The 57,079-nt window shown below is 69.3% G+C and carries 47 protein-coding genes and 1 pseudogene (1 of these 48 cut by a window edge); 22 read left to right on the top strand and 26 right to left on the bottom strand.

The genetic code is table 11. The features are described 5' to 3' along the window. The 10 genes from PMI14_RS12265 to PMI14_RS12220 all read right to left on the bottom strand — a co-directional run. Positions 1-284 carry the 5' portion of a hypothetical protein gene (locus PMI14_RS12265; RefSeq protein ID WP_007854702.1) on the bottom strand. 259 nt of this gene lie to the left of the window's left edge, so the window shows 284 of its 543 coding nt (coding positions 1-284); its start codon is at positions 282-284; its stop codon lies beyond the left edge, outside the window. Between the two features lie 37 nt (positions 285-321). After that, positions 322-1,545, bottom strand: a complete 1,224-nt coding sequence (locus tag PMI14_RS12260; RefSeq protein WP_007854701.1) for a TolC family protein — start codon at positions 1,543-1,545, stop codon at positions 322-324. Positions 1,546-1,727: 182 nt separating this feature from the next. Continuing rightward, positions 1,728-2,108 carry a hypothetical protein gene (locus PMI14_RS12255; RefSeq protein WP_035203517.1) on the bottom strand — a complete coding sequence of 127 codons (381 nt, stop codon included), beginning with the start codon at positions 2,106-2,108 and terminating at the stop codon, positions 1,728-1,730. Positions 2,109-2,220: 112 nt separating this feature from the next. Beyond that, entirely contained in the window at positions 2,221-3,033 is an 813-nt protein-coding gene (locus tag PMI14_RS12250) for a heme ABC transporter ATP-binding protein (RefSeq protein WP_007854699.1), read from the bottom strand. Continuing rightward, complete coding sequence (locus PMI14_RS12245) at positions 3,030-4,115, bottom strand: iron ABC transporter permease (protein WP_007854698.1); 1,086 nt, start codon at positions 4,113-4,115, stop codon at positions 3,030-3,032. Before PMI14_RS12245 ends, PMI14_RS12250 begins: the two co-directional genes overlap by 4 nt. After that, on the bottom strand, positions 4,112-4,987 hold the full coding sequence (locus PMI14_RS12240) for a hemin ABC transporter substrate-binding protein (RefSeq protein WP_007854697.1): 876 nt from the start codon (positions 4,985-4,987) through the stop codon (positions 4,112-4,114). Before PMI14_RS12240 ends, PMI14_RS12245 begins: the two co-directional genes overlap by 4 nt. Beyond that, complete coding sequence (locus PMI14_RS12235; protein ID WP_007854696.1) at positions 4,977-6,107, bottom strand: hemin-degrading factor; 1,131 nt, start codon at positions 6,105-6,107, stop codon at positions 4,977-4,979. Before PMI14_RS12235 ends, PMI14_RS12240 begins: the two co-directional genes overlap by 11 nt. Further along, a complete protein-coding gene (locus PMI14_RS12230) occupies positions 6,104-6,451 on the bottom strand; it encodes a hypothetical protein (protein ID WP_007854695.1) in 348 nt (115 codons plus the stop codon). The genes PMI14_RS12235 and PMI14_RS12230 overlap by 4 nt, the downstream gene beginning before the upstream one ends. 50 nt (positions 6,452-6,501) lie before the next feature. Continuing rightward, complete coding sequence (locus tag PMI14_RS12225; protein WP_007854692.1) at positions 6,502-8,742, bottom strand: TonB-dependent hemoglobin/transferrin/lactoferrin family receptor; 2,241 nt, start codon at positions 8,740-8,742, stop codon at positions 6,502-6,504. 154 nt (positions 8,743-8,896) lie between these two features. After that, positions 8,897-9,919, bottom strand: a complete 1,023-nt coding sequence (locus PMI14_RS12220) for an AraC family transcriptional regulator (protein WP_007854691.1) — start codon at positions 9,917-9,919, stop codon at positions 8,897-8,899. Positions 9,920-10,002: 83 nt separating this feature from the next. On the opposite strand from PMI14_RS12220, the gene PMI14_RS12215 reads away from it, so the two are divergent. From PMI14_RS12215 to PMI14_RS33510, 3 genes and pseudogenes are all read left to right on the top strand, one after another. Next, positions 10,003-12,027 carry a TonB-dependent receptor domain-containing protein gene (locus PMI14_RS12215; RefSeq protein ID WP_007854689.1) on the top strand — a complete coding sequence of 675 codons (2,025 nt, stop codon included), beginning with the start codon at positions 10,003-10,005 and terminating at the stop codon, positions 12,025-12,027. After that, positions 12,014-12,616: pseudogene (locus PMI14_RS35925) on the top strand (enterochelin esterase domain-containing protein); the annotation flags it as partial. The gene PMI14_RS12215 and the pseudogene PMI14_RS35925, both read left to right, overlap by 14 nt. A gap of 16 nt (positions 12,617-12,632) precedes the next feature. Continuing rightward, positions 12,633-13,415 (top strand): esterase family protein, encoded by a 783-nt coding sequence (locus PMI14_RS33510; RefSeq protein WP_007854687.1) that lies wholly within the window; start codon positions 12,633-12,635, stop codon positions 13,413-13,415. Positions 13,416-13,468: 53 nt separating this feature from the next. On the opposite strand, the gene ahpF is transcribed toward PMI14_RS33510, so the two are convergent. Beyond that, a complete protein-coding gene (gene ahpF, locus PMI14_RS12205) occupies positions 13,469-15,076 on the bottom strand; it encodes an alkyl hydroperoxide reductase subunit F (protein WP_007854685.1) in 1,608 nt (535 codons plus the stop codon). 182 nt (positions 15,077-15,258) lie between these two features. Continuing rightward, positions 15,259-15,834, bottom strand: coding sequence for an alkyl hydroperoxide reductase subunit C (gene ahpC, locus PMI14_RS12200; protein ID WP_007854684.1), 576 nt, complete (start codon positions 15,832-15,834; stop codon positions 15,259-15,261). A gap of 350 nt (positions 15,835-16,184) precedes the next feature. Between ahpC and PMI14_RS12195 the strand changes: the two genes are divergently transcribed. The 13 genes from PMI14_RS12195 to PMI14_RS12135 all read left to right on the top strand — a co-directional run bounded on the left by PMI14_RS12195 (position 16,185) and on the right by PMI14_RS12135 (position 34,442). After that, positions 16,185-16,994: an FTR1 family protein gene (locus PMI14_RS12195; RefSeq protein WP_007854683.1), complete on the top strand. Its 810-nt coding sequence runs from the start codon at positions 16,185-16,187 to the stop codon at positions 16,992-16,994. Positions 16,995-17,185: 191 nt separating this feature from the next. Further along, complete coding sequence (gene bfr / locus PMI14_RS12190; RefSeq protein ID WP_007854682.1) at positions 17,186-17,662, top strand: bacterioferritin; 477 nt, start codon at positions 17,186-17,188, stop codon at positions 17,660-17,662. Positions 17,663-18,099: 437 nt separating this feature from the next. Then, positions 18,100-18,408 carry a hypothetical protein gene (locus PMI14_RS12185; protein ID WP_007854681.1) on the top strand — a complete coding sequence of 103 codons (309 nt, stop codon included), beginning with the start codon at positions 18,100-18,102 and terminating at the stop codon, positions 18,406-18,408. Further along, the gene (locus PMI14_RS12180) at positions 18,405-20,102 is read left to right on the top strand and encodes a PepSY domain-containing protein (RefSeq protein ID WP_007854680.1); all 1,698 of its coding nucleotides are present in this window, start codon (positions 18,405-18,407) and stop codon (positions 20,100-20,102) included. The genes PMI14_RS12185 and PMI14_RS12180 overlap by 4 nt, the downstream gene beginning before the upstream one ends. A gap of 14 nt (positions 20,103-20,116) precedes the next feature. Beyond that, complete coding sequence (locus PMI14_RS12175) at positions 20,117-20,449, top strand: DUF3325 domain-containing protein (protein ID WP_007854679.1); 333 nt, start codon at positions 20,117-20,119, stop codon at positions 20,447-20,449. Positions 20,450-20,533: 84 nt separating this feature from the next. After that, entirely contained in the window at positions 20,534-22,690 is a 2,157-nt protein-coding gene (locus PMI14_RS12170; protein ID WP_007854678.1) for a TonB-dependent siderophore receptor, read from the top strand. Positions 22,691-22,727: 37 nt separating this feature from the next. Continuing rightward, the gene (locus PMI14_RS12165) at positions 22,728-24,884 is read left to right on the top strand and encodes a TonB-dependent siderophore receptor (RefSeq protein ID WP_052024381.1); all 2,157 of its coding nucleotides are present in this window, start codon (positions 22,728-22,730) and stop codon (positions 24,882-24,884) included. 224 nt (positions 24,885-25,108) lie between these two features. Continuing rightward, positions 25,109-26,293 carry a PepSY domain-containing protein gene (locus PMI14_RS12160; RefSeq protein WP_007854676.1) on the top strand — a complete coding sequence of 395 codons (1,185 nt, stop codon included), beginning with the start codon at positions 25,109-25,111 and terminating at the stop codon, positions 26,291-26,293. Continuing rightward, on the top strand, positions 26,290-26,532 hold the full coding sequence (locus tag PMI14_RS33505; protein WP_007854675.1) for a hypothetical protein: 243 nt from the start codon (positions 26,290-26,292) through the stop codon (positions 26,530-26,532). Before PMI14_RS12160 ends, PMI14_RS33505 begins: the two co-directional genes overlap by 4 nt. A 33-nt stretch (positions 26,533-26,565) precedes the next feature. Continuing rightward, complete coding sequence (locus PMI14_RS12150; protein ID WP_007854674.1) at positions 26,566-28,776, top strand: TonB-dependent siderophore receptor; 2,211 nt, start codon at positions 26,566-26,568, stop codon at positions 28,774-28,776. A 181-nt stretch (positions 28,777-28,957) separates the two neighbouring features. After that, entirely contained in the window at positions 28,958-31,090 is a 2,133-nt protein-coding gene (locus tag PMI14_RS12145) for a TonB-dependent siderophore receptor (protein WP_081497314.1), read from the top strand. A 62-nt stretch (positions 31,091-31,152) separates the two neighbouring features. Continuing rightward, entirely contained in the window at positions 31,153-31,872 is a 720-nt protein-coding gene (locus tag PMI14_RS12140) for a hypothetical protein (RefSeq protein ID WP_007854663.1), read from the top strand. A 281-nt stretch (positions 31,873-32,153) separates the two neighbouring features. Continuing rightward, positions 32,154-34,442 (top strand): bifunctional diguanylate cyclase/phosphodiesterase, encoded by a 2,289-nt coding sequence (locus tag PMI14_RS12135; protein WP_007854661.1) that lies wholly within the window; start codon positions 32,154-32,156, stop codon positions 34,440-34,442. A gap of 28 nt (positions 34,443-34,470) precedes the next feature. Here the strand turns inward: PMI14_RS12135 and PMI14_RS12130 are convergent, their stop codons facing one another. The 3 genes from PMI14_RS12130 to PMI14_RS12120 all read right to left on the bottom strand — a co-directional run bounded on the left by PMI14_RS12130 (position 34,471) and on the right by PMI14_RS12120 (position 36,502). Beyond that, positions 34,471-35,145, bottom strand: coding sequence for a GNAT family N-acetyltransferase (locus tag PMI14_RS12130; RefSeq protein ID WP_007854659.1), 675 nt, complete (start codon positions 35,143-35,145; stop codon positions 34,471-34,473). After that, a complete protein-coding gene (locus PMI14_RS12125) occupies positions 35,142-35,663 on the bottom strand; it encodes a MarR family winged helix-turn-helix transcriptional regulator (RefSeq protein ID WP_007854649.1) in 522 nt (173 codons plus the stop codon). The genes PMI14_RS12130 and PMI14_RS12125 overlap by 4 nt, the downstream gene beginning before the upstream one ends. Positions 35,664-35,761: 98 nt before the next feature. Then, entirely contained in the window at positions 35,762-36,502 is a 741-nt protein-coding gene (locus tag PMI14_RS12120) for a LuxR family transcriptional regulator (RefSeq protein ID WP_007854647.1), read from the bottom strand. Between the two features lie 154 nt (positions 36,503-36,656). Between PMI14_RS12120 and PMI14_RS12115 the strand changes: the two genes are divergently transcribed. Beyond that, positions 36,657-37,781 (top strand): sensor histidine kinase, encoded by a 1,125-nt coding sequence (locus PMI14_RS12115; protein WP_007854645.1) that lies wholly within the window; start codon positions 36,657-36,659, stop codon positions 37,779-37,781. After that, the gene (locus PMI14_RS12110) at positions 37,781-38,572 is read left to right on the top strand and encodes a LytTR family DNA-binding domain-containing protein (protein ID WP_035203495.1); all 792 of its coding nucleotides are present in this window, start codon (positions 37,781-37,783) and stop codon (positions 38,570-38,572) included. Before PMI14_RS12115 ends, PMI14_RS12110 begins: the two co-directional genes overlap by 1 nt. Here PMI14_RS12110 and PMI14_RS12105 read toward each other — a convergent pair. The 6 genes from PMI14_RS12105 to PMI14_RS12080 form a co-directional block, all read right to left on the bottom strand. Next, entirely contained in the window at positions 38,477-39,247 is a 771-nt protein-coding gene (locus PMI14_RS12105) for a hypothetical protein (protein ID WP_007854640.1), read from the bottom strand. The genes PMI14_RS12110 and PMI14_RS12105 overlap by 96 nt on opposite strands. A 75-nt stretch (positions 39,248-39,322) precedes the next feature. Next, complete coding sequence (locus tag PMI14_RS12100; RefSeq protein WP_007854638.1) at positions 39,323-40,759, bottom strand: NAD-dependent succinate-semialdehyde dehydrogenase; 1,437 nt, start codon at positions 40,757-40,759, stop codon at positions 39,323-39,325. A 155-nt stretch (positions 40,760-40,914) separates the two neighbouring features. Further along, positions 40,915-42,399 (bottom strand): efflux transporter outer membrane subunit, encoded by a 1,485-nt coding sequence (locus tag PMI14_RS12095; protein ID WP_007854637.1) that lies wholly within the window; start codon positions 42,397-42,399, stop codon positions 40,915-40,917. A 19-nt stretch (positions 42,400-42,418) separates the two neighbouring features. Next, entirely contained in the window at positions 42,419-45,652 is a 3,234-nt protein-coding gene (locus PMI14_RS12090; RefSeq protein ID WP_007854636.1) for an efflux RND transporter permease subunit, read from the bottom strand. 32 nt (positions 45,653-45,684) lie between these two features. Continuing rightward, positions 45,685-46,929, bottom strand: coding sequence for an efflux RND transporter periplasmic adaptor subunit (locus tag PMI14_RS12085; RefSeq protein ID WP_007854633.1), 1,245 nt, complete (start codon positions 46,927-46,929; stop codon positions 45,685-45,687). Positions 46,930-47,369: 440 nt separating this feature from the next. Next, positions 47,370-48,251, bottom strand: coding sequence for an alpha/beta hydrolase (locus PMI14_RS12080; protein ID WP_007854632.1), 882 nt, complete (start codon positions 48,249-48,251; stop codon positions 47,370-47,372). Between the two features lie 166 nt (positions 48,252-48,417). Here PMI14_RS12080 and PMI14_RS12075 point away from each other — a divergent pair, with 166 nt between their 5' ends. Together PMI14_RS12075 and PMI14_RS12070 are read left to right on the top strand one after the other, a co-directional pair. Further along, positions 48,418-49,335: a LysR family transcriptional regulator gene (locus tag PMI14_RS12075; RefSeq protein ID WP_007854630.1), complete on the top strand. Its 918-nt coding sequence runs from the start codon at positions 48,418-48,420 to the stop codon at positions 49,333-49,335. Between the two features lie 46 nt (positions 49,336-49,381). Then, entirely contained in the window at positions 49,382-49,684 is a 303-nt protein-coding gene (locus tag PMI14_RS12070; RefSeq protein ID WP_007854629.1) for a VF530 family DNA-binding protein, read from the top strand. A gap of 10 nt (positions 49,685-49,694) precedes the next feature. Here the strand turns inward: PMI14_RS12070 and PMI14_RS12065 are convergent, their stop codons facing one another. Continuing rightward, entirely contained in the window at positions 49,695-50,312 is a 618-nt protein-coding gene (locus PMI14_RS12065; protein ID WP_007854628.1) for a DJ-1/PfpI family protein, read from the bottom strand. 87 nt (positions 50,313-50,399) lie between these two features. On the opposite strand from PMI14_RS12065, the gene PMI14_RS12060 reads away from it, so the two are divergent. After that, entirely contained in the window at positions 50,400-51,731 is a 1,332-nt protein-coding gene (locus tag PMI14_RS12060; protein ID WP_007854627.1) for a PLP-dependent aminotransferase family protein, read from the top strand. On the opposite strand, the gene PMI14_RS12055 is transcribed toward PMI14_RS12060, so the two are convergent. Further along, positions 51,728-52,651, bottom strand: a complete 924-nt coding sequence (locus PMI14_RS12055) for a carbon-nitrogen hydrolase family protein (protein WP_007854626.1) — start codon at positions 52,649-52,651, stop codon at positions 51,728-51,730. The genes PMI14_RS12060 and PMI14_RS12055 overlap by 4 nt on opposite strands. 82 nt (positions 52,652-52,733) lie before the next feature. Here PMI14_RS12055 and PMI14_RS12050 point away from each other — a divergent pair, with 82 nt between their 5' ends. Then, positions 52,734-53,666 carry a LysR family transcriptional regulator gene (locus PMI14_RS12050; RefSeq protein ID WP_007854625.1) on the top strand — a complete coding sequence of 311 codons (933 nt, stop codon included), beginning with the start codon at positions 52,734-52,736 and terminating at the stop codon, positions 53,664-53,666. Positions 53,667-53,687: 21 nt separating this feature from the next. Here PMI14_RS12050 and PMI14_RS12045 read toward each other — a convergent pair whose 3' ends face one another. The 3 genes from PMI14_RS12045 to PMI14_RS12035 all read right to left on the bottom strand — a co-directional run. Beyond that, the gene (locus PMI14_RS12045) at positions 53,688-54,647 is read right to left on the bottom strand and encodes an alpha-E domain-containing protein (protein ID WP_007854623.1); all 960 of its coding nucleotides are present in this window, start codon (positions 54,645-54,647) and stop codon (positions 53,688-53,690) included. After that, a complete protein-coding gene (locus tag PMI14_RS12040) occupies positions 54,647-56,104 on the bottom strand; it encodes a circularly permuted type 2 ATP-grasp protein (RefSeq protein ID WP_007854621.1) in 1,458 nt (485 codons plus the stop codon). The genes PMI14_RS12045 and PMI14_RS12040 overlap by 1 nt, the downstream gene beginning before the upstream one ends. 93 nt (positions 56,105-56,197) lie before the next feature. Beyond that, positions 56,198-57,079, bottom strand: an 882-nt coding sequence (locus PMI14_RS12035; protein WP_035203483.1) for a ComEC/Rec2 family competence protein, incomplete at its 5' end; no start/stop codon positions are given.

The following is a 57,079-nucleotide window of genomic DNA, read 5'->3' as shown; positions in this document are numbered from 1 at the left end:
GCGACGCGGGTCACGGGCACGCGCGTGCCGGCAATGTCCAGCTCCAGCTGCGCCTCCTTCACGGGGCTGTTGTCGCCCGCATGGTCGAGGTAGAGCGCGAGCTGCTTGCCATCGAGCACGCCAACCAGCTCGAACAGGTCGGAGGTGGCGGCAAAGCGTGGCAGGGACGTGCCGGCCGCAGCGGCGGGCGCTGCGCCATCGTCGCCATGGGCATGGGCCCACAGGGGCATGAACCCCAGCACCAGGGCCAGGCCCAGGGTGGTAAAGAAGGAAGGGAATTGCATGGTGGTCACAAAATGGGTTTGGGGGGAAGCGGGGCGCTCACTGCGGCAACAGGCCCAGGGCCTGGCGCAAGGTGGAGACGGCGGCGGCAGCATCGATGCGGGCACGCGCGAGCTGCCGCTCGGCCTGCACGGCTTCGAGTTCCACGCGCAGGCGCGTGGGCCAGTCGGCCTCGCCCAGGCGGAAGGCCTTGTCGATGAAACCGCGCGTGTCACGCGCCAGTGCCGCATGGCGGGCCATGGCCTCGCGCTGGGCCTGGGTGGCCTTCACACGCGCCGTGGCAGCGGCCACGTCGGCAGCCAGCCGGTCCTGCTCGACGCGGGCGCGCACTTCGGCGTCGAGTGCGTCGGCGCGTGCGGCGGCCTCCTTGGCGCGCGCACGGTCGCCGCCGCCCAGGGGCACGCGCACGCCGACGGTGAAGCTTTGCAGGTAGCGCTCGCCCGATTGCTCGCGCCCGCGCGTGGCAGCCACGGTCAGCTCGGGATTGGCACGGGTCTGCACGACGGCCAGGTCGGCGGCGCGGCGCGCCACCTCGGCCTGGTCCTGCCAGTCGGCGACGGCCGGGTGGTCGGCGGGCAGGCCGGCGGCGGGCAAGGCTTCGGCCTCGGGCTCTGCAGCGTCGGGCAGCACCTCCTGGCCGCCCCAGGCCGCCAGGGCCGCCTGCGCGACATCGCGTGCCCCCAGGGCTTCGGCCACGGCGGCCTCGGCCTGGGCCACGGCGCCATCGGCCTGGGTCTGGTCGGCACGCGCCATGTCGCCGGCCTTGAAACGGCGCGCCACGTCGGCTGCGAGCTGCTGCGCGCTCTGCAGCCGGTCCTGCGCCAGGCCCAGCTCGGCCTGCGCACGCTGCAGCGCCCACCAGGCCTCGCGCACGCTGGCGGCCAGCTGCAGCTGGGCGGCCAGGCGGCGGCTCTCCACGGCCTTGATCTCGGCATCGCCCAGCGCGGCCTTGCGTGCGCGCTCACCAGGCAGCCACAGTGGCAGGGCCACGCCCAGCTCGACCTCGCGGCTGCCCTGGTTGCTGCCGGGGCGGTCGCTCTTGGTGGACAACTCCAGTGCCGCGGGTTCGGCCGTCCAGGACGCCGCGCCGCTGCGCGCGGCCTGCGCCGACTCGCGCCGCAGCGCGGCCGACTGCGCCTCGGGCTGGCGCTCCCAGGCCCTGTCGAACAGGGCCTTGAGCGTGAGCGGTGGCGGTGCCGGTGGTGACTGGGCCAGCGCGGCACTGCCGGCCAGCGCCCACGCCAGGGCGACCACGGCCGCCATGCACAGCCGTGGGGTGTGATTCGTTCTTCTCGTTCGTTGCATCCGATTCCTCTGCAGTGGCCACGGGCCACGGGGTTGAAATCGGCAAGGCACGACACCCGGCACGCACGCGCGCGCCGCGGCTGCCCGCCAGGGCAGCGTGGAATCGTCAGGAAGGGGCTACCCGCAGCCCGCCTCGCCGCTCAGGCGAGGACGGACCAGTTGGGGCGTTCGGGGCGGGAAAGCGGGGGGTGCACCCAGGCCGGTGCCATCTGGGGCGCTGGACGGCCCACCGAGACCACGATGGCCTGGACGCTCGCGCTCAAGGCCATGCCGCTGCCCGCGCCGTGGCAGGCATGGCAGTCCATGTCCGCCGTGCCGGAGGTGGCGAGGCCCTTGTGGTCCGGTGTTTCGCTCGCCAGGGAAGGCGCTGCATGCGCGCCATCGGCCTGGTGCTCGTGCACGTGGTGGCCGAAGTGCGATGCCTGCGGCGCTGCCTCGTGCCCGCAGTACGGCGATGCCGCGGCCCAGACGGACTGGAGCGGCATGAACAGCAGCAGAAAGACGAGCAGCAGGCGGCGCATGGTGTGCGCGCATTCTAGTGACAAGATGGCGCGGCGCAGCATGCGCCACTGCGCATATCCCCATGCGCCCAAGGGCAAGGCGCCGGCAGATGACCGAATCGTCATCTGCGCTTCATCCGGCCGCCACCAGGAACTGCGGCGTGCCATCGCTGGCGCGCACCTCGGAGCACTGCACGCCCCACACACGCGCAATGGCGGCGGCGTCCAACGTCTCGCCTGTGGGCCCCACATCGCAGCGCCCCGCGCCCATGAGCACCACATCGTGCGCATAGCGCAGCGCCAGGTTCAAATCGTGCAGCACGGCCACCACGCCGATGCCCTGCTCCACCGCCCAGCGGCGCACCAGGGCCATGGCCTGGTGCTGGTGCGCCAGGTCGAGCGCGGCAGTGGGTTCATCGAGCAGCAGCCAGCGCGTGGCGCCGTCGGGCCGGGGCTCCCAGATCTGGGCCAGGGCCCGGGCCAGGTGGGCGCGTGCGCGCTCGCCGCCGGACAAGGTGTTGACGCCCCGCCCCGCCAGATTGGCCACGCCCGTGGACTCCATGGCCTCGTGGGCAATGCGTGCCTCGTGCCGGCTGGGCGACTGGCGGTGGGGAAAGCGCCCCATCTCCACCACCTCCTGCACCGTGAAATCGAAGGCCACCGCCGTCTCCTGCGGCAGCACGGCGCGCAGGCGCGCCAGTTCCAGCGCGGCAATGGCCGAGAGCGCCCGGCCCCCGAGGCTCACCGCACCCAAGCGCGGCGCGCGCTGGCCCGAGAGCATGGACAGCAGCGTGGACTTGCCCGCACCATTGGGGCCGAGGATCGCGGTGAAACGCCCCGGGGCCAGGCGGGCATGCACGGTGGCCAGCAATGGCCGGCCCGGCAGGCCCACCCCCAACTGATCGCACACCAGTGGATCACCGGCGCAAAGCGGATTGGCGCTCATACCTTGCTCCGGAACTGGCGCAGCATGGCCAGGAACAAGGGCACGCCGATGAAGGCGGTGAGCACGCCCAGCGGCAACTCCGCCGGCTTGACGATGGTACGCGCCACCACGTCGGCCACCAGCACCAGCGTGGCGCCCAGCAGGGCCGAGCAGGGCAGCACCACGCGGTGGTCGGGCCCGGCCACCAGGCGCACCCAGTGCGGTGCCACCAGGCCGATGAAGCCGATGATGCCCGTGGCCGCGGTCACCGCGCCCACGGCCAGTGCGGTGACCAGCACGGCCAGGCGCTTGGTGCGCTCCACCGGCACGCCCAAAAGCGCAGCCTGTGCCTCGCCCAGGGCAATCGCATTGAGCGGGCGCGCCAGCGCCAGGCCCAGGCCGCAGGCCACCGCGACCACGCTGCCCACCAGGGCCACGGCGCTCCAGCGCGCCCCGCCCAGGCTGCCCAGCAGCCACATCTGGATGTTGCGCAGCTGCTCGTCGGTAGAGATGAAGTTGAGGTAGCCCAGGCCCGCCAGCGCCAGCGCATTGACGGCCACGCCCGCCAGCAGCATGAGCCCCATGCGCGTGCCGCCATCGGCCTGCGCCAACCCGTAGATCAGCGCCGTGACCACCAGTCCACCGCCAAAGGCCGTGATCACCAGCGACCAGCTGCCCAGGGTACGCGGCATGTCGGGAAGGAAGTGGCTGCCCAGCACGATGGTGAGCGCCGCGGCCAGCGCAGCCCCGCTGCTCACGCCGATCAGGCCGGGGTCGGCCAGCGGGTTGCGGAACAGCCCCTGCATCAGCGCGCCGGCCAGGCCCAGGCCAGCCCCGGCGGCCACGCCCATCAAGAGGCGCGGCAACCGGATGTTGACGAACACCAGGTACTCGGGCGCCTGCTCGGGCACCGCTGCAGCGCCCACGGCCTGCAGCAGCACCTGCCACAGCTGGGCCGGTGCGATGGCGTAGGCACCCTGGGTGCTGGCCCACACAAAGGCCAGCGCCACCAGCGCCAGGCCCAGCGCCAGCGCGGCGCGCTGCGACAGGCGCCCTGGAGCGCGCCGCGGGACCGGCTGCACGGCGGTTGCCAGCCCGCTCACGCGGTGATCGCCTGCAGGCGCGCCTGGATCTCCCGCACGGTGCCAGGCAGGCGCGGCCCGAAGCCGAGCAGTTGGCTGGCTTCCATGGTCACCAGGGCCTTGCGGCGGAAGGCCGGGGTAAGGGCCAGCTCCGGCCGCTGCCAGAAGGCCGCCTCGCCGCCCAGCGCCTCGATGCCCTGGGTGCTGTTGAGCAGCACATCGGGCGCGGCACTGGCCATGGCCTCGGCCGTGAGCGGCCGGTAGCCCGCGAACTGGGTGATGGCGTTGGTGCCGCCGGCAAAGCGGATCAGCGCGTCGGCCGCGGTGCCGGTGCCCGCCACCATGGGGCTGCCGCTGTGCGAGAGGATGAAGATCGCGCGCGGGCGCCGCGCAGCCGCGGCCACGCTCTTTTGCACCGCCGCCCACTGGGCGTCGAGATCGGCCTGCAGGGCAGCGGCCTCGCGCTCGCGGCCCGCCACGCGGCCCACGGTGGCCACCTTGCGCTGCACCTCGTCCCAGGTGTGGTCGGCCTTGACCAGCTCCACGCGCACGCCGGCGCTGCGCACCTGGTCCAGCACCACGGGCGGGCCGGCCTCGGTGGTGCCCACAACGGCATCGGGCTTGAGGGACAGCAGCCCCTCGGCCGAGAGCTGGCGCATGTAGCCGACCTTGGCGGTCTTGAGCGCGGCCTCGGGGAACAGGCTCGTCGTGTCGGTGCCTACCAATTGCGCCTGCGCGCCCAGCAGGTAGACCACCTCGGTCAGCGCGCCGCCCAGCGAGACGATGCGGGCAGCCCCTGCGGCATGGGCCTGGCCCAGCGCGAAGGACAGCGGCAATGCCACCGCACCGCGCAGCAGATGGCGGCGTTCGATCAACCCGGTGTCACGCAGCATGGGCCAGCTCCTGCTGTCGCGGCAAGCCGGCTGCCAGGTCGCGCCAGCCCTGCAGCTCGGCCTGGCCGGGCTTGCGCGCGCCAAAGAACATGGCCATCAGTTCGCCCGCATGGTCGAAGGCCTCGACCGAGGTCACCACGCCGTCGGCGGTGGGCTTTTCCACCAGCCACACGCTGGCCACCATGTCGGTGCGCAGGTGCAGGTTGAAGCCGGGGTCGAGCACATTGATCCACTGCGCACCGCCGGGCGTGTCCAGCGGCTTGATGTTGGCCACGGGGCCAGTGTGGATCTGGATGCAGCCGCCGCTGCCCACGAAGACCATGATGGGCAGGCCGCCCGCCGCTGCCTGCTGCAGCACGGCGGTGACGGATTCCCTCGCCAGGCGCCAGGCGAACTGCCCTTCCACCAGGCGAAAGCTCTGTTGGCGCTCCACGCCGAACTTCCTGGTCAGGCCGAAGAACTCGTGCGTGTCCTGCATCGCGGCCCAGCCTGCGCGCAGGCCGGCGGCGTCGATCTCGGCATCGGGCCGCGGCACCTCGGCCGGCGGCGCGGCGCCGAACACATAGCCCGCGCTCGGCTGCGCAAAGCGCTGCACCACGGCATCGAGCACGGCCAGGTCGGTGGCCTCGCGCACGAAAACCTTGTGCACCGCACGCCCGTGGGCGTTGTAGAACTGCAGACTGCGCTGGGGCGGGCGTGCCGGGTCGGCGGCGGCCTCGGTCACCGCGAAGCCTGCATGCCACTGTGCGAAGAACAGGCGCAGGTCGATGTCCTCGCTCAAGGCAAGGCCCACCGGCCCCGTGGCCGAGATGTTCATGTAGACACCGGTCTTCTCGTGCACCACGCCTTCGTTGCGCGTGAGTGCCATCAGCGGGCCGCAGGCTTCGAGCGACTGCAGCAGCTGCAGCCACGAGCCCTGCAGCGGCACGGCCTTGAGCGGATGTTCGTGCTCGCCCGCATGCGCGGCGATGGCCGCGCCTTCGGACAGGCCCAGGGCTTCGGCGGCATCCTTGGCGCGCTTGCCGGTGGCACGCATGGCGGCGAACTGCTCGCGGATGGCGGGGGCCGTCTGCAGGCGCACGCCGTTGGGGTCGGGTTGGTGGGAAGAGGTCATGCTCATTGGACGGTTTCGGGGGCGGGGATCCACAGCGCGCGGCGCTGCTCTGCCGCAGAAAGGGCCGCATTCGCGGCATCGGCCGCCTGCCCGGCGCTCTGCTGGGCCCAGCGGCCCTGCAGGCTCCAGACCACGGTGCGGAAATGCGGCGTGAAGCCTTCGGCGTCGGCCAGCATCTGCAGGTTGGCGGTGATCTTGCGGCCCATCGCATCGCGGTGGCTGTCGCAGCAGGCCTGCACGTAGCCCGTCATCAGCGCCAGGGTGCCGGCCAGCAGCGCTTCGGCGCAGGGCAGGCTGTACTCCTCGTCGCAATGGCCGCGGGATGCGGGTGTATCGGAAGCATGGCTCATGGTCTGTCTCCCTGGAAGGAAAGCCGCGATGGATGGGTTCGGAAGTTCGGTCAGAAGTCCGCGACCAGCGAGACACGCACATTGCGGCCGGGCTGGCTGTAGGCGTCGATGAAGCTGGCGTTGGCGGCCAGGCCGCGCACGTCGGCCCAGCGCCAGTGCTTCTTGTCGGTCAGGTTGTAGATGCCGGCGTTCAGGCGCAGGTCCTTGCGGATGCGCCACTGGCCCGACAGGTCCAGCACCGTGTACGAGGGCGTGAGGTACTGCGTGCTGCCCGTGGCCAGGGTCACGTCCTCGGCCTTCTTGGCGGCGGCGTGCGTCATGTCCAGGCGCACCATGAAAGCGCTGGTGTCGTAGCGCAGGCCGGCCGTCAGGCGCGAGGGGTCCACGGTGTTGACGGGCTTGCCGGTGGCCGTGTCGCGCCCGCGCGTCTGGCCGTAGGCGAAGGGCGTGCTCAACTGGCCGCCGGCGACATTGCCCCAGCGCACGTCGCCCTTGACCTCGAAGCCATTGAGCTTGACGCGGCCGATGTTGACCGACTGGAACACCAGCGGGTTGCCCGGCGCGCCAGTGCCGCCCACTTGGCGCAGGTCCTCGATGAAGTCCTTGTAGCGGCCGGTGAAGGCGGCGGCTTCGATGGACAGCGCATCCATGCGGCCGCGCACGCCGATCTCGAAGTTCTGGCTCTTCTCGGGCTTGAGGTTGCCGTTGGGCACCGTCTTGTAGTTGCTGACCGGGTTCTCGAAGAAGGCGTTGACCTGGCCGGCGTTGGGCGCACGGAAGCCCGCCGCGTAGTTGCCGAACACGCTCCAGGCGTCGGTGGCGCGGTACAGCAGGCCCAGCTTGGGCGAGGTGGCATTGCCCGAGAGCGAGACCGCCTGCGCGCCGAAACCGCTCTGGTCGGCCTTGATGCGGAAGGTGTCGAAGCGCACGCCGGGCGTCACGCTCCAGGGGCCGTTCACGATCTCGTCCTGCACATACAGCGCGGTGCTGGTTTCGGTGGTGTCGGGGAAGCGCTTGAGCGGGAAGGTCTCGCCCACGGGCGGCGTCACGCCGTCCTGCAGGTTGGTGACCTTGGCGGACGAATGGTCGATGCCGTAGGTGATCTTCTGCACCCAGTTGCCGCCCGTGCGCAGCACCTTGCTGCCCTGCACATTGGCCTGCCAGCTGCGCTCGTCGTAAGTCACGTCGCGCACGCGGTCGGCGGCGGTGTTGCGGTCCTCGAAGGCGTACTCGCGCGAATGTGCGTCCTGGAAGCTCAGCGTGGCCTTCACGTCGTCGGCAAAGCCGGCGTTCAGGCGCCAGCTGCCCTCCCAGGTGGCGCGGCTGCGCTGCATGTCGGTGGACGAATGGGAGGACAGCGTGGACGTGGCCGCCAGCGGCGGCTTGGAGCGCGCGGTGAGCAGCTCGTAGTCGGAGGTCTTGTCCACATGCTCCACCGTGAAGGCGTGGCGCTGGCCGCCGCCGGGGGTGAGCACCACCTTGGCCAGCAAGGCGCCGCCCTGGTCCTTCTGCGGGTTGGGCAGGGTGCGGTCGGCGTTGGACGCATCGTTGGTGCCCATGTTGTCGAGCTCGCGCGCGCGGTTCACGCTGCCGCTGACCAGCCACTGCACCGTGTCGTTGACGCGGCCCGCCACCGTGGCGCCCAGGCGCTTGCCGTGGTCGTCGCCATCGTAGCCCGCGCTCACCTGGCCGCCCAGCGTCTTGCCGTCCTTGAGGAAGTTCTCGGGTTCCACGGTGATGAAGTTCACCAGGCCGGCCATGCCGTCCGAGCCGTACAGCGCCGAAGTGGCACCGCGCACCACCTCGATGCGCTGCAGCAGGCCCATGTCCAGGTAGTCGCGGCCGAAGGCGTTGGCGCTGAACACATAGCTGCGCGGCAGGCGGATGCCATCCACCATCATCAGCACGCGGTTGCCGTCCAGGCCGCGGATGTTGAAGCCCGCGTTCTGCTCGCGGCCGGTGGAGCCGCTGGCCAGCGAGAAGCGCGCCGGCGAGCGCGTGACGGACAGGTTGGGCAGCTCGCGCACCGCATCGCGGATGTCGCGCACCTGGCCCTCTTCGAGCGCACGCGCGTTGATCACGTCGATGCTCATCGGCAGGTCGTCGGGGTTCTGCTCGCTGCGCGAACCGCTGATCACCACCTCCTTGAGCGCAGGGCCCGCGGCCACGATCTGCACGGGTGCGCCCGCGGTCTGCGCCTGGACGCCGGTGAAGGAGGCGCACGCCAAGGCGGCCAGCAAGGCCAGCGGACGGAGTGCGAAACGGGGGGATTGGTTGATTGGTTGCGCCACGGCAGGAAACCCTTTTTTCTCTGAGACGTATGTGGAAACAGAGCTGGCTTCGGACGCCGGAAGCCCCTTCGGAGACGGGCTGGCTGTGGCTGGCTATCGGGTGATTATATGAGAATAATTATCAATACACATTGACCTGTCTCCAACTGTGTCTTCACAAGCGCTGGCGCGCCTGCCGTGGCGTGATGCCGAAGCAGCGGCGAAATGCCGTCGCGAAGTTGGTCGCGCTGGCATAGCCGGCCAGTGCTGCGGCGCCGGCCACGTCGGCCTCACCGCGCTCCAGCGCCTGGCGCGCGCGCAGCAGCTGGCGCTGGCGCAGGTAGTCCACCACCGAGGTGCCGCCCACCTTGGGGAAATGCCGCTGCAGGTGCGATGCGCTCATGCCCGCAAGGCGCGCGATGGCGGCCAGGGGCATGGCGTCGGCGCCGCCGCTGTCCAGGAAGTCGCGCAGCTCGCGCAGGCGGCGGTGGCTGCGCGCGTCGAGCGCGTCCTGGGCCTCCAGGGCCTTCAGTTCGCCAGCGGTCGCGCCCGGCTGGCGCGCGATCACGTCCAGCGCCTCGACCACGATGTCCAGGCAGCGGCTCTCCAGCCAGAGGCGGCGCAGGCCGGGCGCCATCTCGGGCGGGCGGCCGATCTGGTCGGCCAGGGCCATGGCGCGCGCCGAGGGCCGCCAGGGCGCCACGGCCAGGTGCTGGCGGCAGAAGGCGCGCACGGCGCCATTGGCCACGCCGTTGGCCTCCAGCCATTCGGGCATCAGCGTGAGCGAGACCTTGCGCTCGGCCCGGCCGCTCTGCCAATGGCGTGTGAAGCGGTCGGGTTCGGCCAGTGCCACCAGGGCGGCGGCGGTGCGCCCGGCCCCCGGGCCGAGCACGAAGCTGCGCCGCCCGTACGACAGCTCGGAACTGCCCTGCACCAGCATGCACAGCTTGAGTCCGGGGTACAGCAGGTTGGAGGTGCGCAGCGTGCACAGGTCCTGCAGCTCGGTGCGGTAGAGCACCAGGCCGGGTCGCAGCTCCAGGGTCTCCATGCTGCCGCGCAGCACCTCGCGCGGTGCCGTCTGCATGCCGCTGACCTGGTAGTCACCGCCCAGCAGGTGCAGGTTGCGCGTGAGCTCGGGCAGCCCGAGGACGGGCATTTCTGGGTACAGCGCAAAGCTTTCTGGGGGAATGTCCAACATGGCAGAGGCCCGTGGGGGCGGAAGCGTGAAATGATAAACAGGTTTCATTCTCATTTAGAACATACAACAGATCCGAGGACTGCATGCATTTCCGTACCAACACCCTCCCCCTGGCACTGACCGCGCTGTGCGCCGCCCTCGCCGCAGCCGGGGTCCATGCGCAGGCGGTCGCCGACGCCCCTGCCACCCCGGCCCTCTCCACCGTCGTGGTCACCGCCTCGGGCAACGAGCAGGAGCTGCGCGAGGCACCGGCCAGCATCTCCGTGATCACCCGCGAGGAGATCGAGCGCCGCCCCGTGCAGGAACTGGCCGAGCTGCTGGGCACGGTGGAGGGCGTGACGCTCAGCCGCAGCGGCAACCTGGTGCCCGGCGTGCAGCTGCGCGGCCTGGGCTCGGCCTACACGCTGATGCTGATCGACGGCAAGCGCGTGAACGCCACCTCGGCCATGTTCCGCGGCAACGACTACGACACGGGCTGGGTGGCCAGCGACGAGATCGAGCGCATCGAGATCGTGCGCGGGCCCATGTCCTCGCTCTATGGCTCGGACGCCATCGGCGGCGTGGTCAACATCATCACGCGCCCGGTGGGCAAGCAGTGGCGCGGCTCGGCCCGTGTGGAGACCGTGCTGCAGCAGGACAAGCAGGCTGGCGACAGCCGCCTGGCGGGCTTCTCGCTGGCCGGCCCCACCGCCACCGACCTGCTGGGCCTGAAGCTCACGGGCGCCTACGACCAGCGCGATGCCGACGGCGCGATCAACTCCCTGCCGGCCTCGGGCACACGCCAGACCGGGCTACAGCACATTCGCAACCGCCTGTTCGGCGCGCAGCTGGCCCTCACGCCGGACACCCGCCAGAGCATCACCGCCGACGTGGACACCAGCCGGCGCGACCATGCAGGCTTCCTGATGGAGCGCGATGCGGTGGCGCTGCGCCACAAGGGCCAATGGGGCTTCGGCAACACCGAGCTGACCTATGCCGCCGACGAGATCCGCAACCTCACCGGCATGGTCACGGGCCAGGTCAACCCCAACAAGGCCAGCACCAGCAACCTGAGCGGCAAGCTCAACCTGCCCGTGGCCTGGGGCAACCAGTTCGTCACGGCGGGCTTCGACGTGCGCCATGAAAAGCTCAACGACCCGGCCAACCTGCGCGGCCTGCCGGGCACGGCGGGCTTCAATGCCAGCCCCGAGACCTCGATCGGCCAGTGGGCGCTGTTCGTGGAGGACGAGATCCGCATCAGCGACAAGCTCGCCATCACCCTGGGCAACCGCTTCGACCACCACGAGAACTTCGGCGGCCACAACAGCCCGCGCGCCTACGCGGTCTACCACCTGAGCGACGCCATCACCGTCAAGGGCGGCGTGTCGCGCGCCTTCCGCGCGCCCACGCTGCTGCAGGGCAGCCCCAACTGGGGATCGGTGTCCTGCGGCAGCGCCACGGTGGGCTGCTACATCGTGGGCAGCAACGCCATCAAGCCCGAGACCGGTACCAGCCAGGAGCTGGGCCTGCAGTTCGCCCAAGGCATCCACAGCGGCGGCCTCACGTTCTTCAACACCGACCTGAAGAACATGATCGACATCACCAACCGCACGGCCGACCGCGCGCTGGCGCCGAGCTACGACAACTTCGTCGGCTACCTGCCCGATGGCCGCCCAATCTTCCGCTACCAGAACATCGCCAGCGTGCGCTCGCGCGGGCTGGAAGCGAGCTGGGCGGCCCGCCCCTCGGCCGCCTGGAACCTGCGCGCCAACTACACCTACACCGACGCCAAGAACACCAGCGGCGCCATCGCCCTGCCGCTGACCTACCGGCCGCGCCACGTCGTCAACCTGGGTGCCGACTGGCGCGCCACCGGGCAACTCACCGTGAGCGGCAGCCTGCGCTACCACAGCGCCCAGTACATCAGCGTACCCTCCAATGGCCAGAACAAGGTGGAGAAGGCCGGCTACGCCATCGCCGACCTCACTGCGGGCTGGCGCATCACCGACGCACTCACGCTGCGCGGCGGCATCCTGAACCTGACGAACAAGACCTTCGACCGCACGACCTCGGCCGACTTCAACGAAGACGGCCGCCGCTACTACCTGGCCCTGCATGCGAAGTTCTGACCGGCGCCCCGTCGCCCGCACCACCGCCCTGCTGCTGGCCGCCCTGCTGGCCTGCGCGCCCGGGCTGGCACCCGCCCAGTCCGCAACGCCCGCGGTTGCCGAACCACGGGCGGCAGCCCTCGAAAGCCCGCGCCTCGTGCGCCTGCACGCGGCCCTGGCCGCAGGCGAAGGCACCGAGGCCTTCTGGCGCGAGGCAGCCGCCCACGGTGGTCCGCTGGTCGAGCCCGGCGCCCACGCCAGCGAGGCGCTGCTGACCTTCCTGTGGCGCGGCACGCCGGCCACGCGCACGGTCAAGGTCTCCTGGGCCATGCGCTCGGAGAACGGGTTTGCGCTCACGCAGCTCGGGCAGAGCGATGTGTGGTACCTGAGCCTGCGCGTGCCCCGGGGCCTGCGCGCCTCCTACCAGTTGGTGCCCGATGCCGAGGTGCCACCCGGCGCGGACCGCATGGCGCGCGCAAGGGCTGAGGACGCCGTGGCACGGCCCGACCCGCTCAACCAGGCGGCACGCTGGCCCCTGCAGCCCAGCCGCACGCCCGCCAGCGCCGAGCCCACGGCCCCGCGCTCGGTGCTGCGCCTGCCAGGTGCCCTGGCAGAGCCCTGGCGCGATGGCGCAAGCCCCCCGCGGCACACTGGAGCACCTGCGCCTGGCCAGCACCCGCCTGGCCAACGAGCGCGATGTGAGCCTGTACCTGCCGGCCCCCCCCCCCGCCACGGGCCAGCCGCTGCCCTTGCTGGTGCTGTTCGACCGCGATGCCTACCTGGACCGCGCCGATGTGCCCGCCCTGCTCGACGCACTGATCGCCCAGCGCCGCATCCCGCCGCTGGCCGCGGTGTTCGTGGGCCACCCGGCTCCGGCCCTGCGCGGCACCGAGCTGCCGGCCAACCCGGGGTTCGCCGACTTCCTCGCGCACGAGCTCATGCCCTGGCTGCGCGCGCGCCAGCCCGGCATCTCGCACGGCGCGCGCGACGTGGTCGTGGCCGGCTCCAGCTACGGCGGCCTGGCCGCGGCGTTTGCGGGCTACCGCCACCCGGGCGTGTTCGGCAATGTGCTCGCGCTGTCGGGTTCGTTCTGGTGGGGGCCGCGCAATGTGCCGCGCGCGCCCGACTTCGAACGCTTCGGCGAGGGCGAATGGCTCACGCGCGAGTTCGCCGCCAGCGCACGCCTGCCGCTGCGCTTCTTCATCACGGCCGGGCTCATGGAGATCACGCTCACCGGCGATGGCGGCGGCATCCTCGATACCAGCCGCCACCTGCGCACCGTGCTGCAGGCCAAGGGCTACCCGGTGCACTACCAGGAGTTCGCGGGCGGGCACGACTACTACGCCTGGCGCGGCGAGCTGGCACAGGGCCTGGTGCACCTACTGGGCGAGCGCATGGCAGCCCCCTGAAAACACCAAGGGAGCCCGAAGGCTCCCTTGCTTTCACCGCTGGGCGTGCAGGTTCATGCCGCCACGGCTTCCGGCACGGCTTCGGCCGTGGCCTTGGCCACCACCGGCATGCGGATCAGGTGGTCGAAGGCGCTGAGCGCGGCCTTGGAGCCATCGCCCGCGGCGATCACGATCTGCTTGAACGGCACCGTGGTGCAGTCGCCGGCAGCGAACACGCCGGGCAGGTTGGTGCGGCCATGCGAGTCAACGATGACCTCGCCGAACTTGGACAGCTCCACCGTGCCCTTGAGCCACTCGGTGTTGGGCACCAGGCCGATCTGCACGAACACGCCTTCGAGCGCCACCAGGTGCTCCTCGCCCGTCGCACGGTCCTTGTACTTGAGGCCGTTGACCTTGCCATCGGCACCGGTGATCTCGGTGGTCTGCGCATTGGTGTGGATGCTCACATTGGGCAGGCTCTTGAGCTTGTTGACCAGCACGGCGTCGGCCTTGAGCTGGTCGGCGAACTCGACCAGCGTGACATGGGCCACCAGGCCGGCCAGGTCGATCGCGGCCTCGACACCCGAGTTGCCGCCGCCGATCACCGCCGTGCGCTTGCCCTTGAACAGCGGGCCATCGCAGTGCGGGCAGTAGGCCACGCCCTTGTTCTTGTACTCGGCTTCGCCGGGCACGTTGACGTTGCGCCAGCGCGCGCCGGTGGACAGGATCACCGTCTTGGATTGCAAGGTGGCGCCGTTGGCCAATTGCACGCCGATCAGGCCGCCAGGTTCCGAGGCCGGGATCAGCTTGTCGGCACGCTGCAGGTTCATGATGTCCACGTCGTAGGCGCGGGTGTGGGCTTCGAGCGCGGCGGCGAACTTGGGGCCGTCGGTCTCGAGCACCGAGATGTAGTTCTCGATGGCCAGCGTGTCGTTGACCTGGCCGCCGAAGCGCTCGGCCGCCACACCGGTGCGGATGCCCTTGCGGGCGGCGTACACCGCGGCTGCGGCACCGGCAGGGCCACCACCGACGATGAGCACGTCGTACGGTGCCTTGGCCGACAGCTTGGCCGCGTCACGGGCGGCGGCGCCGGTATCGAGCTTGGCCACGATCTCTTCGACCGACATGCGGCCCGAGGCGAACACCTTGCCGTTCATGAACACCATGGGCACGGCCATGATCTCGCGGTCGGCCACTTCCTTCTGGAAAGCGCCGCCTTCGACCACCGTGGTCTTGATCTTGGGGTTGACGATGGACATGAGCGACAGCGCCTGCACCACGTCCGGGCAGTTGTGGCAGGTCAGGCTCATGTAGACGTCGAACTCGAAGTCGCCGTCGAGCGCAGCGATCTGCTCGATCACCTCGGGCTCGACCTTGGGTGGGTGGCCGCCGGTCCACAACAGCGCCAGCACCAGCGAGGTGAACTCATGGCCCAGGGGCAGGCCGGCAAAGCGCAGCGAATTCGTGCTGCCCACGCGCTGCAGGCTGAACGAGGGCCTGCGTGCGTCCTGGCCATCGGTGCGCAGGCTGATCTTGTCGCCGCGCAGGGACTGGATGGTGGTCAGCAGCTCCAGCATCTCGCGGGAGGTCTGGCTTTCGTCCAGGGAAGCCACCAGTTCGAACGGCTGCGTCACGCGCTCCAGGTAGGCGGCAAGCTGGGTCTTGAGTTGGTCGTCGAGCATGGTGGTGTCCTTTCGAGTTCTGGCTTGTAGGGTGGGGGCCAGGGCCGCTTGTGGCAAGCCCGGGTCCGCAACAGAGCGTAAAAAATGGGCGAAAAAAAGCCGGACGGCATGGCGCACGCGCGCCATGACGCTGTCCGGCTGGGGAGCGCCCCAAGGGGCGCTCTGCCGATGCAATCAGCCGATCAGATCTTGCCGACCAGGTCCAGCGAAGGAGCCAGGGTCTTGGCGCCGTCGTTCCACTTGGCGGGGCAGACTTCGCCGGGGTGGGCGGCGGTGTACTGGGCAGCCTTGAGCTTGCGCACGGTTTCCTTGACGTCGCGGGCGATTTCGTTGGAATGCACTTCGGCGGTCTTGATGATGCCGTCGGGGTTGATCACGAAGGTACCGCGCAGTGCCAGGCCTTCTTCAGGGATGTGCACGCCGAAGGCGTTGGTCAGCTGGTGCGTTGGGTCGCCGACCAGGGGGAACTTGGCCTTGCCCACGGCGGGCGAGGTTTCGTGCCAGACCTTGTGCGAGAAGTGCGTGTCGGTCGTGACGATGTAGACCTCGGTGCCGGCCTTCTGGAACTCGGGGTAGTTGTCGGCAGCGTCTTCGATTTCGGTGGGGCAGTTGAAGGTGAACGCTGCAGGCATGAAGATCAGCACGGACCACTTGCCCTTGAGATCGGCTTCGGTCAGGTCGATGAACTCGCCCTTGCCATTGCGGTTGACGAAAGCGGTGGTCTTGAAGGGTTGAACTTGCGTGTTGATCAGGGACATTGCTGTTTCCTTAAGGGTGGGTTGAACTGACTACGGAATGAAGTTTAGGCCCAGTAAGGCCATCAATCCAATTAATTGATTTGATTGAATCAATTGTCTATGACTATATCAAGACAATGCACCGCCGGGGACCTGGCCGCAAGGCGGCCACAAGCGCGGCCCTTGTGCCATGTCAAACACTCCAAATAAGATTGATTCTCGTTAAGCGCATAATCCGCGGGCCGCAGGCGCTGCCAGTGCCCCGCGGCACCGCCTTGGCCGCTGCTGCCAATTCCCTCAGAACCGGTCACAAGAGCCAGGTTTCGCCCTTGGGCGGACCGGCTCACCATCCATAGCAAAGACCTGCCTCCATGTTCCAGACCCTGCTCATCTGTTTCCGCGAAGGGCTCGAAGCCCTTCTGGTCGTGGCCATCGCCACCTTGTACCTGCGCAAGACCGGGCGCCTGCACCTCCTGACGCCGCTGCGCGCGGGCGTGGTGGTGGCCCTGCTGCTGTCGCTGGGCCTGGGCTGGCTGCTGTCGCGCGTGGGCGCCCTCTCCCCCGTGGCCGAAGGCGTGATGGCCCTGGTGGCCGCCGCCGCCGTGGCCTGGTGCGTGGTGCACATGCGCAGCGCCGGCAAGGGCATGGGGCAGGAGATCGCGGCCCGCATCGATCGCGCCAGCGTGCTCGAAGGCCCACAGGCCTGGCTGGCCGTGTTCCTGTTCGCCCTGTTCATGGTGGGCCGCGAAGGGGTGGAAACCGCCACCATGCTGGCCTCGCTGGCCGGCAGCGCCGAGCTGGGCTACATGGTCTGGGGCGGCCTTGCCGGCCTGGCCCTGGCGGCCGCCATCGCCTGGGCCTGGACGCGCTATGGCCGCGCGGTGAACCTGGGCCGCTTCTTTCGCGTGACCTCGTGGTTCATGGCCGTGTTCGCCGTGCAGCTCGTGGTCTATGCGCTGCACGAGTTCACCGAAGGCAACCTCATCCCCGGCATCGACAATGCCTGGTGGCATGCCAACACCGAGGACCTGGCCGAAGGCACGATTGCACAGATGATCTCGCTGGCCCTGGTGCTGGTGCCCACCGTGTGGCTGGGCGCGGCGCATTGGCGCGACCGCCAGCAGGCCGCAGGCGCAACCACCACCGCCGCGCCCTCCCCGCAGAACGCACGGGCGCAATAACCCCGTCCCCCGCCTTCCGGGATCACGGCCCGCTGCGTGCCAACGCAGCGGGCCGTGCCGCTTGCGGGCACCAAACACGAACACAACTCAGCATCACACGCAGCCAATGCGCCACAAAGGGGTCTTGCCTTGCGCCCGCATTGCGGCCTCACGACAATCGGGAGCGAAACAACATAACAAGGAGTCTCCCCATGCAAGGCGACGCACAGGTCATCGGCCATCTGCAGGCCCAGCTCAAGAACGAACTCACGGCCATCAACCAGTACTTCCTGCACTACCGCATGCTCAAGCACTGGGGCTTCGACAAGCTGGCCAAGAAGGAGTACGAGGAGTCCATCCGCGAGATGAAGCACGCTGACGTGCTCATGGACCGCATCTTCATGCTCGACGGCCTGCCCAACCTGCAGGACCTGGCCAAGCTGCAGGTCGGCGAAGACGTGCCAGAGATCCTCAGCTGCGACCTGGGCTCCGAAAAAGGCGCCCAGGCCACCATCAAGGAAGGCATCGCCCACTGCGAGACGGTGCGCGACTACGTCTCGCGCGACATCCTGCAAAAGATCCTCGACGACACCGAAGAGCACATCGACTTCCTGGAAACCCAGATCGAGCTGATCGCCAAGATCGGCCTGCAGAACTACCTGCAGTCGCAGATGAGCGAAGAGGACTGAGCCAGCGCTCCCATTCACGAGTCGCCCCACGAAGCCAGCGAGCAGGCTCGACAACAAGAAGACCGGACAACTGACAGCGGCAGCACAGAACGACAACCACCCCCACGTTTTTCCAAACGGGCCATCGGCCCGTTTTTTTATGCCTGCACGGTACAGACCGTTGCATTTGCACATCAAGCGTTCACATTTACAAATGCGAATGCTTCTCATAAATTACACTTTCGACCCGAAGGCCTTTTGACCCGCTGCGGGCGCCCTGCGCGCTGCCACGCATGTCCACTGGCCCCAGAGCCGTCAGCCAGCCAGACGGGGCCCCGCGCCCCGCAGCCAGCATCCCGTGGTGGCCTGCCCCGCGCTTCTTGCAGCAGCGCCAGGCCGAGTCCACCGACCGCGTCGCCACGACGCGTCTCCCCGCCCATTCCAACGCCTGATCGCCCATGAAAGCGACCCGCCCCGCCTGGCGCTACCGCCTGGCCATCACCTCGCGCGCCCTGGCCGCCACCGCCGGCGGCTATGCGCTGGCCGCCGCCTTCACGGCCGCGCTGTCCCTCGCCCTGGCCCTGGCCATGCCGCGCGTCGAAGCGGTGCTCACCGCCACCATGCTGGCCTGGCTGGTCTACGCGGGCGCCGCAGGCTGGGCTTTCTACGCGCGCACGGCCTGGGGCGCCTGGGGCGGCACCCTGCTGCCCGCGCTGCTGCTGGGCGCCGGCGCCATGGCGCCGCGCTGGCTGGAGAAACTGCAATGACCGATACCACCCCTGCCTCCCCCGCACCGCGAACAGCGCGCGAACAGGCGCGCGAAGGCTTTCGCCAGGCCATGTCCTGGCTGCACACCTGGGCCGGCCTCGTCCTGGGCTGGCTGCTGTTCGCGATCTTCCTCACGGGCACGCTGTCGTTCTTCAAGACCGAGATCAACCTGTGGATGCGGCCCGAGCTGCATGGCATGCCGCAGCCCACGCGCGATGTGGCAGAGCGTGCCGTGGCGGCGATGAACAGGAAGGTGCCCGACGTCACCCAGTGGATCATGCGCATGCCCGATGAGCGCCAGAACGCCATCACGCTGCTGTGGCGCGACACGGGCAACGGCCGCTTCGAGACCCTGCTCATGAACCCGCAGACCGGCGAGACCGTGGACGCGCGCAAGACCATGGGCGGCGAGTTCTTCTACCGCTTCCACTTCGAGCTGCGCACCGCGCAGAAGGGCCGCTGGGCCATCGAGGGCCGCTGGGTGGTGGGCGTGGCCACCATGCTGATGTTCATCGCCCTGCTCACGGGCGTGGTCACGCACCGGCGCATCTTCAAGGACTTCTTCACCTTCCGCCCGGCCAAGGGCGGGCAGCGCGCCTGGCTCGACGCACACAACGTCACCGGCGTGCTGGTGCTGCCCTTCTACCTGATGATCACCTTCAGCGGGCTGATGATCTTCCACACCCTGTACATGCCTTCAGGCATCGCCGTGGCCTACCAGGGCCCCAAGGGCGTGGACTCGCAGACCTACTTCGCCGACCTGCAGGGTGAGAAGCCCGAGCGCCGTGTGCGCCGCAACCCCGGCGACAAGGTCGAGCCCCTGCCCGCGCTGGCGCTCGGCCCCATCCTGGAGACCGCGCGCACACGCTGGGAGGGCGGGCGCATCGGTGGCATCCAGGCACGGCGCGACGCGCAGGGCACACCAGTGGTGGAGGTCACGCGCCACGAGGGCGACCGCCTGCAGTACCGGCCCGAGCGGATGCTGTTCCACGGCACCACCGGCGCCGTGCTGGAGCAGACCGACGCCACCTCGCCCGCCGCCGTGACCTACGGCGTGCTCTACGGCCTGCACCTGGGCCGCTTTGCCGGCCCGGGCATGCGCTGGGTGCTGGTGGGCTTCGGCCTCTTGGGCAGCCTGATGATCGCCACCGGCATGGTGCTGTGGTCCATCAAGCGCAGCGCCCAGGGCCAGCGCAAGGGCGCTGCGGCCAGCGATGCCCCCGCGCGCCTGCCCTTTGGCCAGCGCCTGGTGGCCAGCCTGAACATCGCTTCGCTGGCCGGCCTGCCGCTGGCCTGCGCCGTGTACATGGCATCCAACCGGCTCATTCCGCTCGATTCGCCCGAGCGGCCCGACACCGAACTCTCGTACTTCTTCGGCGCCTGGGGCGTGGCCCTGCTCTGGGGCGTGCTGTTCCCCAACCGCCGCGGCTGGTCGGTGGTGCTGGCCCTGGCCGGCGCCGCCTGGGCAGCGCTGCCGCTGCTCAATGCGCTGACCACGGCCCCGCACCTGGGCGTCAGCCTGCCCGCAGGCGACTGGCTCTGGGCGGGCATGGACCTCACGTTCCTGGCCACCGGCGTGCTGCTGGGGTGGCTGGCCTGGCGCCTGCGCCCCGGCCGGCCCTTGCCGGGCAAGGCCACGCGCAGGCCCGCAGCCATGGCCGCGCCCGATGCCCGGCCAGCCGCCCAGGCCTGAAGGAGCCATTCCCCATGTCCGCCTTTTTCCTCTGCTTTGCCGCCTGGTCCGCGATCGCCCTGGGCATGGACCGCCACCACGAAGATGCCCTGTGCCGTGAAGCGGCTGCCCCGCGCCTGGCCCAGTGGCGCCGCGCGGGCTGGCTGCTGCTGGCCCTGTCGCTGTGGCTGGCCGCACAGCCCCCTGCGGGCGTGCCGGCATCGCTCGGGGTGACGGCTTGGACCATCGCCCTGTCGGTCGCGGCCGTGGCCGTGACGGCCGTGATGACCTGGCAGCCGCGCCATGCGCCCCGCCTGGCAGGCGTGGCGCTGGCCGCTGGCCTTGCGGCCTGGGCCGCAGGGTGGTGATGGATGGCCAGCCCCTGCGCTCCACACCAACCTCCTGCCGGCTTCGCATCTTTCCTCATTGCCGTTTCCCATTCAAGGTCTCCCATGCTTCTGCATCCCCTGCTCTCCGCCGTACGCACCCCCTTGACCGCAGCCCTGATCGCCGCTTTCGGCGCTCCCGTGCTGGCCCAGCCCGCCCCCATGCCCCGGACCCTGGGCGAGGTCACCATCCAGTCGGGCGCTGCAGACGACGCGTACTCACCCGCGGCCAGCAGCACGGCCACCAAGGGCAGTGCTCCGCTGCGCGATGTGCCCCAGGCGGTCAACGTGGTGCCTGGCCAGTTGCTGCGCGACCAGGGCGCGCGCTCCATGGAGGATGCGCTGCGCAACGTGCCCGGAGTGGCCATGAGCCATGGCGACGGCCAGCGCGACCAGGTGGTGATCCGCGGCTTCACCGCCATCGCCGATCAGTTTGTGGATGGTGTGCGCGACGACGCGCTGTATTTCCGGGATCTGGCCGACATCGAGCGCATCGAAGTGCTCAAGGGTCCCGCAGCCGTGCTGTATGGCCGTGGCTCGTCCGGCGGCCTGATCAACCGCGTGACCAAGAAGCCGGTGTTCGGCTCGACGCATGGTGAGGCCACGCTGGGCCTGGGCAGCCACGACTATCGCCGTGCCACGGCCGATGTGAACGTGGGCATCAGCGATGCCGCCGCATTCCGGCTCAATGTGGCGGGCGAGGATTCGGGCAGCTACCGCGACCAGCAGTTCGTCAAGCGCCACAACTTCGCGCCCTCGCTGGCGCTCAAGCTCGCCCCCGAGACCCAGTTGCTGCTGCAATACACCGACGCACGTGACCAGCGCCTCACGGACTTCGGCATCCCGGCCCTCAACGGCCGCCCCGTCAACGTGCCGGCCAGCACCTACTACGGCTCGGGCACGGCAGTGCAGGACGACACCAGCACCAGCAACGTGCAGGCGTTCACCGCCACGCTCAACCACCGTGTCAATGACGACTGGTCGGTGCGCAATGTCACGCGCCTGTACGACTACACGCTGGACCGCTACAACACCTTGCCCGGCGGTACCACCGACCCCGTGACCATGACCGTCGGCCGCACCCGCAGCCTGGTCTTTCGCGACGAGAGCGGCGTATTCAACCAGACCGACCTGACCTGGCGCAACAGCCTGGGCGGCCTGCGCCAGGAATGGCTGATGGGCATGGAACTGGGCCGCCAGAAGAAGCGCGCCGAGTCCATCTCGGCCGGCGTGGTGGACCGCGTGAACATCCTGAACCCCGGCAACGTGCCCACGCCGGCTGTTCCCGCCAGTGCCTACGCGGCCACCGGCGCCATCCCCAGCCACACCGAGCAGAGCACCGCCGCGCTGTACCTGCAGGACCAGATCACGCTGGCACCACAGTGGAAGGCCCTGGTGGGCGCACGCTACGACGTGTTCAAGCAGGAGACGCGCTTCGACCGCACCCTGGCCAGCCTGGCGCGCACCGACAAGAAGTTCAGCCCGCGCGCCGGCATCGTCTGGCAGCCCAGCGAGCAGGTGTCGTACTACCTGTCGTACAGCAAGTCGTTCCAGCCCTCGGGCGAGACCTTTGCGCTGGCCGCCAACAACACCGCCAACGACCCAGAGATCACGCAGAACAAGGAAATCGGCGTCAAGCTCGACCTGCTGGACGGCCGCCTCAACTTCACCGGTGCGCTGTTCAACCTCACACGCACCAACATCAAGAACACCGACCCGTCCAACCCCGCGCGCCAGATCAACGTGGGCACGCAGCGCACCAACGGGTTGGAGATCACCGGCAGCGGCCGCCTGTCCGGTGGCTGGGACTTGAGCGCGGGCTATGCCTACCTCGACGGCCGCATGACCCAATCGCTGGCCACCGCCGCGAGCAGCCAGCTGCCCACGGTGAACGTGCCCTCGCAAGGCAAGGTGGCCGCGCTCACCCCGCGCAACTCGGCCTTCCTCTGGGCCATGAAGGACATGGGCCACGGCCTGCGCCTGGGCGGCGGCGTGAGCCATGTGGGCGAACGCTACACCTCGCTCACCAACCTGGTCACCTTGCCCGCCTACACCACGCTGGACGCAGCGCTGCAGTACACGCTGGGCCAATGGGGCCTGGACGTGAACGTGAAGAACCTCACCAACCGCAAGTACTACGTGTCGTCCCACGGCAGCAACGACAACCTGATCCTGCCGGGCTCGCCCCGTGCACTGCAGCTCACGCTGCGTACCCGCTTCTGATCGCACCCCAACCCGCCCGACCCTCTCCCTTCGAGCCATGATGCACACCGAATCCCCCACCCGCAGCCGCACCGCGGCCCCGCGTTTTCCCCTGACCACCCTGGCCCTGCTGGCCGCCTGCAGCTGCCCGGCGGCCACAACGGCCGCCCACGCGCAGGACGCCGCCCTGCCCGAAGTGAAGGTGACCAACAGCGCCGACACCCCGGCCACCGAAGGCACGGGCCAGTACACGGCGCGCCAGGTCAGCGTGGGCAAGATGGACCAGGCACCGCGCGAGATCCCGCAGTCCATCAGCGTCATCACGCGCCAGCAGCTCGACGACCGCAACGTCACCAAGGTGGAGGACGCCATCAAGTTCAGCACCGGCATCACCGTGACCCGCCTTGACGGCGCGGGCAACTACAACACCTTCCAGTCGCGTGGCTTCGACCTGGGGGCCCTGCAGCTCGATGGCGTGCCCATTCCCCAGGGCAACTACAGCACGCTGGACACGGCCATGTACGACCGCATCGAGGTGCTGCGCGGCCCGGCCGGCCTGCTGCAGGGCGGCAGCGAGCCGGGCGGCACGGTGAACCTGGTGCGCAAGCACGCACCGGGCAAGCTGATGCTCAACGCCGATGCCGCCTTGGGCTCCTTCGGCCTGCGCCGCGGCACGGTGGACGTGGGCGGCGCGCTCAACGCCAGCGGCACGGTGCGCGCCCGCGCCGTGGCCGTGGCCGAAGACCGCGACAGCCATGTCGCCACCCTGTTCAACAACAAGCGCCTGGGCTACGGCACGCTGGAATGGGACATCGCCCCATCCACCACGCTGTCCATCGGCGGCGCGCAGCAGCGCGTGCGCGCCTCCATCGACCAGGGCCTGCCCACCTATGCCGATGGCCGCCTGGCCAGCCTGCCGCGCAGTTCCTTCTCGGGCCTGGCCTCCAACCGCCAGGACCTGGAGACCACCGACCTCTTCGCCGAGCTGGAGCACCGCCTGTCGGGCGGCGGCACGGTGCGCCTGTCGGCCCGCGACGTCGACCGAACCGCCTTCTACAGCGCCGCCCGCGCCAACAGCGCGCTCAGCCCCAATGGCAACTTCACCATGGAAATGGTGGACGGCCTGACCCATGTGAAGACACGCAACTACGACCTGTTCGCCAGCCTGCCGGTGGACGTGGCCGGCCGCACACACCGCCTGCTGGTGGGTGCCAGCCGCAGCGAGAACAAGAGCTACGACAACAACTTCGTCTACGGCACGCCGGTCCAGGCCAACCTGCTCACGCCCAACTACGGCGCCCCCTACCCGGCGCTCGTGCTGCCGGGCTACTCCGCCATCACCACGCGCACCGAAAACGCGCTGTATGGCCAGGCCCAGATCAGCCTGGCCAGCCAGGTCAAGCTCCTGGCCGGCGGCCGCCTGAGCTGGGCCGACGCGGTCACGCGCAGCACCAGCAACGGCGCCGCCACCAGCGTCGCCGATCCGGGCCGCCAGTTCGTGCCCTCGTTGGCAGTGCTCTACGACTTCCACCCGCAGTACACGGCCTATGCCGGCTACTCCGAGACCTTTGTCGTGCAAAGCCAGCTCGACATCAACAAGCAGCTGCTCGATCCCCGCACCGGCAAGCAGGTGGAAGTGGGCCTGAAGGGCGAGTTCCTGGACAAGCGCCTGCAGGCGCATGCCGCCATCTTCCGCATCATCGACGAGGACCGCGCCATCGCCGACTCCCGGTTGGCCGGAGCCTTCTTCGCCGGCGGCAAGGTGCGCTCGCAGGGCTTCGAGGCCGAGGTGAGCGGGCAGGTGCAGCCTGGCTGGGACGTGCTGGCCGGCTATGCCTACAACGACACGCTCTACCTGCGCGCACCCGTGGCCCAGCAGGGCCAGGTGTTCAGCCCGGTCACGCCGCGCCACAGCGTGAACGTCTTCACGCGCTATGCCTTCACCTCGCCCGCGCTGCGCGGCTTCAGCGTCGGTGGCGGCCTCTCCTACCGCAGCGACTTCTTCGCGCAGAGCGGCGCGCTGCGCATCACCTCGGGCGACTACGTACTGGCCAGCGCCCAGGTGGGCTACCAGATCAACGACCAGCTGGCGCTGAACCTCTCGGTGGACAACCTGTTCGACAAGACCTACTACGAGAAGGTCTCCAACACCTTCCGCCAGAACTTCTACGGCGAGCCACGCCGCGTGACGCTGGCGCTCAAGGCGCGCTACTGAGCGCCTGGCAGTCCCCAGGTCCTTGCATGGCCCGGTTCGCCCAAGGCGCACCGGGCCTTTTTTTGCCATCAAAACAACAACGCAAAAATAACGCAAAAGCAAATCATTCTTACTTGCATCGTAAAATCAACCTGCCAAGCCCCCTCGGCACGCCGCCGTGGGGGCTTCTTCCATCGCCCTGTTTCCACGTTTCCAAGCTTTTCCGGCCCGAGAAACCCTGCACCATGCTGTCACCCACCGCCATCCGCCGCTGGTCCTGGACCCACAAGTGGTCCAGCCTCATCTGCACGGCCTTCATGCTGCTGCTGTGCATCACCGGCCTGCCACTGATCTTCCACCACGAAATCGGCCACCTGCTGGGCACCGAAGTCGAGGCGCCCGCCATGCCCGAGGGCACGCCGCGCGCCAGCCTGGACACCGTGATCGCCGCCGCCAAGGCCGTGCACCCGGCGCGCATCGTGCAGTTCGTCTCGCAGGCCGAGGACGACGACAAGGTCTGGTTCGTCACGCTCACGCACACGCCCGACCCGACCGAGGACTTCAAGTCCGTGGCGGTCGATGCGCGCACGGCCCAGGTGCTGTCCGACATTCCCACCAACCAGGGTTTCATGAACCTCATGTTCCGCCTGCACGTGGACCTGTTCGCGGGCCTGCCGGGCAAGCTGTTCCTGGGCTTCATGGGCCTGCTGCTGCTGGTGGCCATCGTCACCGGGGTGGTGCTGTACGCGCCCTTCATGCGCAAGCTGCGCTTCGGCGACGTGCGGCGCGACCGCTCCACGCGCGTGAAGTGGCTGGACCTGCACAACCTGCTGGGCATCGTGACCCTGGTCTGGGCCCTCGTGGTCGGCGCCACGGGCATGATCAACACCTGGGCCGACCTGATGGTCAAGTACTGGCAGTACGACCAGCTGTCCACCCTGCTCGCACCCTACAAGGGCAAGCCCGTGATCGCCATGGACCAGCGCGGCCCGCTGCAGCAGGCAGTGGACGTGGCACGCGCCCATGCGCCAGGCACCAAGCTGTCGTTCATCGCCTTCCCGGGCACGTCGTTCTCGAGCCCGCACCACAACACCGTCTTCGTGCGCGGCGCCGAGCCGCTCACCTCGCGCCTGCTGCAGCCCATCCTGGTCGACGCCCACAGTGGCCAGATCACGGCCGCGCCGCAGCTGCCCTGGTACCTCACGGCGCTGCTGGTTTCGCAGCCGCTGCACTTCGGTGACTACGGCGGCATGCCGATGAAGATCATCTGGGCGCTGCTGGACATCGCCACCATCATCGTGCTGGGCAGCGGCCTGTACCTGTGGCTGCGCCGCCGGGCGCCGGCCTCGGCTGCCGCCCCTGCAGCTCCCACCGGCCTGCCCGCCAGCGCCACGGCCTCCCTCGCCGCCCACCCGGAGCGCGCCGCATGACCAGGAACGCATCCACGCCGTTTCGCACCCTCTGGGGCTGGCCCATCGTGCTCGGGCTGCTCACGGCCAGCGGCCTGGCCACCGCCCTCATCTCCGACAGCTGGGGCGACTGGTGGTCCTGGATCGGGCTGGGCGTGCCCGTGGCCGTGATGGCTTGGTTCGCCTGGCGGCCCACTCCGGCTGCGGCTGCGGCCCCTGCAGATTCGAACCCCAGCGATGACCCTGCCACCCCTTTCTGACATCGACCTCACCGTCCACTTCTCCTGACCACCATGCACACTACCCATCGCCCTCCCCTGTTGGCACACACGCCAGCCGCCCTGGCCGCCGCACTGCTGTGCACCTTTGCCCTGCCAGCCGCACTCGCGCAGACCGCTGCCGGCAGCGACAAGACGCTCTCCACCGTCACCGTGAACGCCAGCGCCGATGCTTCTGCGCAAGGCCTGTCGCCTGCCTATGCGGGCGGCCAGGTGGCGCGCGGCGGCCGCGTGGGCATCCTGGGTACGCGCGATGCGATGGAAACACCGTTCTCCACCATCAGCTACACCAATGAACTGATCCAGGACCGCCACGCCCGCAGCGTGGGCGACGTGCTGCAGAACGACCCGACCGTGCGCGTGGCACGCGGCTTCGGCAACTTCCAGGAGTCGTACTTCATCCGCGGCTTCATCCTGGGCTCGGATGACACGGCCTACAACGGCCTGTACGGCTTGCTGCCACGCCAGTACATCGCCACCGAGCTGTTCGAGCGCGTGGAAGTGCTGCGCGGCGCCTCGTCCTTCCTCAACGGTGCCAACCCCGGTGGCGGCGGCCTGGGCGGCGCCATCAACCTGCTGCCCAAGCGCGCCCCCAATGAGCCGCTGAACCGCGTGAGCGTGGGCGCGGGCAGCGGCGGCCACAGCGACGTGGCGGCCGACATCGCACGCCGCTTCGGCCCCGATGGCAATACCGGCATCCGCGTCAACGTGGCCTCGCACAACGGTGGCACGGCCGTCGACGACGAGAAGGCCAAGCTCGGCCTGGTCGCCGTGGGCCTGGACTGGCGCAGCCGCGACGTGCGCCTGTCGGGCGACATCGGCTGGCAGGACCACAAGCTCAACCGCACGCGCACCAATGTCACGCTGGGCGCCACGGCGACCGCCGTGCCCACGGCACCCGACGGCAGCTCCAATTTCGCCCAGCCCTGGGCCTTCTCCAACGAGCGCGACACCTTCGGCACGCTGCGCGGCGAGTGGGACATCAATTCCAACATCACCGCCTGGGCTGCCGCCGGTGCGCGCAGCGGCACGGAGTCGAACTCGCTGGCCAACCTCTCGGTGGCCAATGCGGCCACGGGCGCAGGCACGACCTACCGCTTCGACAACAACCGCAAGGACAATGTGAACACCGGCGAGCTGGGCCTGCGCGGCAAGCTGCAGACCGGCAGCATCGGCCACGAGTGGGTGCTCGCCGCGTCCACGTTCAGCCTGGACAAGAAGAACGCCTATGTCATGGACTTCGGCAACACCCAGGCCACCAACCTCTACAACCCGGTCTTCACGGCCCTGCCGGGCTACAGCGCCAATGCCCTGCGCGGCGGCGTGATGGGCAACCCGCTGACCACGGGCCGCATCAAGCTAAGCAGCGTGGCCCTGGGCGACACGCTGTCGGTGCTGGACAACCGCCTGCTCATCACCCTGGGCCTGCGCCACCAGAAGTTCGACATCGCCAACTTCGCCTATGGCACCGGCGCGCAGACCGACCGCTACGACCAGAGCCGCACCAGCCCGCTGCTCGGTGCCCTGTACAAGCTGGACAAGAGCCTGTCGGTCTACGCCAACTATGCCGAGGGCCTGAGCCAGGGCGAAACAGCCCCCTCTACCGCGGCCAACCGGGGCACCATGCTGGCCCCTTATGTCTCCAAGCAAAAGGAGATCGGCGTGAAATACGACGGCGGCCGCGTGGGCGGCAGCCTGGCGCTGTTCTCCACCGACAAGCCACGCTCCGTGGTCGATGCCGCCGGCATCTTCGGCTCCAATGGCAAGGACCGCCACCAGGGCCTGGAACTGGCCGTGCAGGGCGAGGCCGTTGCCGGCCTGCGCGTGCTCGGCGGTGCCACCTGGCTCGAAGCCAAGCAGCAGCGCACCGGCTCGGCCCTCACCGAAGGCCAGCGCGTGATCGGCGTGCCCAAGCTGCAGGCCAACCTGGGGCTGGAATGGGACGTACCCGGCGTGCGCGGGCTGGCCCTCGATGGCCGCCTGGTGCACACCGGATCGAGCTACGCCAACGCCACCAACACCTTGCGCGTGGCCGGCTGGAACCGCCTCGACCTGGGTGCCCGCTACCTGACCGAGATGGGCGGCAAGCTGGTCACGCTGCGCGCGCGCATCGACAACGCGACCAACAAGAACTACTGGGCCTCGGTGGGCGGCTACCCAGGCTCGGGCTACCTGGTGGTGGGTGCCCCGCGTGCCTTTACGTTGAGCGCCAGCGTCGACTTCTGACCCCGGCCTTGCGGCCACCGGGCGACCTGCGGACTGCTGCGCAGGCTGCCCGGTGGTCCGTGCGAATTTCTCCAGCCACCGGCGCGGACCAGCGTGTCCTGCAAAGGCAGCCAATTCTTTGTGATCCACGGCATGCGGCCACCAAGGGCCCGCCTGCCTCTTTCCAAGAGATGACACTGCCATGCCACGCACACTGACACCCATGATGGCCGCGCTGCTCGGCCTGGCCACCACGGCCCAGGCCCAGCAGGCCCTGCCCGAAGTCAAGATCCAGGAAGCCGCCAGCGAACGCGATGGCGCTGCTGCGCAGGGCTACCGCCCCGCCCAGGTGCGCCAGCTCGGCCCCCTGGCCGATCTGCCCCTGCTGGACACGCCGTTCTCGGTCCACGTGACCACCAGCGAGCTGCTGCAGAACCTGCAGGCCAGCAAGCCCGACGATGCCTTCCGCTACAACCCCGTGGTGCAGTTGCAGGGGCCGCAGTCGCGCTTCTTCACCAGCGTCGCCATGCGCGGCTTCAGCGTCGGCTCCACCAAGCGCATCGACGGCGTTCCCAGCACCACCACCTACGTCAACACAGACCTGGAGGACAAGGAACGCATCGAGGTGCTCACCGGCCTGTCGGGCTTTCTCTATGGCAGCGGCAACGTGGGCGGCACCATCAACTACGTGCTCAAGCGCCCCGTCTACCAGCCGCTGGCGCGCGTAACCGCCGGCATCACCGAAGGCAGCAACCTGCGGGTGCACGGCGACTTCGGCGGTGCGCTGGACGCCGACGGTCGCCTAGCCTACCGCCTCAACGCGGTGGCACAGGACGGCGACCTGCGGCTCGACGGCCAGTCCCTGCGGCGTGGACTGGTGAGCGGTGCGCTGGACTGGAACCTCAGCGACCGCCTGCAGCTCCAGTTCGATGCCTCGCGCAGCACCTACCACATGCAGGGCACCGAGCCCTTCTGGGATGTAGACCCGGGGGCTGCGTTTCCCGCAGCGCCCGAGCTGCACCGCGCCTATGGCCAGCCCTTCACGCGCACCGATACCACGCAGACCCAGTGGGGGGCGCGCGTGACCTGGCGCGCCAACGAGGCGCTGACCGTGCGCACCGGCCTCACGCAGCGCAAGAGCGACATCGACCTCATCGCGGCCAACAACCTCTTCGTTGCTGGGGCCCCGGGCCGCTACCGCGTCCAGGCCAGCGCCTGGGACTATCCCGATGTCCAGGCGCTGGGCGGCTTCGCGCTGGTGGACGGCAAGCTGCAGACCGGCAGCCTGCGCCACAAGCTCACCGCGGGCTGGTATGGTGACCACGACGAGCGCACCCCGTTCCTGAGTTCTGCAGGCGGCTGGGCCACGCTGACCTCCGCCCCCATGGACATCGCCGCGCCCACGGCGCTCACCGCCCCGCCCTTCAGCATCACGGGCGCCAAGTACATCGCCCAGCGCTCGCGCTACGGCAACTGGGTGCTGGGCGACCATGTGGAGTTCAACGCCCAGTGGTCGGCCCTGGTCGGCCTCACGAACGCGAGCATCACGGACACCAACTACAACGCCGCAGGTGCCACCACGGCCCGCTACGGCGACAGCCGTACCACGCCCTCGGTGGCGGTGCTGTTCAAGCCGCTGGAGCACATCACGCTGTATGCCAACTACATGGAGAGCCTGGAGAAGGGCGGCACGGCGCCGCTGACTGCGGGTGGGCGCGCCGTGGTCAATGCGGGCGCCATCCTGCCGCCCCTGCTGTCCAAGCAGGCCGAGCTGGGGGTCAAGGCCGAACTCGGCCACATGCTGCTGACCGGGGCGCTGTTCCAGATCGACAAGGGCCTGCAGTACACCGACACCACCACCAACCCCGCCGCGCCGGTGTACGTGCAGGATGGCCGCCAGGTGCACAAGGGCGTCGAATTCACCGCCAGCGGCCGCGCCTTGCCCGGGCTCACGCTGTGGGGCGGCGTCACCCTGCTGGACGCCCAGGTGACCCGGCAGACCTCCAACCCGGCGCTGCAGGGCAAGACGCCAGCCAACGTCGCCGAGGTCCAGGCCAAGCTCTATGCCGAACAGGACATCGCCGCCGTGCCCGGCCTGGCGCTCACGGGCGGTGTGCTCTACACCGGCAAGCAGCAGCGCGATGCCCTCAACACCCAGCAACTGCCCGCCTACACGCTGCTCGATGCCGGGCTGCGCTATGCCGCCAAGGTCTCGGGCAAGCCCGTGGTCTGGCGCCTGTCGGTGGCCAACCTCACCGACCGGCAGTACTGGCTCAACGGCACCTACCTGGGCCGCCCGCGCACGGTCTCCCTGTCCGCGCAAGTGGACTTGTAAAGTGCAACGATAATCACCATCGTTCTCATTTACCCTCTTTCTCACTCCCAAAGGCCTTTCACATGAGCTTCGCACTTCGCACCGCTGCCGCCCTTGCCCTGGTGGCCGCAGCCGCCACCGCCGCCAACGCCCACCAGGTCTGGCTCGAAAACGCCGGCGGCGGCCAGGTCCGCCTGCACTTCGGCGAGTTCAACGACAACCTGCGCGAGACCTCGCCCGGTGCGCTGGACAAGTTCAAGGGCGTGCCCGTGCTCGAGCAGCGCGCCGGCACCGCCAACCAGAAGGTCGAAGGCAAGCTCACCAAGGACGCATTCGCCTACACCGTGGCCGGCAACGCCGACACGCTGTTCGCCGCCGCCACCTACCCGCTGATCGACCGCAGCAAGCGCAACCTGCCCGCCATGTACTGGCAGCCCTCGGCCCGCTGGGTTGCGAGCCTCGCCCAGCCCGTGGCGCCCGGCCAGGCGCTGGACCTGGTGCCCACCGGCAAGCCCGGCCAGCTCAAGGTCGTGTTCAACGGCAAGGCTCTGCCCAAGGCCAAGGTGCAACTGGTCTCGCCCGCCGGATGGAGCCGCGAGGCCCAGTCCGCCGATGACGGCACCGTGGAGTTCCTGACTCCCTGGAAGGGCCAGTACGTGGCCGAAGTGCACCACACCGACAAGACGCCTGGCGAAGCCCAGGGCGAAAAGTACGGTGAGGCCAGCTACGTGACCACGCTGAGCTTCGTGCAGGCCGAAGGCGCTGTCTCGCCACCGCTGCCACCCGCACCCGAAAAGCACTGAGAGCATCCCGCACTGGCGCCCCAGGCCTCGCGCATGGGGTGCCCAAGCCCGCACCGATTCCCATCGGAGCGGGCTTTTTTTACCCCACTGCAAAGGCCTGGCGGCCAGCCTGCCCATGGCGGGATCCAGCCACCGGGTGGCGTGCAAAGCAAAGCTTTCAGGCGCCGCAGGGAACCGCTAGCATGGTTGTCCGATGAGGATATCCCTGCGTTTCCCACGGGAGGTGTCGATGAGTCTGTGCATGCCTGCAGCCCCGCGCAGGGGCCCGAGCCCGGGCCCCCATGCAGGGTAGCTACGACCTGGTGCTGGTGCTGCTGTCGGTCGCGACGGCGGTGGTGGCATCGTTCGTCGCCCTGGACATGGCCTCGCGGGTGGCCGCGGCCATCGGCCACGCGCGCCGCGCACTGCTGTGGCTGGGCTGCGGCGCCCTGGCCATGGGGACCGGCATCTGGTCCATGCATTTCGTCGGCATGCTGGCCTTTTCGCTGCCGGTGCCACTGGCCTACGATGTCGGCACCACGCTGGCGTCCTGGCTGGTCGCCGTGCTGTCCTCGGCGCTGGCCCTGCACACGGTCAGCCAGCCGCAGCTGGGCTGGCAGCGCCTGCTGGGGGCGGGTGCGCTCATGGGCCTGGGGATCGCGGCCATGCACTACCTGGGCATGGAAGCGCTGCAGATGCGTCCCCGCATCACCTACGACCCCTGGCTGTTCGCCCTCTCGGTTCTCTTTGCCATCGGCGCTGCGACCGCCGCGCTGCTGATCTGCTTTCGCCTGCGCCACGAAACCGTGCTCACGGGCTTTCGCAAGAAGACGGCCAGCGCCCTGGTCATGGGCATCGCCATTGCCGGCATGCACTACACCGGCATGGCGGCCGCCAGCTTTGCCCCCGGCAGCATCTGCGGTGCCGGTCCGACCGGGATCGGTGGCAGCTGGCTGGGCTTCACCATCAGCGGGCTGGTGGCGCTGTTCCTGGTCACAAGCTTGCTGATCTCGGTCTATGGCGCCATGCCGCCGACCATCCGCTCGCGCCTGGTGTTCCTGGTGGTGGCGGCCAGCCTGCCCGTGTCCCTGATGGCCGTGGTGGTGATGGTTTACGACTACCAGCGGCTGCGCGAGCAACAGGCCAGGGCCCTCGTGGTCACGGCGCGCGCCATCATCGCCACCGTGGACAAGGACCTCGCCGGTGTCGAATCGGGGCTCAGGGTGCTGTCGACGTCCCGCCTGCTGCTGGCCGGCAACCTGCCCGCCTTCCAGCTGCAGGCCGAGGACGCGCTGGGCCACCTGCACGTGGCGGCCCTGGTGCTGGAGGACGGCCATGGCAGCGTGCTGATGGACACCCGCCTGCCACCGGGCACCCACGCTGCCACCACACCCTCCCCCCACCCCCGCCCCACCCCCTCCTTCTCGCAAGCGGCCTTCCTGCAGGCCCGTTTCGAGAAGGAAACCGCCGTCACGATCGCGGTGCCCGTGGCGCCGGGGGGCACTGGCAAGGTCCCCACTGCAGACCTGCGGCTCAGGGCCAGCCTGTGGCCCGAACGGCTGACCCAGTTGCTGAACAACCAGCACCTGGCCCGGGACTGGATCGTCTCCATCTACGACGCCGAGGGCAGCATCGTCGCGCGCAGCCACGAGATGCGGCGCTTTGTCGGGGCCAAGGGCGCGCCGCTGATACTGCAGCGGCTGGCCCAGGTGGACGAAGACTCGGTGGATGCCGTGACCCTGGAAGGCATCCCCGTGCTCTCGGCCTTCAGCCGCTCACCGGCCACGGGCTGGACGGTCTCCATCGGCATTCCGAGCAGCAGCCTGAGCACCCCGCTGCTGCGCACAGTCGCCTGGCTGCTCGCGGGACTGGTGCTGATGCTGACCGCCAGCCTGCTCCTGGCCTGGCGCATCGGCGGATCCATCGCCAGCGCCGTGCAGGCCCTGACCGGACCGGCGCTGGCCCTGGGCTCGGGCGCCCCCATCGTGGTGCCGCCCCTGGGCCTGACCGAGGCCGACAAGGTCGGCCACGCACTGAGGCAGGCGGCGCACCTGCTGGACACGGCAAAACACGAGGCCCACCACGACATGCTGACCGGCCTGGCCAACCGCTCGCTGTTCCGCCAGATCGTGCAGCAGCAGCTGGCGCAGGCCCACCGCAACGGGGGCAACGTCTCCATCCTGTTCGTCGATCTCGATGGCTTCAAGGGCATCAACGACGCCCATGGCCACGCGGTGGGCGACGCGCTGCTGCAGCAGGCCGCGCAGCGCCTGCTGCAAGGGGTGCGCGGCGGCGACCTGGTCGCGCGGCTGGGGGGCGACGAATTCGCCGTGGCCCTGGTCCAGCCGGGCCTGCGGGGCACGGCCAAGGTGGCCGCGAAGCTGGTGGAAAGCCTGGCATCCCCGTTCCTGATCGAAGGCCTGGTGCTGCAGATCTCCGCCAGCATCGGCGGCGCCAGCTACGGCCCGCATGCCGCCACCGGCCTGGCCAGCTGCGAGGCCCTGCTGCAGCAGGCCGACAGCGCCATGTACCGCGCCAAGGAGGCCGGCAAACGGCGCTTTGTCATGGCCGAGTCACTGCGCACGCGGTGAGCATCGGCAAGCCCGCCGGACAGGCAGCCTAGCGCGCCAGCACGGCCACCTGCACCTGCGTGCGGGTCTCAAAGCCCAGGCTTTCATAGAGCGCAATGGCCGCGTGGTTGCTGACCCAGGCATGCAGGAAGGCCTGGTCGCCACGCTGCTGGATGGCATGCGCCACCACGGACGACAGCCGGCGCGCGAGGCCGCGCCCCCTGAAGTCGGGATGGGTGCAGACCCCGCTGACCTCGGTGGCGCCGGCAAAGCGCATGCGCTCGCCGGCCATCGCGGCCAGACGACCCCCAATACGCACGCCGACAAAGCGGCCCATGGTGTGCGTGCGCGGCAGGAAGGGACCGGGCTCGGTCAGTTGCGCCAGCGCCAGCATCTCGGGCGCATCGGCATCGCCAAGCACCACCACGGCCTCTTCGCCTGGCACAGGCGCGACGGGCTGCATGGCCAGCATCTGCACCCCCTGGGCACTGCGCACGAGTTGCAGGCCCGGCGGTACCTGGACCGGGGCAACCTGCGCCAGGTAAACGGATTCTCCCGCCCCCACCAGGCTGGCCAGCGCGGCAAGGCTGGCGCCATCGTCGTCCCGTGCGCAGGCGAACAGGTTCACGTCGCGCCGGTAGCGCCTGGCGAGGTCCCCGCCTTCGGCAAGCTGCGGTGCATGGAGGAGCGAAGCCCACACGGGGCGGTCGAGGGAGCTGTTCATCGGGATGCCTTTCCTTTGGATCGCGCGGGCTGTGCCGCGATGGAGACGGCTGCGCGCTGCAGCAGCGAGGTGTGTTCCAGGCCCGCTTCGAGCGCGGACAGCTGCTCCAGCAGCGGGCCTTCGAGCGGCGCGCAGATCTGGGCCACCGAGGCCTCGATCACCGGCCAGACCTCGCGCCGGGCACGCTCGACCAGCGCCTGCCCGGCCTCGCTGAGCTGCACCTTGCGGATGCGCCGATCCTCCTGCAGCGTGCGCGACTCCACGAGACCGCTCGCCTCCAGCCCGTGCAGGGAGCGCGTGACCACCGGCTGGCTCACGCCGACCGCCGTGCCCAGCTCCCCGACGCCCAGCGGGCCGTGCCGGTCGAGCGCCGCGAGCAACGGAAAGTGGGCCGCGGGCAGGTCGATGCCATGCCGCGCCATGAGCGCCTGGGTCTGCGCCTGCAGCGACTCACCGATGCGCCGAAAGCGGGTGCCGAGGGTGAGGAACCCGAGCTCCTTGACCGTGTCCTGGACCATTATTCTCCTTTGATATATATCATGCTATGTATTTTATCGGCGCCTGTCAAGAAGCTGGCCATCCCCCGCGGGGGCAGCGCATGCCTGCAGGGACGCGATCAGAACGGACGCGGCTGGATGAGGCCGAGCAGCAGGGCCCGCGCAATCGCATGCTGGCGGCTGAACACCCCCAGCTTCTGCGCGATGGCGTTGAGGTGGAAATTGGCCGTGCGTTCGGAGATGTGCAACAGGCACGAGATCTCCCACGAGGTCTTGCCGTCGGCGGCCCAGCGCAGCACCTGCTGCTCGCGCGGACTCAGCGCCGGGGGCTGCAGCGGCATGGGCGCCAGGCGGCGCATGGCCTCGTGCACATAGCTGGCCAGCAGGTGCGCATGCGCCTGGACCTGTGCAATGTCGGCCTGGGCGGTGCGGCCCGTGCGCGAGACCGTGCCGCTCAAGATACCGAGCTCCCCGTGGGGCGTGTGCAGCGGCACGCTCAGGCCGGTGCACAGCCCGTGCTCGGCTGCCTCGCCCATCACGCGCCGGGCCTGCGGGCCGGGGCCATCACCGGGCACCTCGTGCCACAGCACCGGCAGGATGTTGCGGCTGCAATAGCGGATGATGGGATCGTGCGCATGGTAGTTGTGGGCCATGTAGTGGCGGGTCCAGCCTGGTGGGTAGCCATCCACCAGCAAAACGCTCGACTGCGCAAAGTGCTCCGGCACCCGCAGCGCATAGATGAAATGCTCGAAGCCGAGCGCCTGCGCCAGTTGCTGCACCTGTGCATGCAGGCTGGGCAGGTCGGCGCTGTGCAGTAGTTGCTCGAGCGATTCGCGAAAGGGCCGTAGCGTCAGATCCATTGCGGTGAAGGGTGGAATGGGGATGGGCCAGAATCCATCCGACGGGAACCAGGGTCTGGAAGGCCCCCATTCCCGGAATGGAGAGGACCCGGGAGAATTCTTGGCGAGACTCCCACCACCGCAAACTCCAACGACTTCTCCAGCCGACGAAGCAATGCACATTTCGACGAACGGACCCCCACCGTCGACGAACGACACCACCGACCTGCCCGGCGATGCCGCCGCCAGCGCCTGGTCCGGCCTGCGCCGCACCACATTGCAGCTGGCCGCGGTGTTCTGGAGTGCCGTGCTGCTCAGCGACAGCATCCTGTGGGGGATCGCTGGCGTCGACCCGCTCGAATCGCTCTCGGGCAAGCTGGTGCTCAACAGCTTCGGCGCCCTGCTCACCATCGGCATGTCGGCACTGCTGTTCCGGCTGCGCCACCGCGGCATCCTGTTCAAGGCGGCCATGGCGTTTGCGCTGTCCATGGCCTGCGCGCCGTTGTACAGCCTGTTTGATTTCCAGGTCTACCGCTTTTACGTGGCGCCCGAGGTGCCCGACTTCAGCTGGCGCAACTTCGGCTACACCATGGTCTCAAGCATGGCGATGTTCTTCGGCTGGTCCTGCCTGTATGTGTCCATGGTCTATGCCTTCGAGGTGCGGGATCGCGAACGCAGCCTGGCCGCCGCGCGCGAGGAGGCCCTGCACGCCCAGATGCGCGCCCTGCGCTACCAGGCCAACCCGCATTTCCTGTTCAACACCCTCAACTCCATCGCCGGCCTGGTCGAGGAAGGCGCCACCGCGCGTGCCGGCCGCATGCTGCTGTCGCTGTCGATGTTCCTGCGCACCACGCTGACCATCGACCCCCTGCAGGACGTCAGCCTGGCGGATGAGCTGGTGCTGCAGGAGGACTATCTCGCGATCGAGCAGGAGCGCTTCTCCGACCGCATGGGCTTTGCCGTGGAGGCCCCCGGGGAGGTGCGGCGCGCGCTCGTGCCCAGCCTGATCCTGCAGCCGCTGATCGAGAATGCCGTCAAGCATGGCGTGGGCCAGTCCGCGGCGCACACGCAGATCACCATCCGCGCGCTGCGCCAGCAGGACGTTCTGCGGCTGGTGGTCGAGAACGATCTGCCGGCCGGCGGGCGCCCGTCGGCGGACACCGTGGTCGGCTTCGGCATCGGCCTGCGCAATGTCGCGGACCGCCTGCGCATGCGCTTTGACGAAAGCGGCAGGTTCAGCGCCCGCACCCATGGGGGGCAGTTTCGCGCCGAGATCGAACTGCCCTGGAGGACCGGATGATGGGCCCCATCGACGTGCTGGTCGTGGACGACGAGCCGCTGGCACGGCGCCGGCTCATACGGCACCTGCAGCGCCTGGACTGGGTCGGCGCGGTCGCGGAAGCGGCCACCGTGCAGCAGGCCCTCGCCAGGCTGGCGGAGTTCGACGCGCGCATTGTCCTGCTGGACATCCAGATGCCCGGCGGCAACGGCTTCGACCTGGTCCCCCAGCTGCCCACCCCGGCACCCGCCGTCGTGTTCGTGACCGCCTTCGACGACCAGGCCCGCCGCGCATTCGACGCCCATGCCATCGACTACGTGACCAAGCCCATCGACCCGGGGCGCCTGCACCTGGCCCTGGAGCGTGCGCGCCAGGCCGTGCTGTCGCAAGGCCGCCAGGACCGGATCGCGGAGCTGGAGGAAGTCATTGCCAGCCTGCGCAGCGCAGCCGCCGCCGCCGCGCACCGCCATGCCGGCACCAGCGACCTGTGGGTGAAATCGGGCCACAACTACCTGCGCATTCCGTGCAGCAGCATCACCCACATCCAGGCGGAGCGCGACTACGCGCGCATCCACGCGGACGGCAGGGATTACCTGCACGGCGAGAGCCTGTCCGACCTGGAGCGCAGCCTGCCTGGCGGGGAATTCATGCGCATCCACCGCAGCACGCTGGTCCGCCTGGGCGCGATCTCCCATGTGTCGGTCGGCCGGTACTCCTCACTGAGCGTCGTGTTCCCGGGGGGCAAGACCGCCAAGGTCGGACGGACCTACGCGGCCGATGTCCGGGCTCGGCTGATGCAGCCGGCACTCTGAGGGGAGGGCCGCCACCACCTGCGCCAGCCAGTCGGGTACAGGGTCCGTGGTGGCCGCACTCCTCGCAAACATGCGCGTAAAGCTGCGAAATTCCGACAGATCGCCCGGGGGGAGCGTGCGCGCCACGGCTTCAAAGCGTGCCAGCAAGCCGACGGCCTCGGGATGGATCTGCGCCACCTGTTCGAGGTAAGCGATGGCAAACACCAGGTTGGAGAGCGCAGGCTTCTCGGGCTTGCGCTCAAGCTTTCGGATCAGGGGGTCGGACCAGGCCTTCACGGCCGGGTAGGCCCGCGGGTCGGCTACGGCCGCCAGGGCCCAGAGCACATAGCTCTTGAGCGTTCCCTTGCGCACCAGGCATTCGGTGAGCCAGTCCGTCGCCTCGGCCCCACAGAGCCGGGCCACGGCCAGGACCGAGGTGGCCTTGACGTCCTGCATCGAAAAGTCGGCCAGTTCCTTGAGAACCGGCAGGGCCTCCGTGGCATGGAGGTCCGCCAGGCTGTGGCAGGCCAGCGGCATGGCCGACCTGGGCTTGCGGTTGCGCAGCACCCCCAGGAGGCCCTGGGCGTCGTAGGGCACGCCAAGCCGGCGGAAATAGGCCCGGTCTTGCAGCATGTCCCCCTCGCCGCGCACCAAGGCCGCGGCGCTGGGGTGCAGCACAGGTGCAGGTGTCGGCATGTCCTAGCTCCTGAACAGGTGAAACAGAGCAGGCCCCTCGCATCCAGGGGCCTGCAGGCAAGGATCACACCGCCATCAGACGTTCATGATCGAGACCAGGCGCGTGTTCAGGTGCGCCTCGACGGCTTCGGAGCCGCCCTCGGAGCCATAGCCCGAATCCTTCAAACCACCGAAGGGCAGCTCGGCCGCGGGGGCGGCCGCCTGGTTGATCCACAGCATGCCGACTTCCAGGCGCTGCGACAGCAGGTGGGCGTTCTTGAGCGAGCGCGTGAAGGCGTAGCCGGCCAGGCCGAAGGGCAGGCGGTTGGCCTCGGCGATGGCGTCCTCGATCTTCTCGAAGCCGCGCACGGCGGCCACGGGGCCGAAGGGCTCTTCGTTAAAGATGCGGGCCGACAGCGGCACGTCGTTGAGCACGGTGGGCTGGAAGAAGTTGCCTTCGCTGCCGATGCGCTCGCCACCGGCGGCCAGTTGCGCGCCCTGCTGCACGGCGTCGGCCAGCAGGTCGGCCATGGCGGTGATGCGGCGCGGGTTGGCCAGCGGGCCCATCTGCGTGCCCTGGACCAGGCCGTCGCCGACCTTCAGGCCCTGGGCGTGGCTAGTGAGCGCGGCCACGAATTCGGCGCGGATGCTCTCGTGCACCAGGAAGCGCGTGGGCGAGATGCAGACCTGGCCCGCATTGCGGAACTTGGCGCCACCGGCGGCCTTGATGGCCAGCGCCACGTCGGCATCCTCAGCGACGATCACCGGGGCATGGCCGCCCAGTTCCATGGTCACGCGCTTCATGTGCTTGCCGGCCAGTGCCGCGAGCTGCTTGCCCACCGGCGTGGAGCCGGTGAAGGTGACCTTGCGGATGATGGGGTGCGGGATCAGGTAGTTGGAGATCTCGGCCGGATCGCCATAGACCAGGCCCACGGTGCCGGCGGGCACGCCGGCATCGGCGAAGGCGCGGATCAGCTCGGCCGGGCTGGCCGGGGTCTCTTCAGGCGCCTTGACGAGGATGGAGCAGCCGGCCGACAGTGCGGCCGCGAGCTTGCGCACCACCTGGTTGATCGGGAAGTTCCAGGGCGTGAAGGCCGCCACGGGGCCCACGGGGTCCTTGATGACCAGCTGCTGGGCCTTGAGGTTGCGCGAGGGCACGATGCGGCCGTATACGCGCAGCGATTCGTCGGCGAACCATTCGATGATGTCGGCCGAGGCCATGGTCTCCACCTTGGCTTCGGCCAGGGGCTTGCCCTGCTCCTGCACCATGATGGCGGCAATCGCGTCCACACGCTCGCGCATCAGCACGGCAGCGCGGCGCATGGTCTTGGCGCGGTCGGCCGCGGGGATGTCGCGCCAGGCCTCGAAACCCTTCTGCGCAGCTTCGAGCGCACGGTCCAGGTCGGACTTGCCGGCATGGGCCACGCGGCCGATTTCCCTGCCGGTGGCGGGGTTGTGCACGGCGATGGTCTTGCCGTCGGCGGCGTCCTGCCACTGGCCGGCGATGAAGAGGCGGGTATCGGGATAACTCATGCGGATGCTCCTGATTAGCAAGGGGGTGTGAAGGGGGCAGCCACGCAACCAACGCATTGGCCGAGCGGCGACACCCGGCACTATAGGCCCCTTGCCGCAGGCCGGGGCGGGCACCCCGGAAAGCCCCTGTCAAGATCCACAGGGACAGCAGCCCCTCAGCGGGCGGGTGCCTGCGCCAGGGTGGCGCCCTTGCCATCGCCCCAGCCGCCGCCCAACGCGCGGATCAGACCCACGGTGGCCGTGTACTGCGCGGTGCGCACCTGCAGCGCCTGGCGGCGGTTGCGCAGCTCGCTGCGGCGTGCGTCCAGCAGTTCGAGCTGGCTCACCAGGCCGTTGCGGTAGCGCGAATCCGACAGCTGCGTGGCGCGCACGGCCGACTGCACGGCACGGCCCTGGGCCTCGGCCTGGCCGGCGAGCAGGCGCAACGCGCTCAGCTGGTCCTCCACCTCGCGGAAGGCGGTGAGCACCTGGCCGCGGTGGGCGGCCATGGCGGCTTCCAGCCGGGCGCGGGCGCCCTCTTCCTGGGCCTTGCGCTGGCCGCCGTCGAAGATCGGCAGCGACAGCAGCGCGCCAATGCCCCAGGAGCGGGCCGACCACTTGAACAGGTCACCGAGCTCGGGCGAGGCCTGGCCGGCATTGCCCGTGAGGGTGATGGCCGGGAACCAGGCCGCCTCGGCCACGCCCACGCGCGCCTGCGCCGCCAGCACCGAAGCCTGCGCCGCCGACACGTCGGGCCGGCGCGCGAGCACCGTGCCGGGCACGCCGGCCGGGATCACGGGCAGGGCCGCATCGCTGGCGGCCGGGGCCACGGCAAAGCCCGTGGCCACGTCGCCCACGAGCACGGCCAGGGCATTGGACAGCAGCGCCTGCTGGCGCTCCAGGGCCAGGGCCTCGGATTCGGTGGCCGCGACCTCGGTCTGCACGCGCGCCACGTCCAGCTCGGCCACATCGCCGGCCTGGAAGCGGCGCTGCGTCAGGCGCAGCGTGTCGCGGTAGGCGCCCAGGCTTTCGCGCACCAGCAGCTGCTCGGCCTGCACCGAGCGCAGCTGCAGGTAGGTCTGCGCCACGTCGGCCTGCACCAGCAAACGCGTGCTCTGCAGCAGCGCATCGCGGGCCTGGGCATCCAGGCGCGCGGCGTCACTGGCCTTGGACAGGCGGCCGAACAGGTCAAGCTCGTACGAGACATTGAGTCCCACCGAGGTCAGCGTCGACGCCTGCGTGCTGCCCGTGGTGCCGGCGCCGGCCTGGCGTGTGGCACCGGCCGAGGCACCCACCTGCGGGGCGCGTGCGGCATCGGCCGAGCGCAGCAGCGAGCGCGCCTCGGCCAGGCGGGCGGCCGCCTCCTGCACCGTGGTGTTGCCGCTGGCGGCACGCTCCACCAGGGCGCTGAGCACCGGGTCCTGGAAGCCCAGCCACCATTCGCCGCGCGGCTGCGCCTCGGCGGGGGCGGCGGTGGTCCAGGCAGGTGCGCCATCGGCCACGCTGAAGCTGGCGGGCACGGCCACGCCGGCATGCTCGGGCTGCTGCGCGACAGGCGTGCCCATGCAGCCGGCCAGCACCAGGGCGGCGACCAGCGGCGCCAGGCGCGCCGCACGCCGCACGGTCAGGGAAGGATCGGAAAAAATCGTGTTGGCATTCATGGCAAAGACTCCCTTGCACTCATTCGTCATGGCCGCGCGGTGCAGCCAGTATCGGGTGGGCCACGGCGCCGGGGCCGGTGGCATCGGTCAGCGGCGCCGTATGGCTGCCGTGGTTGGCCAGGGGGCGGTTGCCCGCCAGTCGGCGCAGCACCACGTAGAACACCGGCGTGAGGAACAGGCCGAAGGCCGTCACCCCGATCATCCCGGCGAACACCGCCACGCCCATGGCGCTGCGCATTTCGGCACCGGCACCGGTGGAGAGCACCAGGGGCAGCACGCCCATCACGAAGGCCAGCGAGGTCATCAGGATGGGGCGCAGCCGCAGGCGGCTGGCCTCGATGGCGGCCTGCACGGGCGTGCGCCCGGCAAACTCCAGCTCACGGGCGAACTCCACGATCAGGATCGCGTTCTTGGCCGATAGCCCCACCAGCACGATGAGCCCGATCTGCGTGAACACGTTGTTGTCCCCCTTGCTGAGCCACACGCCCGCCATGGCGGCCAGCAGGCCCATGGGCACGATCAGGATGATGGCGATCGGCAGTGTCAGGCTTTCGTACTGCGCGGCCAGCACCAGAAACACCAGCAGGATGGCGATGGGGAACACCAGCACGGCGGAATTGCCGGCCAGGATCTCCTGGTAGGTCAGCTCGGTCCACTCGAAGCCGATGCCCTTGGGCAGCGTTTCGGCGGCGATGCGCTCGATGGCGTCCTGGGCCTGGCCCGACGAGAAGCCGGGACCGGGCTGGCCGTTCACGTCGGCCGCGAGGAAGCCGTTGTAGCGCATGGCACGCTCGGGGCCGAAGCTCGGCTCGAGCTTCATCAGCGCCGACAGCGGCACCATCTCGCCCGTGGTGGAGCGCACCTTGAGCAGGCCCACGTCATCGCTGCGCGCACGGAAGGCCGCATCGGCCTGCACGCGCACGCTGTAGGTGCGGCCGAACTGGTTGAAGTCGTTGGCGTACAGGCTGCCCAGGTAGATCTGCAGCGTCTCGAAGATGTCCGTCACGGGCACGCCGAGCTGGCGCGCCTTGGTGCGGTCGATGTTCGCATACAGCTGCGGCACGTTGACTTGCCAGCTGGTGAACAGGCCGGCCAGCTCGGGCGTCTGGTAGGCCTTGGCCATAAAGGCCTTCACGGCCGAGTCCATGGCCTCGTAGCCCAGCGATGCACGGTCTTCGATCTGCAGCTTGAAGCCGCCCGTGGTGCCGAGGCCCGCCACCGGTGGCGGCGGGAACATGGCGATGAAGGCTTCCTGGATGGCACCGAACGACTGGTTCAGCTGGCCCGCCACGGCGCCGCCGCTCTGGTCGGCACGCGTGCGCTCGGCAAAGGGCTTGAGCGTGGCGAAGACGATGCCGGAGTTCGAGCTGTTGGTGAAGCCGTTGATCGACAGGCCGGGGAAGGCGATGGCGTCTTCCACGTTGGGGTTCTTCTTCATGATGTCGCCCATGCGGCGGATCACGTCCTCGGTACGGTCCAGCGTGGCGCCATCGGGCAGCTGCGCAAAGCCGATCAGGTACTGCTTGTCCTGCGCGGGCACGAAGCCGCCGGGAATGACCTTGAACAGGCCGAAGGTCACACCCACCAGCGCCAGGTAAACCACCAGCATCAGCGCCTTGCGGCCGATGACGCGCTTGACGCCGCCGCTGTAGGCCTCGGAGCCGCGGTGGAACACGCGGTTGAAGCCGCGGAACACACCACCGAGCACCTTGTCCATGCCGCGCGTGAGCGCGTCCTTGGGCTCATGGTGGCCCTTGAGCAGCAGCGCGCTGAGCGCCGGCGACAGGGTCAGCGAGTTGATCGCCGAGATCACCGTGGAGATCGCGATGGTGACCGCGAACTGGCGGTAGAACTGGCCCGTGAGGCCGCTGATGAAGGCCAGCGGCACGAACACCGCCACCAGCACCAGCGCGATCGCGATGATGGGGCCGGAGACTTCGCGCATGGCGCGGTAGGTGGCCTCGCGCGGGGTCAGGCCGGCCTCGATGTTGCGCTCCACGTTCTCCACCACCACGATGGCGTCGTCCACCACGATGCCGATGGCCAGCACCAGGCCGAACAGGCTCAGGGCGTTGATCGAAAAGCCCAGCAGGTGCAGCACGGCGAAGGTGCCCACCACCGACACCGGCACGGCCAGCAGCGGGATGATGGAGGCGCGCCAGGTCTGCAGGAACAGGATCACCACGACCACCACCAGCGCGATGGCCTCGAGCAGGGTGTGGATCACCGACTTGATGGAGGCCCGCACGAACTGCGTCGGGTCGTAGGCGATGCGGAATTCCACGCCTTCAGGCATGTTCTTCTGCAGCTCGTCCATGGTCTTGCGCACGTTGGCCGAGATGTCCAGGGCATTCGAGCCCGGGGCCTGGAACACGCCCATGCCCACGGCCGGGTCGTTGTTGAGCAGCGAGCGCAGCGAGTAGTCGGCCGCGCCCAGCTCCAGGCGGGCGATGTCGCGCAGGCGCGTCACCGCGCCGTCGGCACCGGTCTTGACGATGATGTCACCGAAGTCGTCCTCGGTCTGCAGGCGACCCTGGGCGTTGATGGACAGTTGCAGGTCCACGCCAGGCAGGCCGGGCGATGCGCCGACCACGCCGGCGGCGGCCTGCACGTTCTGGCCGCGGATGGCAGCCACCACGTCGCTGGCCGAGAGGCCGCGCTGCGCGACCTTCTGCGGGTCGAGCCAGACGCGCATGGAGTAGTCGCCACCGCCGAAGATCTGCACCTGGCCCACGCCCTGGATGCGCGCCAGGCGGTCCTTGACGTTGAGCACGGCGTAGTTGCGCAGGTAGTCGATGTCATAGCGGCCGTTGGGCGAGACCATGTGCACGACCATGGTCAGGTCGGGCGCGCTCTTGACCGTGGTGACGCCCAGGCGGCGCACTTCCTCGGGCAGGCGTGGCTCGGCCTGCGAGACGCGGTTCTGCACCAGCTGCTGGGCCTTGTCGGGATCGGTGCCCAGGGCGAAGGTCACGGTCAGCGTCATCACGCCGTCGGTCGTGGCCTGGCTGCCCATGTAGAGCATGCCTTCCACGCCGTTGATGGATTCCTCCAGCGGCGTGGCCACGGTTTCGGCGATGACCTTGGGGTTGGCGCCCGGGTACTGGGCGCGCACCACCACCGAGGGCGGGGCCACCTCGGGGTATTCGGAGATCGGCAGGCTGCGCAGCGCGATCAGCCCTCCGAGGAAGATGAGCACCGACAGCACCCCGGCGAAGATGGGGCGGTCGATGAAGAAGCGGGATAGATTCATGGCGATGGTCTTTCAGCAGGCGCGCGGTGCCCTTATGCGGCAGGCGACTTGGCGGCGCGGGCTTCCTTGCGGTCAGCGGAAGGGATCTCGGCCTTGGCGGTCATGGGGACGGACTGCGGGGCGACGACGGCGCCAGGGCGCACGCGCTGTAGGCCGTTGACGATGATGGTCTCGCCGGCCTTCAGGCCCGAGGTGACCACGCGCAGGCCTTCGATGGGCGCACCCAGCGTGACCTCGCGGTACTCGGCCTTGTTGCCCTCGCCCACCACCAGCACGAACTTCTTGTTCTGGTCCGTGCCCACGGCGCGCTCGTTGATCAGGATGGCCTGCGAGCTGCGTGCCTGGCCCATGCGGATGCGCGCGAACTGGCCGGGAATGAGGTCGCCATCGGCGTTGTCGAACACGGCGCGCACGCGCACCGTGCCGCTCCTGGCATCGACCTGGTTGTCGATGAGCTGCAGCTTGCCTGCGTGCGGCGTGCCGCCCGAGGTGCCGGTGCCCATCTGCACGGGGATGCGCTCGATCAGGGTGCGGGCGCTGCTGCCGGACTTCAGGTCCTGCAGCGCCTTGACGACGATCTGCTCGTCGGTATCGAAGCTCGCGTAGATCGGGCTCACCGAGACCAGCGTGGTCAGCACCGGCGCACCGGCGCCCGAGGCCACCAGGTTGCCCACGGTGACTTCGATGCGGCCCACACGGCCGGCCACGGGGGCCCGCACCTGGGTGTAGCCGAGGTTCAGGCGCGCGGCCTGCAGCGCGGCCTGGGCGGCACGCAGGTTGGCGTCGGCCTCGCGCTGGGCGTTCTGGCGCTCGTCGTGCTCGCGCTGGGCGATGGCGCTTTCCTGCAGCAGGCGCGTGGCGCGCTCCAGCTCGCTGCGGGTGTAGGAGACGCGGGCCTGCGCTGCGGCGACCTGTGCCTCGGCGCGGTCCACCTCGGCGGCGTAGGGGGCGGGGTCCACCGTGATCAGCAGGTCGCCCTGCTTGACCAGCGAGCCTTCACGGAAGTGCACGGCCTGCACGGCACCCGCCACGCGCGGACGGATGTCCACGCGCTGCACAGCTTCGAGCCGGCCCGAGAACTCGTCCCACAGGCTGATGTCCTGCTGCAGCACGGCAGACACGGAGACGGGTACGGCCTGGGGCTGCGCCGCACCGGCGGTGGCCTGGGCCGAGGGCGACTGGAACACCAGCACGGCGGATGCGGCGACGGCAGCGGCGGCCGTGGCCAGGGTGGCGAGGCCCAGGGGGCGCTTGGGGAAAGGAAGATGGAAGTTCATGGTCACTTTCTGTGGCGGGGCAGTTCTCGTGGAACACGCCCCGCTGCGGTTTTCAAGATCGGGTGGATTGGAGACGGACGAAGTCTGGGCACTGACACGGTGGCAAGGTCAACACCGGCTGCGCAGTGCGGCGGCTTTTGTGTCGGCAGTGGCAGTGCTCCCGGGTGCAGCAGCCTGCAGGTCGATGGTGTTCATGGGCAATTCCTCCGTGTCGTTGATATGGGCAAAACAGATCGTCAAAAAGCGCGGGCAACAGCCGGTCCGTACCGATCTGTGTCGGCACTTGCACCAGCTCCTGGCCAGTCATGGGCAAAGCATTCCCCCTCCGGCGCCAATGGCCGGAAATTACGGGGTGAGCGCCTGGCTCGGTAAGTGGGGTGGCGGGAGTATCGAACCTCAACTTAAGTTGAGGTCAACCACATCCTACAAACCCTGGGGTTTCAGGTGGGGGCCGGACATCGGGTGTCCTCGAAAAACTGCCGGATCTGCACCAGCGCGCCTTCGGCGCAGGGGCATTCACGCTGCTCAGCCTCCAGGGCTTCGGGCATCTCTCCGGCTTTGGGAAACACATGGCGCCGTACCAGCAGGCCGGCGGATTCGAGGCGCGCGGCATAGGCCAGCGCCTCGTCGTGCATGGGGTCGGTGTCGCCCACCATCACCAGGGTGGAGGGCAGTCCTGCCAGGCGGTGCGCGGTGGCAGGCACGGCGTAGGGGTGTTCGGCATCGCGCGGGCAGCGCAGGAAGTTGCGCCAGCCCTCGGTCCATTTGCAGCCGGTGGCGTCGCCCGTGGCTTCGCGCACCGAGGCCGTGCCCACGCAGGGGTCGAGCATGGGCGACAGCAGGATCTGGCCGGCCAGCGGCGGGTGCGACTGGTCGCGCGCCATCACCGAGACGGCGGCCGCCAGGTTGCCGCCGGCCTCTTCGCCGGCCAGGTAGATCTGCGCACCCTGGCCACCGAGCTTGACGCGGTTGCGAAACGCCCACTGCAGCACGCCATAGCCGGTGTTCACGGGCTGGGGAAACGGGGTCAGCGGATAGGCCACCGACACCACCACGGCGCCGGCCCTCTCGAGCAGGTCGGCCACGGTGCAGCCGGTATCGAGGTCACCCGTGGTGAACGCGCCGCCGTGGAAATGCACCACCAGCGGCGAGGGCTTGCCGGGCTGCTTGCGGCCATAGACGCGCACCGCCACCTCTTCGCCCTTGGCCACCTCAATGGTGGCGTCGGTGCGCTGGGGAGCGCCCGCTGCGCTGCCCGAAGCCTTGGAAGAGGCTCCGGCACGGGGGGACGGCGAAGGTGGCGACGGACGGTCGGGCTGCATGGCATGGACCCATTGGATTGACGATGGATGAAATGTAGTACCTGCCGCCTGCCCGATAAACAGGCCAAACACCACTGCACTGTTTCCAAAAGCTCAACAATCAAATGCAAACCGCATGTGAGAATTCCGCTGCACCCACTGGTGGGTGCAAGTACAAGGAGAGCCCATGGACCAGATACAGGCCATGCGCATATTCGTGCGGGTGGTGGAGGCCGGCACGTTCACAAGGGCAGCGGATTCGCTTTCGCTGCCCAAGGCCACGGTCACCAAGCATGTGCAGGCGCTGGAGGAGCGCCTGCGCGTGAAGCTGCTCAACCGCACCACGCGCCGCGTCACCGTGACCGCCGACGGCGCCGCCTACTACGAGCGCACCATCCGCCTGCTGACCGACCTGGACGACATCGAGGCGAGCATGACCAATGCCCGTTCGAACCCGCGCGGGCGCCTGCGCGTGGACGTGGGCACCTCGATGGCGCAATTGCTCATCCTGCCCAACCTGGCCGAGTTCCATGCGCGCTACCCCGACATCCAGGTGGACCTGGGCGTGAGCGACCGCATGGTGGACCTGATCAGCGACAACGTGGACTGCGTGATCCGCGGCGGCGAGTTGACCGACCAATCGCTGGTGGCGCGGCGCATCGGCAACCTCGAATTCATCACCGTGGCTTCGCCCCACTACCTGGCCAAGCACGGCACGCCCGTACATCCGCTGGAGATCGAGGAAAAGCACGCCATCGTCGTCTACTTCTCGCCCCAGACCGGGCGCCACTACCCGCTGGAGTTCCGCAAGGGCGATGAGTCGGTGGACATCACCGGCCCCTACCAGGTCAGCGTGAACGAGAGCAACGCCTATGTAACGGCGACCGTCTCGGGCCTGGGCATCGGGCAGGTCACGAGCTTCCAGGCCACGCGCCACCTGGAGACCGGCGCCCTGGTGCGCCTGCTGCCCGAATGGACACAGCCCCTGCTGCCGATCTACGTGGTCTACCCGCCCAACCGCCACCTGAGCGCCAAGGTGCGCGCCTTCGTGGACTGGACGGCCGAATTGGTGCAGCGCAACTCGCACCTGCAACGCACGACCTGACCCCCCGCAAGCCGCTTCGCGCCATCCCCCAAGGTATGCTTGGGACATGAGCGACGCCCCCGACACCCCGACGCCCGAACCCGGGACCCCGCCAGAAGCCACGCCCGCCAAACCCGCCCAGCCGCGCAACCCGCTGCACGGCGTGACGCTGGAGGCCATGGTGGTGGGCCTGGCCGATTACTTCGGCTGGGCTGGCCTGGCCGAGCGCATCCCGGTGCGCTGCTTCCAGAGCGACCCGAGCGTGGGCTCGAGCCTCAAGTTCCTGCGCAAGACGCCCTGGGCGCGTGAGAAGGTCGAGAGCCTGTACCTGTTCATGCTGCGCGACCAGCGGCGCAACGCGCAGGAGTAAGCGCTCAGCCTCAGACCGGCTCTGCCGCCGGCAGGTAGCGTTCGATATGGCCCATGGCGCGGGCCACGTAGTCGTCCTTCTCTCCCACCGGGGCGAAGTAATGCAGGGCGGTAGCAGCCTCCTCCACGCCCGCCAGGCGGGCAATCACCCATCCCGCCAGGTACGACGATGCGAGGCAGCCCCCTGCGGTCGCCACATTGCCGCGGGCAAAGAGCGGCTGGTCCAGCACGGTGACGCCCGCCGCCTGCACCCAGGGCCTGGTGGTCAGGTCCGTGCAGGCCGGCACATTGTCGAGCAGGCCCAGTCTGGCCAGTACCAGAGCGCCCGAGCACTGGGCGCCCAGCAGCTGCCGCGCAGGGTCGAAGCGCAGCTCAGCCATCAGCGCCGCGTCCTCCACCACCTCGCGGGTCTGGATGCCGCTGCCGACCAGCACCGCATCGGCTTCGCGCGCCCAGGCCAGCGACGCCTGGTGCGGCTCGACCACGATGCCGTTCATGGAGCGCACGCGCGCCGTGGGGCAGACCAGGGCCACCTCCCAGCCCGGGCGCTTGACCCGGTTGAGGATGCCCAGGGCGATCAGGGAGTCGAGTTCATTGAAGCCGTCGAAGGCCAGCAGGGCAATGCGCATGGTGTGCTCACGGGGGTGAAAGATGCGCCATCGTAGGCAGGCCACTTAGTACAATCAAAGAATTGTCATAGATACACTGGGATTGTGATGGGCGTGGTCCGGTACAAACACGTGGTCGATGCGCTGGCGGCCGATATCCGCACCGGTCGGCTGCGGCCTGCCACCCGCCTGCCCACGCACCGCGCGCTGGCGGCGAAGTACGGTCTGGCGCTGGGCACGGCCAGCCGCGTGTATGCCGAACTGGAGGCCATTGGCCTGGTGGTGGGCGAGACCGGGCGCGGCACCTTCGTGCGCGACCCGTCCTACCCGCGGCCGGGAGCCGACCTCACCGCGCCGCAGGCCAGTGCCATCGACCTGTCGTTCAACAACCCCAGCGTGCCCGGCCAGACCGAACAGCTGCGCGAGGCCCTGCGCCAGCTTGCGGCTTCGGGCGACCTGGAATCGCTGCTGCACTACCAGCCCTACGGCGGGCGCCTGCACGAGCGCGCCATCGTGGCGCGGCACCTGCAATCGCGGCTGCTCAAGGTCGGCGGCGAGCAAGTCCTCATCGTCAACGGCGCCCAGCACGGCATGGCCATCGCAGCGCTGGGCCTGCTCAACCCCGGCGACATCGTGGCCGTGGACGCCCTCACCTACCCCGGCTTTCGCGTGCTGGCCGAGCGCCTGCGGCTGGACCTGGCGCCCGTGCCCGTGGGGCCGGAGGGAACGGACCTCGACGCGCTGCAGCGCCTGTGCCATGCGCGGCCCGTGCGCGCCATCTACACCATGCCCACCTTGCACAACCCGCTGGGCTGTGTGATGCCGGCACGCGCACGCGGGCGCCTGGCGATGATTGCGCGCCAGCACGACCTGCTGGTGATCGAGGACGCGCCCTACGCCTACCTGGCCGGCGACGCCCTGGTGCCCGTCGCCGCACTCGCGCCGGAGCGCACGGTCTACGTCTCCAGCCTGTCCAAGAACGTGGCCACGGGCCTGCGCTTCGGTTTTGTCGCGGCCGCGCCGGCACTGATCCCGGCGCTGGAACGCGCCATCCGCGCCACCTCGTGGAACACGGCCGGCGTGCTCACGGCCATGGCCTGCGCCTGGATCGAGGACGGCACCGTGGCGCGGCTGGAGGCCGAGAAACGCGCCGATACGGCCCGGCGCCAGGCCCTGGTCACCCAGGCGCTGGGCGGACTTCCCCTCGTGCGCCACCCACACTCGTACTTCGTCTGGCTGCCGCTGGGCGACGACCAGCGTGCCGACCGCATTGCGGCCACGCTGCTGCAGCGCGGCGTGACCGTCTCCACCGCAGAGGCCTTTGCCACCACCACCCATGTGCCCCAGGCCTTGCGCGTGGCGCTGGGCTCGGTAGCGCTGGACGACCTGTCCCAGGCCCTCGCACTGGTGCGGCAGGCCGTGGAGCAGGACTCGTCCTAGTCGTTGAAAACGACGCTCTGGCGCGCTCTCCGGTCCACCTGCAGTGTGAAGATATCGGGCCGCGCATAGTGGCCCACCACGTCGAAGTCGTAGCGGGCGCGCACCAGTTCCGCCACGTCGATCTGCGCGGTGAGCAGGCCGGTGGCGTTCTGCAGCGGACCGGCGAGCACATCGCCCAGCGGCCCCACGATGACGCTGTTGCCGCGGATCAAGGGGCGGTCGGCGTCCCAGCCAGGCGCATCGATGCCCAGCGCGCGCGGCGAGGGCTGCACCTGGCAGGCGCTGATGACAAAGCAGCGCCCCTCGTGCGCGATGTGGCGCATGGAGCATTGCCAGATGTCGCGCTCGTCCACCGTGGGCGCGCACCAGACCTGCACGCCCTGGGCGTACATGGCGGTGCGCAGCAGGGGCATGTGGTTCTCCCAGCAGATCACGCCGCCCACGCGGCCGACGGCCGACTCGATCACCGGCAGGGTGGAGCCATCGCCCTGGCCCCAGATCAGGCGCTCGGTGCCCGTGGGCATGAGCTTGCGGTGCCTGGCCACCAGGCCCTTGTCGGGATCGAAGTACAGCGCCGTGCAGTACAGCGTGCTGCCCGCGCGCTCGATCACGCCGAGCACCAGCATGGCGCCGGTGCGCTGGGCCAGGCCGGCCAGTGCCTCGGTCTCGGGCCCGGGTACGTCGATGGCGCTCGCGTGGTAGCGCGCATAGGCCTCGCGGCCCTCGGGCAGGCGGTAGCCCAGGCGGGTGCCGAAGATCTCGCCCTTGGGGTAGCCGCCCAGCAGCGCCTCGGGCATGACGACGAGGCGTGCGCCCGAGGCCTTGATCTCGCCCTCGAACGCGAGCACGTTGGCCAGGGTCTGGGCAGTGCCCTCGGGGGAGGAGCCGATTTGCAGGGCGGCGACGGTGGAAAGGGTCATGGCAGGGTTCCTGGGGATGGAAGACAAGCGCAGTGTTGCCAAAGCCCTAAGATGAATCAATGCCCCTCCATTGCTGATTGATATGAACGAAATTGATATCGGGTTCGACCTCAACGGGCTGCGCGTGTTCGAGGCGCTGTACGAGGAAGGTGGCGCCACGCGCGCCGCGCTGCGCCTGTCGCTCACGCAGTCCGCCGTGAGTGCGGCCCTGGGGCGGCTGCGCAAGGTCTATGGCGACCCGCTGTTCACGCGCACCGGGCGCGGCCTGGCACCCACGCTGCGTGCGCAGGAGCTGCGGCCGGTGATCGGCGAGGCGCTCAACAAATGCCGCGAGAGCCTGGCCCTGGGCACCTCGCCGGCCGCGCGCTACCAGGGCCGCTCGGTGGTGCTGGGCCTGTCGGACGATTTCGAGATCGCCATGGGCCCGTGGCTGGTGCAGTTGCTGGCGCAGCATGCGCCGGGCCTGCGCCTGGCCTTCCGGCAAACGCACAGCCAGATCGTGGCCGAGATGCTGATGGCGCGCGAGATCGACCTGGCCATCACCGCCGGCGGCCTGGCCACGCGCTGGCTCAGCCACCGCTCGCTGGGCGAAGGCGGCTATGCCTGTGTGGTCGATGCACCGCCCAGCCGGCGCAAGGCGGCGCTGGGCCTCACGGTAGAGGACTACGTGGCGCGCAACCACGTGCTGATTTCATCGGGCGGCTTCATCGGCGTGGTGGACGAGGTGCTGGCCGCCCTGGGCCACAAGCGGCGCGTGGTGGCATCGACCACGCACTTCGCCGCCCTGCCCTATCTGCTCAAGGGCACGCAGGCCGTGGCCACCGTACCGATCCATGCCGCGCACGCCATGGCGCGCCTGTGCGGGCTCACGGTGCTGCCCTGCCCCGTGGTCATGCCGCGCTATGCGGTGGAGCTGGGCTGGCGCACCGATGCGCTGCGCGACTCGGCGGTGGCGCAGGTGCAGTCGGTGGTGGCGGCCCACTGGGGCGGGCTGCCCCTGGACCCGGGCGCCTGAAACCGCCCGGGCAGGGCTGCGTCAGTCCCCCGTCGCGACGAGGAAGTTGCGGCTGATGCCGCCACCCAGGTCGTTGACGCGGTCCAGGAACTGCGTGAGGAAGGCGTGCAGCCCGGTCGACAGGATCTCGTCGATGCGGCCGTACTGCAGGTCGGCCAGCAGGCGGCCGGCGCGGCGCTGGGTCTCGGACGAGTGGTCGTTGGCCAGCACGGCCAGGTTGTCCACCACCTCGCGCATGCTGGCATGCAGCGAGCGCGGCATGTCGCGGCGCAGGATCAAGAGGTCCGCCACGCGGCCCGGGGTGATCACGTCGCGGTAGACCTTGCGGTAGACCTCGAAGGCCGAGACGCTGCGCAGGATGGCGCTCCAGTGGTAGAAGTCGTTCTCCTGGTTGCGCTCGCTGGCACGGCCGAAGAAGTCCTTCTTGACGGCGTGGAACTTCACGTCCAGCAGGCGCGCCGTGTTGTCCGAGCGCTCCAGGAAGGTGCCCATGCGCAGGAAGTGGAAGGCCTCGTCCTGCAGCATGGTGCCCAGCGTGACGCCGCGCGACAGGTGCGAGCGGTACTTGACCCATTCGAAGAACTGGCCCGGGTCGCGCTCGTAGGCGTCGCCCTTGAGCAGGCGCTGCAGTTCCAGCCAGGTCTGGTTCTGGGTTTCCCAGATCTCGGTGGTCAGCGCGCCGCGCACGGCGCGCGCGTTCTCGCGCGCAGCGCGCAGGCAGGAGACGATGGACGAGGGGTTCTCGCCATCGCGCACCATGAAGTGCAGCACGCGCTCGGGCGTCACTTCGCCATGCTTGGCGGTGTAGGCGGGGATCAGCTCGCTGATGGACAGCAGGCCCTCCCAACCCTCCTGCGCCACGGCAGCGGACTGGGGCAGCAGCGAAGTCTCGTAGCTGACGTTCAACATCCGCGCCGTGTTCTCGGCGCGTTCGGTGTACCTGGACATCCAGAACAGGTGGTCGGCGGTGCGGCTGAGCATTATGGGGTCCCTCCTTCTCCGAGCACCCAGGTGTCCTTGGTGCCCCCGCCCTGTGATGAATTGACGACCAGCGAACCCTCCTGCAGGGCCACGCGGGTCAGGCCGCCGGCGACCATCTGCACCTCGCGCCCGCTGAGCACGAAGGGGCGCAGGTCGATGTGGCGCGGTGCGATGCCGCTCTCCACATAGGTCGGGCAGCTCGACAGGCTGAGCGTGGGCTGGCCGATGTAGCCGGCCGGGTTGGCCAGCAGCGCGCGGCGGAAGTCCTCGATCTCGGCCTTGGTGGCGGCCGGGCCGATCAGCATGCCGTAGCCGCCCGCGCCGTGCACTTCCTTGACGACCAGCTCGTGCAGGTGGTCCAGCACGTACTGCAGGTCGTCCTGCTTGCGGCACATCCAGGTGGGCACGTTCTTCAGGATGGGCTCCTGGCCCAGGTAGAAGCGGATCATCTCGGGCACGTAGGGGTAGACCGACTTGTCGTCGGCCACGCCCGTGCCCACGGCGTTGCAGATGCCCACGTTGCCCGCGCGGTAGGCCTCCATCAGGCCGGCACAGCCCAGCGTGGAGGTGCGGCGGAACACCTGCGGATCGAGGAAGTCGTCGTCCACGCGGCGGTAGATCACGTCCACGCGCTGCAGGCCGCGCGTGGTGCGCATGTAGACGAAGCGGTCCTTGACCACCAGGTCCTGGCCTTCGACCAGCTCCACGCCCATCTGCTGGGCCAGGAAAGCGTGTTCGAAGTAGGCGCTGTTGTGCATGCCCGGCGTGAGCACCACCACCGTGGGCTCGTCGGCCGTGGCAGGGGCGCTGGCGCGCAGGGTCTCGAGCAGCATGTCGGGATAGTGGGCCACTGGCGCCACCTTGTGCATGCTGAACAGGTCGGGGAACAGCCGCATCATCATCTTGCGGTTTTCCAGCATGTAGCTCACGCCGCTGGGCACGCGCAGGTTGTCCTCGAGCACGTAGTACTCGCCCTCGCCCTGGGCGTTGGGAGCGCGCACGATGTCGATGCCGGCAATGTGCGCGTAGATGTTCTGCGGCACCTGCACACCGGCCATCTCGGGGCGGTACTGGGCGTTGTTGAGCACCAGGTCGGCCGGCACGATGCCGGCGCGGATGATGTCCTGCCCGTGGTAGACGTCGTGGATGAAACGGTTGAGCGCCGTGACCCGCTGCACCAGCCCCTGCTGCATGCTGGCCCACTCGTGCGAGGGGATGATGCGGGGGATCAGGTCGAAGGGGATGAGGCGTTCGTTGCCGGCGCCGTCCTCGTCCTTGGCGCCGTAGACGGCAAAGGTGATCCCCACGCGGCGGAAGATCATCTCCGCCTCGGCCCGGCGGGCCTGCATCACGTCCACCGGCTGCCTGGACAGCCATTGCGCGTAGCGCTTGTAGTGTTCTCGCACGTCGCTGCCATCGAAAGGCAGCATGGCGTACATCTCATCAAATTTCTGCATGAACTGGCCTCCTGCTTGCAGGATAGCAAGTTGTGCGCCCAGTTTTCCGGATCGGCCTACCAAGGCACTGTGCCATCGCACCCCCCGCTGGGCTCAGTGCGACAAAGCTGGCACCATGCTGTGCTGCCAATACCGCTGGCCGGATTCGCGCTGGCAGGCCACGCCTTCGGGCCGGGCCGATGACCAGGTGGCGGCCCCGCAGCGCGCCGACTCCACCACGGTGATACCGCGCGCCTGGTAGCGCGCCAGCACATCGGGCGCCGGATGGCCAAAACGGTTGCGGTAGCCGGCCTGCACCAAAGCGGTGCGCGGCGCCACGGCATCCAGGAAGCCACCGGTGGACGAGGTCTTGCTGCCGTGGTGCGGCACCAGCAGCACATCGGCCTTGAGCGGGGCAGCACCGGCCACCAGGGCCTGCTCCTGCGCGGTCTCGATGTCGCCGGCCAGCAGCGCCACCGGGGCCCCATCCCCCGCCCTTGTGCCCGCCGCCACGATGCGCAGCACGCAGCTGGCGTGGTTGGCACGCACCACCGCCCCGGCACCGGGCGCAGGGTGCAGCACCTCGAAGGCCACGCCGTCCCACGCCCAGCGCTGCCCGGCCAGACAGGGCGTGGCCGGGCGCAGGGCCTGCAACTCATGCCCGGCCTCGATGGAGCCGGTGAGTCGGGCGCCGGGCTGCTGGGCCAGCACGGCCGCCGCGCCCCCGGTGTGGTCGGCATCGCGGTGGCTGAGCATGAGCACGTCCACGCGCTCGCCCAGGGCACGCAGCAGCGGCACCAGCACCCGGTGGCCGGCATCGCTTTCCAGGCTGAAGCGCGGCCCGGCATCGTACAGCAGGGTGTGGCTGGCCGTGCGCACCAACACCGCATTGCCCTGGCCGATGTCGGCGGCCAGCAGCTCGAACTGGCCGGGCTCGGGCCGGCCCGGCTGCCACCACAGCACGGGCAGCACCAGCGGCAGGGCCAGCAGGCGCAG

This window comes from Acidovorax sp. CF316 (assembly GCF_000276605.1).
Lineage (GTDB): Bacteria > Pseudomonadota > Gammaproteobacteria > Burkholderiales > Burkholderiaceae_C > Acidovorax.
Note: the sequence above shows the minus strand (reverse complement) of the source record. Positions and strands in the feature narration are given on the sequence as shown.

What these genes read in the sequence shown, in the direction of transcription:
- PMI14_RS33510 (WP_007854687.1), top strand. Translation starts at nt 12,633, where the DNA reads ATGGCGCAAGCCCCCCGCGGCACACTGGAGCACCTGCGCCTGGCCAGC.
- ahpF (WP_007854685.1), bottom strand. Translation starts at nt 15,076, where the DNA reads ATGCTCGACGACCAACTCAAGACCCAGCTTGCCGCCTACCTGGAGCGC.
- PMI14_RS12140 (WP_007854663.1), top strand. Translation starts at nt 31,153, where the DNA reads ATGAGCTTCGCACTTCGCACCGCTGCCGCCCTTGCCCTGGTGGCCGCA.
- PMI14_RS12070 (WP_007854629.1), top strand. Translation starts at nt 49,382, where the DNA reads ATGAGCGACGCCCCCGACACCCCGACGCCCGAACCCGGGACCCCGCCA.
- PMI14_RS12110 (WP_035203495.1), top strand. Translation starts at nt 37,781, where the DNA reads ATGGGCCCCATCGACGTGCTGGTCGTGGACGACGAGCCGCTGGCACGG.
- PMI14_RS12230 (WP_007854695.1), bottom strand. Translation starts at nt 6,451, where the DNA reads ATGAGCCATGCTTCCGATACACCCGCATCCCGCGGCCATTGCGACGAG.
- PMI14_RS12175 (WP_007854679.1), top strand. Translation starts at nt 20,117, where the DNA reads ATGTCCGCCTTTTTCCTCTGCTTTGCCGCCTGGTCCGCGATCGCCCTG.
- PMI14_RS12080 (WP_007854632.1), bottom strand. Translation starts at nt 48,251, where the DNA reads ATGCAGCCCGACCGTCCGTCGCCACCTTCGCCGTCCCCCCGTGCCGGA.
- PMI14_RS12090 (WP_007854636.1), bottom strand. Translation starts at nt 45,652, where the DNA reads ATGAATCTATCCCGCTTCTTCATCGACCGCCCCATCTTCGCCGGGGTG.
- PMI14_RS12260 (WP_007854701.1), bottom strand. Translation starts at nt 1,545, where the DNA reads ATGGCGGCCGTGGTCGCCCTGGCGTGGGCGCTGGCCGGCAGTGCCGCG.
- PMI14_RS12100 (WP_007854638.1), bottom strand. Translation starts at nt 40,759, where the DNA reads ATGAGTTATCCCGATACCCGCCTCTTCATCGCCGGCCAGTGGCAGGAC.
- PMI14_RS12075 (WP_007854630.1), top strand. Translation starts at nt 48,418, where the DNA reads ATGGACCAGATACAGGCCATGCGCATATTCGTGCGGGTGGTGGAGGCC.
- PMI14_RS12235 (WP_007854696.1), bottom strand. Translation starts at nt 6,107, where the DNA reads ATGAGCATGACCTCTTCCCACCAACCCGACCCCAACGGCGTGCGCCTG.
- PMI14_RS12135 (WP_007854661.1), top strand. Translation starts at nt 32,154, where the DNA reads ATGCAGGGTAGCTACGACCTGGTGCTGGTGCTGCTGTCGGTCGCGACG.
- PMI14_RS12180 (WP_007854680.1), top strand. Translation starts at nt 18,405, where the DNA reads ATGACCGATACCACCCCTGCCTCCCCCGCACCGCGAACAGCGCGCGAA.
- PMI14_RS12195 (WP_007854683.1), top strand. Translation starts at nt 16,185, where the DNA reads ATGTTCCAGACCCTGCTCATCTGTTTCCGCGAAGGGCTCGAAGCCCTT.
- PMI14_RS12055 (WP_007854626.1), bottom strand. Translation starts at nt 52,651, where the DNA reads ATGACCCTTTCCACCGTCGCCGCCCTGCAAATCGGCTCCTCCCCCGAG.
- PMI14_RS12085 (WP_007854633.1), bottom strand. Translation starts at nt 46,929, where the DNA reads ATGAACTTCCATCTTCCTTTCCCCAAGCGCCCCCTGGGCCTCGCCACC.
- PMI14_RS12240 (WP_007854697.1), bottom strand. Translation starts at nt 4,987, where the DNA reads ATGCTGCGTGACACCGGGTTGATCGAACGCCGCCATCTGCTGCGCGGT.
- PMI14_RS12065 (WP_007854628.1), bottom strand. Translation starts at nt 50,312, where the DNA reads ATGCGCATTGCCCTGCTGGCCTTCGACGGCTTCAATGAACTCGACTCC.
- PMI14_RS12045 (WP_007854623.1), bottom strand. Translation starts at nt 54,647, where the DNA reads ATGCTCAGCCGCACCGCCGACCACCTGTTCTGGATGTCCAGGTACACC.
- PMI14_RS12255 (WP_035203517.1), bottom strand. Translation starts at nt 2,108, where the DNA reads ATGCGCCGCCTGCTGCTCGTCTTTCTGCTGCTGTTCATGCCGCTCCAG.
- PMI14_RS12120 (WP_007854647.1), bottom strand. Translation starts at nt 36,502, where the DNA reads ATGGATCTGACGCTACGGCCCTTTCGCGAATCGCTCGAGCAACTACTG.
- PMI14_RS12060 (WP_007854627.1), top strand. Translation starts at nt 50,400, where the DNA reads ATGGGCGTGGTCCGGTACAAACACGTGGTCGATGCGCTGGCGGCCGAT.
- PMI14_RS12170 (WP_007854678.1), top strand. Translation starts at nt 20,534, where the DNA reads ATGCTTCTGCATCCCCTGCTCTCCGCCGTACGCACCCCCTTGACCGCA.
- PMI14_RS12105 (WP_007854640.1), bottom strand. Translation starts at nt 39,247, where the DNA reads ATGCCGACACCTGCACCTGTGCTGCACCCCAGCGCCGCGGCCTTGGTG.
- PMI14_RS12050 (WP_007854625.1), top strand. Translation starts at nt 52,734, where the DNA reads ATGAACGAAATTGATATCGGGTTCGACCTCAACGGGCTGCGCGTGTTC.
- PMI14_RS12040 (WP_007854621.1), bottom strand. Translation starts at nt 56,104, where the DNA reads ATGCAGAAATTTGATGAGATGTACGCCATGCTGCCTTTCGATGGCAGC.
- PMI14_RS12130 (WP_007854659.1), bottom strand. Translation starts at nt 35,145, where the DNA reads ATGAACAGCTCCCTCGACCGCCCCGTGTGGGCTTCGCTCCTCCATGCA.
- PMI14_RS12250 (WP_007854699.1), bottom strand. Translation starts at nt 3,033, where the DNA reads ATGAGCGCCAATCCGCTTTGCGCCGGTGATCCACTGGTGTGCGATCAG.
- PMI14_RS12150 (WP_007854674.1), top strand. Translation starts at nt 26,566, where the DNA reads ATGCACACTACCCATCGCCCTCCCCTGTTGGCACACACGCCAGCCGCC.
- PMI14_RS12220 (WP_007854691.1), bottom strand. Translation starts at nt 9,919, where the DNA reads ATGTTGGACATTCCCCCAGAAAGCTTTGCGCTGTACCCAGAAATGCCC.
- PMI14_RS12165 (WP_052024381.1), top strand. Translation starts at nt 22,728, where the DNA reads ATGATGCACACCGAATCCCCCACCCGCAGCCGCACCGCGGCCCCGCGT.
- PMI14_RS12215 (WP_007854689.1), top strand. Translation starts at nt 10,003, where the DNA reads ATGCATTTCCGTACCAACACCCTCCCCCTGGCACTGACCGCGCTGTGC.
- PMI14_RS12095 (WP_007854637.1), bottom strand. Translation starts at nt 42,399, where the DNA reads ATGAATGCCAACACGATTTTTTCCGATCCTTCCCTGACCGTGCGGCGT.
- ahpC (WP_007854684.1), bottom strand. Translation starts at nt 15,834, where the DNA reads ATGTCCCTGATCAACACGCAAGTTCAACCCTTCAAGACCACCGCTTTC.
- PMI14_RS12145 (WP_081497314.1), top strand. Translation starts at nt 28,958, where the DNA reads ATGCCACGCACACTGACACCCATGATGGCCGCGCTGCTCGGCCTGGCC.
- PMI14_RS12185 (WP_007854681.1), top strand. Translation starts at nt 18,100, where the DNA reads ATGAAAGCGACCCGCCCCGCCTGGCGCTACCGCCTGGCCATCACCTCG.
- PMI14_RS12125 (WP_007854649.1), bottom strand. Translation starts at nt 35,663, where the DNA reads ATGGTCCAGGACACGGTCAAGGAGCTCGGGTTCCTCACCCTCGGCACC.
- PMI14_RS12115 (WP_007854645.1), top strand. Translation starts at nt 36,657, where the DNA reads ATGCACATTTCGACGAACGGACCCCCACCGTCGACGAACGACACCACC.
- PMI14_RS12160 (WP_007854676.1), top strand. Translation starts at nt 25,109, where the DNA reads ATGCTGTCACCCACCGCCATCCGCCGCTGGTCCTGGACCCACAAGTGG.
- PMI14_RS33505 (WP_007854675.1), top strand. Translation starts at nt 26,290, where the DNA reads ATGACCAGGAACGCATCCACGCCGTTTCGCACCCTCTGGGGCTGGCCC.
- bfr (WP_007854682.1), top strand. Translation starts at nt 17,186, where the DNA reads ATGCAAGGCGACGCACAGGTCATCGGCCATCTGCAGGCCCAGCTCAAG.